A 57,671-nucleotide genomic window follows, 5' to 3' on the forward strand; every position below is an offset into this window, starting at 1 on the left:
AAGATACCAACTACAATCAACATGTTTATTATTGAGACTATGCCCTCCCTGTTGAGGGAAAGTAGTGTTATCTCAATTATGAGCATGCCCAGCAGATAAAGAGAAACCCTTGTTTTGTTTATTGATAGAGAATAGTTAACTATTATACTGGCCACTGAAAAAAGCATCATCGCCAGCCCATACCTCCATAAATACGGCGCAACGCTGAGGTACTTTTCTCCGTAAATGAACGTGATGATAAACTTTGGAAACAGAGCATAGACCAGAACTATCCCCCCGGAAATCAAAAGCGTCAACGCCAATCCTTTTAGCAACACGTGGACGTGCTCTTCTCCTTTTTCATGCATCTCAGCGGCTTTTGGAAATATCACCATTCCAACGGCACCTGGGGCGAATAGGGCAATCTTTCCCAGTACAGAGATGGCTGAATACTGTCCGGCCTCCAAAGGGGATAGATAGTGCTTGACTAAAATAACATCAATGTTCCACATTGTCGTGTATGCGAATATTGCCAGAAAAGCTAAGCTGCTGTAGTTTACAATGTCTCTGAGATTTGCTCCACTATCTCCCTCAACTTTGAGCAAATCTCTGAGGAAGAACAGCGTTATAAAGAGGGCAAATACATGGGCCAGGAACACTCCAGAGATACCACCAACGATCCCAAAGCCAAGTAAAACAAGAAGGACACCAAAGAAGAGTTTAAAGAACGACCAGGAAGAAGCGCTTATCCCCAAGGCTCCAAATCTCTGTAGTCCTCTCAAAATTCCCTGATATACTGGAAGAACAAATCCAAATGGTACGGATGCGAAGAGTATAACTACTAGTAGGGGATTATCAATTTTAAGAAACTTGGATATATATGGGCTTAAAATCACTACCCCCAAGAAAATTAACCCCCCAATCAGTGCTAGACTTTTACTGGCCCTTACTAAGATTGTCTTGATTTTTCCATACTCGTTGTTTATCTTGTAAATTGATGTAAACTTTGTTATGGAAGTGTTCACCGTTGTAAAGAACACTGAGAATATATAGAATAAAGACAACAAACTGAAGAGCTCTCCATACTCAATGGGGGTCAATAATCTCCCCATTGAGAGCTGATAGAGATAGTTGAAAAAGTTTGAAAATCCCATTGCTATCATCATTATCATCGTGTCCTTAATGAACATACTTTTCTCAATCCGGTCTTTGAAAATCCCCATTGCGTTTCCCCCAAGCTGAGGGTCTGGGTCAGGTTCATTTCAATAAATTAAAAACTTTTCCAGCTCTGAGAGTTCTCTATCTATGAATTTTAGTTCTTAAATTCAAGAACTCTTTAAGAGCGCGCAAGGTCTTCGGTGTAGAGCTCTTTTTATTCCGGTGATGATGTTTGGTTCCATTTGCATTCTATGTGGTTGTATGCTCTTTAGTTCTTTTTTCAAACCAACTTGGGTAAGCGTGAGTTTCTCACGCTGATCCACCCTATCCCAAGGGAACACTTAAATTTCCAAAAATTCATCATCTAATTAGGTGATGAATTATGCCATCTTCCCTCCTAGACTTTCAGGAGATACTCAAAACCCTCGCGGTGCTCTTCGGCGAAAATGAGTTTGATAGTAGAACCGCAGCTGAGGCAATTTCAAGGTATCTCTACCGGAAGAGGAAGGATCCGCGGATACTCAAGAGGACGAGGCCGAAGCTTATCTCCAATGACCTCCGCAGGCTCTATCAGATGGGGTTTCTCAAACGTCGTAAGGTACCCAGAGAGTGCAGGAACAAAAAGGGAAGGGTATACAACTGTGGCTCCAAGTACATGTACAAAATAACTCGGCAGGGATGGAGCTATCTTAAGCATCTTGAGGAAAGGGGCTCATTGAAGTTTACTCTTAGGGAGCTTGCTGAAGTATACAAGAGTGTTCAAATCGCCATTGAAAAAATCGCCCTCATGGAACTGCTGGAGAAGGGTAATCTGGGCTCTTATATTTTAATGCGTCTCATCACTGAAGACATCAACAGGTGGTTTTCATCCCAAGGCTTTAGGAGGTTTCAAGTAGGGCAACTTCTCTTCAAACAGGAGACGACCCTGCTGGCGTATTTTTATAAGGTGATCACAGACTTGGAGGAGCAAATAAGGCTAAGAGACCTTCAGATAGAGCTTTTAATGGAGGAACTACGGAGGTGTAGGGAAAAGCATCACTTAGGGGTACTAAATCTGCCCACAGTTGTAGAATTCAGCTCCAACAAGGATACTCACCATTCAAACAAAAGCATTCGCATCCAAGAAGACACCAAGGAAAATTAGTTAAGTAAGAACTTTCAAGCACACCCCTTATTCTGAAACACCAACACCGCTTCTTCTGAACATTACACATATCTAACTACAACGCGTTTTACCCTATCTCGTAGATTGGAGTTCCGTTGTTGAGGAAGCCGAGTATGCTGAGTGAAGTTCCAATGACGGTCTCGAATCCCATTGGCGATGAAGCTATTCACCAACTCAACTACAACGTTTGGGTTGATGAATACATATCCGTAGTTTCGAGGAAGGTATACGAGGTAATAAAGTGATCACTTCTTTAAAAGCTCCCTCACAGTCCTTCTGACGGCCTCACGACTGCTGAGCCTCGGCCTCCAGCCGGTTTTCTTGGCCTTTTCTATATCAAGGCGCATGAACTTTACGTCCCCCTTCCAGCCACGTCCGCCGTCGACTCCGCCCGTAAAGATGAACCTTGGGTTTAGACCCATCTCCTCGCTCACTATCTCCGCTATCTCCCGGACTGTTATCCAGTCGTCATTGCCGAGGTTGTAGAAGTCCACTAGCTTACTCTCCCTCCTGAAGGCCTCAAAGATGTGGAGCATACCCTCAACGGTATCGCTCACGTGGAGGTAGCTCTTCCTCTGCCTTCCGTCGCCGAGTATCTCCAGCTCCTCGGAGTTTCTTCTGAGTTTGTTAATGAAGTCGTAGATAACGCCGTGGTTTGAGCGCTCTCCTATTATGTTGGCCAGCCTGAAGATGAGGGCTTTAAAGTCGAAAGTATGGGCGTAACCGCTTATCAGAGCTTCTGCAGCCAACTTTGCTCCACCATAGACACTTATCGGCTCAAGTGGCCCGTAGTTCTCTGGAGTAGGGATGACCTGTGCATCGCCGTAGACAGTTGAGGAGCTCGTAAAAATGAGGTATCTCACATCCGAGTTCCTTATGGCGTTCAACAGGTTGTATGTGATGAGGACGTTGGTCTCGTAGAGAAGCTCAGGACTCTGGGAGCCTATCCTTACCTCCGGGTTCGCCGCTAGATGGAATACCACATCAACTCCCTCAACGGCCCTTTTCACGGTTTCAAAGTCCCTCATGTCACCCCGCACAAACTCAAAGCGTTCATCCTCCAGCCACCGTCTGATGTTATTCAGAGAGCCCGCACTGAGGTCATCTAAGACGCGAACCTCTCCTCCAGTCTCCATAAGGGCATCAACCAGATGAGAGCCTATGAAACCTGCTCCTCCAGTTACTAAAATCCTCACTACCACCACCCATTGTCATGGGGAAAATTTATTTAAATAGGTTTGGGGAGATTGGATGCCCGGTGAGTGGTTGGCATGAAGGCGCTGATAATGGCCGGTGGTTACGCCACGAGGCTCTGGCCAATAACCAAGGACAACCCAAAGGCATTACTCCCCGTCGGGAATAGGGTCATACTGGAGTACATACTGGACAAGGTGCTCGAACTGGACGTTGAGACCTACATCTCAACAAACCGCTTCTTTGAGACCCATTTCAGACCGTACGCCGAGAGATACGATGTGGGGCTGATAGTTGAGGACACCCTTCACGAAGAGGAGAAACTGGGGACGATAGGTGCCATGAAGAAGGCAGTTGATGAGCTCGGTCTCGATGACTACCTCGTTATCGCAGGCGACAACCTCTTCTCCTTCTCCCTGAGGGACTTTCTGGGCAGGTACAGGGGTGAGACGCTCATAGCAGTCTACGATGTTGGCGACCCCGAGCTGGCGAAGAGGTACGGTGTCGTCGTCCTTGAGGGTGATAAGGTCGTGTCCTTCGAGGAAAAGCCCCTCATTGCCAGCTCCACTCTCGTAAGCACAGGTGTCTATATATTCCCGAGGAAGATTATGAGGCTTATCGACGAATACCTCCAGAACGGCAACAAGGATTCCCCCGGCTACTTCCTCCAGTGGCTTCTGGAGAAGGGAAAGGAAATCAGGGCCTATCGTTTCTCGGATTACTGGTACGACATAGGTTCCGCCGACAGCTATCTGGAGGCTTTAAAGACACTTCTGAGCGAAAGCCACGTGGAGGAGATACAGATAAGCCCCTACGCCAAGATAATACCCCCTGTCGTCATAAAGAGGGGTGCAAAAATACTGGGGCGCTCGATAATAGGGCCGTACGCTTACATTGGCGAGGAGTGCATCATAGAGAACTCCGACATAAGCGACTCGATAATATTCAGAAAGAGCATCATAAGAAACTCAACGATATGGCGCTCGATAATAGATGAGAAGTGTGAAATAAGAAACCTTGAGCTCAGGAAGAGCCTCGTAGGGGGTCATGCAAAAATACAGAGAGGGGAATAAAGCTGATGGATATTCTCCATTACCCTCAACAAAAGGAGTCCTAGCTAATGTTTTTGAGTTATCATTAATCCTACAAGTTTTGAATTAGCGATACGAAAAGGAATGAAGAGCATCTCCATAGGCAAGACTGGAGTGAAAGTTTCACTCTTAACGGAGTTTAACTCTAGTTTATGATCTCACAGATTTCCGAAATAATCCCAAATAATTCTGTTTTTATTATTTCGATAGTTTCCTAAGTTTCAGTTTCCTATACTCAACTGTTGGGGGTATCTGTCGACGATTACACAACGCTTTTATTACTTTGCAATAGCAATAAACCAAGAAGAATAGATCACCCGCGGGGGAAGCTTTATGAGAGTGTTAGCCTATGAGACAGCGTCATCTATCTGTCAGAAAATCCTCGCGCCGAAGTTCACCGTTCCCATTATAGTTGCTGTAGCTTCTATCCTCCGGCTCCTCCCGATACGCTTTAAGTACCTCCTCGGCTACGACCCCTACTTTCACCTTGCCTACATCCGCTACGCGGTGGAAAAGGGTGAGTGGGTGAACTTCTTCCCCTACGCTACAGGCCCCTGGGGGTTTCAGATAAGGCTTTTCCACCCCCTCGGCCTCTGGATGACCCCCGCTTACCTCCACAAGTTCTTCTCCATCTTCGGCCTCTCACTCTACAACTCCTTCAGGATAACCCCCGTAATCTTCGGTGTCCTGACGGTTGCCTTCGCATACCTCTCCATCCTAAAACTTTACGGCAAAAGAACGGCCTTTCTTTCGGGATTTTTCCTCGCGGTGAGCTTTGGCCACGTCTTCCGCTCGATGGCAGGCTACTACCGCGGGGACAACTACATGCTCTTCTGGTACAGCGTGGCGCTTTTTGGAACGGCACTCGCACTCTCAAAGAAAAATCCGCGCTGGAGGTACAGGCAACTAGTTCTTTACCTGATTCCAGCGTTCTCAACAGGTCTCGCTGCTGCATTCTGGCAGGCCTACTACCCGATATTCGCTCTAGTATTGGCTAATGCCATTTTGCTGGGAATCGGGGCCTTTCTCATCAAGAGAGACCGCTACATAATTGACGGACTGACTTTGGCGGGAGGAACGGCAATCGGGGCACTCCTCGCCAACCAGATAGGCGCCACTCTCGGCTATGGGATGGTGGGTTACAACCGCTGGATCGCTAAAAAGCTCGCCGAGCAACTAGGAATTCACTTCGGTACAATAAAGGACGTTTTCCTTATATTCTACCTCAAATACGCCCTCCCCGTTGCACTTTTCGCCCTGCTGGCCCTTCTCATCATCTCAAAGTTCGTGAAGGAGCCGAAACAACGGCTCGCTATAATCGGTGCCGGAACGGCGCTCTTCCTGTGGCTGGGATTTACCTACTTCGACAGGTTCCTGAACGCATTCCTCGGGCTGTTCTCCAGCAACCCCATACTTGAGACCCAGAGGATGTCCTTCAGGGCTTGGTGGGAGGCTTACGGGGTTACGGGTCTGCTCTTTCCACTCTTCTTCCTCCGCTTTAGAAAGCCCAAGATAGCCGATTTTCTGCTTCTTGGAACGCTCACTGTTCTCCTTCCAATGGCCCTGATCTGGACGCGTTTCCTCTTCATAGCCTCCCTCGGAGTTGCACTTGCCTCGGGTATAGGACTCGTTGAGCTTTACGACCTCTCGGATTCCCTCGTGAGGAACATCGGGAAAGCTAAGTTAAAGAGGGCCATGTCTTTAATATTGCTTCTCTTTGTGATTGGAACGCCAGCAGTCGCGACCTATCAGGGGTTTAAGACCTCACTATCTGTTAAGCCGTTCATGAACCCCTACTGGGAGAACGCGCTCAAATACCTCGGGAACCATTCAAACGTAAACGACGTGGTTATAACGTGGTGGGATCAGGGCCACTGGGTAACCTATTACTCCATGCGCGCCCCTGTCGCCCAGGGAGAGCCGAGCAAGTGGGTGGCAATGTACTACCTGGGCCTAAAAAAGGACTCCGAGCTGATGAATCTTGGCGTGGACTACGTGATAGTCTCCTACGATACAGTGTTAAAGTTTGGCTCGGTTGTTGAGACTGCCGGAGCTCCAGAGGACTACGTCCTCATCCCCCTGTACGGAAGAGAGTCCTATGGAAGTATGCTCGTGTTCTCAAACGGCCCCTACTCCCTGATGGCTGTTCCCGGGAAGATATGGAACGTCAAGGTTAACATCGCCGGGAGGGTTCTGAGCCCCGAAAGGGCCTTCGTCGAGAGGGGCAAAGTTATCAGCGAGGTTCAGCTTTCATCCCAGGGGGTCCCAGGCCTCTACGCTTACATCAACCTGAACTATGGTTATGCCGTGATAATGAATCCTAAGGCCTTCAGAACCCCCTTGGCGAGGCTCATGTTCACCGATGAGTATCCCAAGAACTACAGGCTGGTTTACTCAGACGGAGGTATTGTAAAAATTTTCCGCTTCATCCATCCGAACGTTGTGGTTGAGCAGGGAAACGGTTCCATCGTGCTGAGGTTCGAGAACGACACGGGAACTTCACTCGGCATACTCGGCTTTCTCGACAACGGGACTCTGGTCTACAAAAAGTGGTTCAACGTTAAGGGTAAGGACGAGTTTATCCTGCCCGAGAACCTCAATGGGAGTGTGGTCGTCAGATACACCTACACCAAGAAGGGACTAGTTCTAGACAGGGGCATTTTCAGGATTGACGACGTTCTGGGGACCGGTTAGCATCCCGAAACCCTTATTAATCTTCCCGAGTGGTATCCGTAGGTGTATTTAAAGCCAGAGGTGATCGGAATGGAGGAGCTCGTTGAGATTAAGATACCGAAGAGCCTTTATGATAGGATAAAAGAGCACGTCGAGGGAACTGGCTTCGAAAGCGTAGATGAGTACGTCACCTACGTCCTCCGGGAAGTTCTCGCGAACCTTGAGGAGGAAGAGGAGGAAGTTTTCAGTGAGGAGGAAGAAGAGAAGGTCAAGGAGCGTCTCAGGGCCCTCGGCTACCTCGACTGATTTCTTTTTTAGGTGGTGGAAATGGTCTCAAAGCCCCATGGCGGAAAGCTTGTAAGGAGAATAGTTGCTGAAAGAACCCGCGAGAGGATTCTCAGCGAGCAGGAGGAATACCCCAAGGTGGATATAGACCACGGGAGGGCGATAGACCTTGAGAACATCGCCCACGGTGTTTACTCCCCTCTCAAAGGCTTCCTGACGAGCGACGACTTCCAAAGTGTTCTTGACAGCATGCGCCTGAGCAACGACTTACCATGGACGATTCCGATAGTCCTCGACGTGAAAAGGCCCAACTTTGACGAGGGGGACGCCGTTCTGCTCTACTACGACGGCCTCCCGATAGCGAGGATGCACGTCGAGGAGATTTACACCTATGACAAGAGGGAGTTCGCGATCAAGGTATTCAAGACCGATGACATAAACCATCCGGGCGTTGCCCGGGTAATGGGAATGGGTGACTATCTGGTTGGCGGTGAGATAGAGCTCCTCAACGAGGTTCCAAACCCCTTCGCGAAGTACACCCTTAGGCCGGTCGAGACTAGGGTGCTCTTCAAGGAGCTCGGCTGGAAGACGATAGTCGCTTTTCAGACGAGGAACGTTCCTCACCTCGGCCACGAGTACGTCCAGAAAGCGGCTTTAACCTTCGTTGACGGCCTCTTCGTTAACCCCGTCCTCGGAAGGAAGAAGAAGGGCGACTACAAGGACGAGGTCATAATAAAGGCTTACGAAGCTTTGTTCAGGCATTATTATCCAAGGGACGCTGCGACTCTCGCGACGGTTCGCTACGAGATGCGCTATGCCGGGCCTAGAGAGGCAATCCACCACGCTATAATGAGGAAGAACATGGGTGCAACGCATTTCATCGTCGGGAGAGATCACGCTGGCGTTGGCGACTACTACGGGCCATATGAAGCATGGGACATGTTTGACAACTTCCCAGACCTCGGCATAACGCCGATGTTCATCAGGGAGGCCTTCTACTGCAAGAAGTGCGGGGGAATGGTCAACGCGAAGATATGTCCCCACAGTGAGGAGTTCCACGTCCACATAAGCGGAACAAAGCTGAGGAAGATGATTATGGCCGGGGAGCAACCACCGGAGTACATGATGAGGCCCGAGGTTTATGAAGTAGTCAGGAGCTTCGAGAATCCGTTCGTGGAGTGAGTATTATCCGGCCTTCTCGTTTTAATTCTAAACGGTGTTCGGAATGAAGGTTGAGAGTGGCATAGCGGACGTAATTGAAAGTTTCGGCAGGAAGGCAGAAAATGATGCTCTCAAAGAGTTCCTAACCGAGAGGGCTGGGTTAGAGAAAGCCGGCATGCACCTCATAGTTCACCACTGGGATACGGACGGGATAACCTCAGCGGCGCTTCTCGTGAAGGCCCTTAAACTGAAGGAGTTCACGAACATGACGGCACCGATAGGCGACTTCAGGTTTGACGAGAGAATATGGAACGCTATCGAGAAGGCCAATATACTCTACGTCCTCGACTTCAACGTGCCGAACGAGGTCGAGAGGGTGAGAATTCCGACGCTCTTCATAGACCACCACAATCAGGGAAGGATTAAGAACCCGCTCGTGGGGCAGGTCAATCCTTCTCTTAAGGGCGAATACTATCCGTCATGCTCGCTCGTCGTCTCGGAGTATTTCAACGTCTTCAACGCGTGGAGCGCCCTCGGCGCCGTTGGAGACATCGGCGAGAAGGCTTTCGAGCTGGATGTTGTTAGGAAGCTCCTCAAGAAAGAAGGCCTATCGCAGTCGGAAGCCCTAAGGCTGGTGGAACTAATAGACTCCAACTACATCGCGATGGACAGAAAAGCGGTGGAGGATGCAGTAAGGGTTCTCCTTGAGAACAATACTAAAGACCTCCTCGAATACGAGCCTTGGCTCAAGAAAGCGGAAGCGATAAGAGAGGCCATAGAAAAAGCCCTCTCGGATGCCGAGGAGAGGAACGGCTTTGCCTTTGTGGAATTTGAGAGTCCCTTCAACATCATCTCAAAGGTCGCGAGAAAGCTCGTCTGGGAGTTAAACTACCGTGGAGCCATTGTTGTCAATGAGAACTTCCACGGAAAGGCCCAGATGTACTTCAGGATCTCCCCGGAAGAGGCCGAGAGGATAGATATGGAGGGGATTATCGCCAGGCTTAAAGCCTTAGGCACGAACTCCGGGGGGAAGAGGGAAGTTGTAGGTTGCGTCTGCGGGAGGAATAAAATCAGGAATGCGCTCAGAATCATTGAGGAATATCTGGGGTGAGTGTTATGGAGTTTGAGAGGAAGGTTAGGGAAGGTATGGCCGAAACAAAGAAGCTCTTCGTTATAGGTCTCGATTCCGCTCCGCCGGAGCTGCTCTTCGGAAAGTTCTACGACGAACTGCCAAACATGAGGAGGCTCATCGAGCGCTCCATCCACGGGCCGATGAAGACGGGGATTCCCGCGATAACGATTCCGATGTGGATGGTCATGGTTACAGGGAAGACACCGGGCGAGCTCGGTCTCTACGGCTTCAGACACAGGAAGGGCTACAGCTACACGGAATACTGGATTGCCCACAGTAAAAAGGTGAAGGAACCGACCCTGTGGGATCATCTTGGCGAAACGGGGAGGAAATCGATAATAGTCGGCGTCCCGCCGACCTATCCGCCGAAGCCGATCAAAGGCCACCTCGTCAGCTGCTTCATAACGCCCGATGCCAGCGTTGACTACACCTACCCTAAGGAGCTTAAGGGGGAGATTGAGCGTTTGGTTGGCGAGTACATCTTCGACGTCCCGTTCAGGAAAGAGGCCAAAGATGAAGTTAAGGAAGGCCTCTGGGAGATGACGGAGAAGAGGTTTGAGGTCATCAGATACCTCCTCCAAGAGAAGGACTGGGACTACTTCCACTTCGTCGAGATAGGCTTGGATAGAGTTCACCACGCCTTCTGGAGATACTTCGACCCCAACCACCACCTCTATCCGGGAAAAGGAAACAAGTACGAGACCGTCATTCCAGACTACTGGAAGCTCCTAGACAAAGAAATTGGAAAGACGCTAAAGCTGATAGACCTAGACGAAACCGCTGTCATGATAGTCTCTGACCACGGAATCAAGGGGATGCACGGCAACTTCGCCGTCAACCAGTGGCTCGCCGAGGAGGGCCTGCTGAAGATGAGGAACCCTGAGGTTCTGCACGATGGTAAGGTGAAGCGCTTCGAGCAGGTAAAGATTGACTGGAAGGAGACGACAGCATGGGGCTGGGGAGGCTACTACTCAAGGATCTTCCTCAACGTGAAGGGCAGGGAACTCTTCGGGAAAGTTCCCAAGAGCAAATTCGAAGAAGTTAGGGACGAGGTTGCCGAGCTTATACGCTCCATAAGGGGGCCGAACGGCGAGAAGTGGGACAACCGTGTTTACTATCCCGAGGACATCTATCCCGTCACAAGGGGCAGCAAGCCGGACATAATGGTCTACTTCGACAACCTGAACTGGCGCGCGGCAGGAACCGTTGGGCATCCAACCAACTACCTGCCGGAGAACGACACCGGCCCGGACGACGCCAACCACTCCGAGGTTGGGGTCTTCTCCCTCTACCTGCCCGGGCTGGATGAGGAGAAGGGGACACAGCTCACAATCTATGACGTTGCTCCAACAGTGCTCACCCTCTTCGGCCTGAGGGAGAAGGCTGAAGAGCTCAGAGGGAGGAGTATCCTCTAAGCTCTAGGTCTCAAGGTGAATGCGATGGAAATTAGGTTCATTCCCCATGCACTGGAGAGACTTAGGGAAAGGAGAATACCAAAAGAACTCATAGAAGAAACGCTCTCAAGCCCTGACACTGTTTTAGAGGGATACTGCGGCAGGAGAGTCGCTCAGAAACACCTAAACGGTAAACTGATAAGGGTTATCTACGAAGAGGAAACGGATGGGGTGTTAGTAGTTATTACAGCCTACGTAACGTCAAAAGTCAAAAAACATGGAGGTGAGGAAAGGTGAGGATATCCTACGATCCCAAGCACGATGTCATGTACATAAAGTTCTCCGACGCAAAGATTGTCGAGACCATTGAGGTAGAAGAAGGTGTGATAATAGACTACGGCGAGAACGGGGAGATAGTAGGCATAGAAATAATCAACGCCTCTATGAGAACTCATTCGTATCCTTTAAACGAAATAACTGTGAAGATCGAAGAGGCCACAGTCCATTAATGCTTGGCAATCATCGAACGGAGGGGATGAGATGACTGGGCACAAAAGCCTCGAAAAGGGCTTTACAATCTGGCTCACAGGGCCGAGCGGGGCGGGGAAGACGACCTTAGCCGTAAAGCTGGCAAAAAGACTAAGGGAAATGGGCTACCGCGTCGAGATACTCGATGGCGATACGATAAGAAAAACCCTCTACCCAAACCTGGGCTTTTCAAAGGAAGCCAGGGAGATGCACAACAGGGTTGTAATCCATATGGCCAAGCTCCTCAGCAGGAACGGCGTCATAGCGATAGTTTCGCTAATCTCGCCATACAAAGCCGTCAGAGAATACGCGAGAAAAGAGATAGGAGACTTCATCGAGGTCTACGTTTACGCTCCCCTGGAGGTCAGGATAAAGCGCGACCCGAAAGGGCTCTACGCGAAAGCGTTAAGGGGCGAGATAAAAGGATTAACTGGCTACGACGGCGTTTATGAGGAACCTGAAAACCCGGAAGTTGAAGTAGACTCCTCAAGGATGACTCCAGAGGAGGAAGTTGAGGCAGTCATAGCAAAGGCCCGCGAGCTGGGCTACCTGCCTTGAACCTACGGGGGGAGGGCGTTGGATCCAACCTTTATCGGGCTGGGCTTTCTGGTGGGCTTCCTCGTCGGCCTCACCGGCGTCGGCGGCGGTGCTTTAATGACGCCTTCCCTTATATTCCTCGGTGTCGAGCCCGTTGTAGCGGTGGGTACCGACCTTCTTTATGCAACGGTTACGAGGATCTTCGGGGTACTCTTTCACGGAAGGAAGTGCGGGATAAGGTACGACATAGCACTGAGGCTCTTCGCCGGGAGCGTTCCCGCGGTGATTCTAGGTGGACTGCTCCTCCGCTGGATAGACAAGGAAGTCCTCAACGAGTACCTCACGGTTCTCCTCGGGACTATCCTGATAACAAGCGCAATTTTGGGACTCCTCAAAGGGGAAATCCATGTCCCGATAAGACCGAGGTGGGCTTACGTTTATCTCCTCGGATTCATCGTGGGTTTAACCGTCCAGTTCACATCCGTTGGGGCAGGGGTGATAGTGAGCTTCACGCTGATGAATATCGCCCGGTTAGAGCCCAGAGATGTCGTTGGCGTGACTATAGTTTATGGTTTGGCACTTTCTGGACTGAGTTTCCTCAACTACGCCGGTCTTAACGGTGTTGACTACGGTCTGGCTTTTCTCCTAATTCTGGGAACAATTCCCGGGGTTTACCTCGGGACTCATGTTAACAGGAATTCTACGGGAGAGAAACTCAAACGGGCGATAAACGTTATAGTTCTGGTGATTGGGCTTCTGATAGTGTTTAAGGGATAAAAAGAAAACAAATCACACAATTTATTTTACCGAAAACTTTTTAAATACTCTCTCAGTCCTAATCCCGGAAGCGCCCGGGTGGTGTAGCCCGGTCAATCATGCGGGACTCTCGATCCCGCGACCCGGGTTCAAATCCCGGCCCGGGCACCAAACTTCTCCTGGGCCCGTGGCTCAGCCTGGTCAGAGCGCCCGCCTGATAAGCGGGAGGTCCGGGGTTCGAAGCCCCGCGGGCCCACCAGAAAACAAACTTTTGCCGAGCAAAAGTTTGATCAAGGTTCGTGGTTCTCTTTGATAATGCCAAAGCGCGAGTTGATTCCTTTCACGAGCTGTTTTGAGAGTGAATTCCCCCACTATTGCCCTCTCAAGGAGTTCTCTTTCCTCACACTCCGGGCGTCGATTAAAGTTGAACTCCCAATAAAAAGCGAATTAACAAGGAGAATCCAAGATTCATTCCAGCGTTTTTAAATGGAATCCCCTTAAACTGGTAGTTTAAGAAGAACCACAAACTTTTGGTGAAGCTTTTTCCAAAAAAGACAGAACCCTACCGCCTTCTCCTCAGGAATTCACCGATGTCGGTGACGTTGAGGATGAACTTTTTCTTGCTCTCAGGGTTTATCCTGCCTATGCCGAGGATTATTCCGTTCTCGTCGTATATCACGAGCTTCTTCGTTCCCTGCCAGTTATAAGAGCGCACACCGCTTCTCGGAACGTCCTTCCCGGTGGTGAAGAGAAAGCCCGCCTTTGAAGTTAGGACTGCATAGTTCTTCTCAACATTAACGAAGTAGAAGAACTCAACGTTGGGATAGAACTTCTCGACGAGGTTGTCAATCTTTATCGTGCCGACAAATGTGCCGTAGGCGTAGGGCTTGAGCTTAAGCCTCTCTATCTCCTTCCATAGCCTCTCATTCACCGCATAAACGTCCCTAAAGCGACCCTCAACGACGGCGAAGGTGTGATGCATGAGCTCGCCGTACTTCTCGGCCTCCCTAAGAATGAGGTCGTACTCCCAGGCTGAGGCCCTTCTATACCTTAACCCCTCCATCGACCCGGATTGGGTGAGAAGCTTAAAAGCTTATTCGGTGTCAGTGGTTGTAGTAGCCTTCAACGGCCCACTGGGCGACGGACGTTGAGAAAAGGGCCGATATCAGGAGGAGTATAACCGCCAAAGCCGACAGCCAGAGCTCAAGGCCCTCAACCCTCCTGAGAACCAGAATCCCGAGGAGAGATGAAAGCGTCCACGTGAGGAGGAAGGCTATGATGAACCACTCGGGCCTTCCTGAGCCGAGGCCGAGAATACTGGCCCCCATCAGGGAACCAAGGACACCAGCGGTGAAGTAGGTGTATCCAAGTGCCCTCCCCCTGCCGGTCTTCTCGGGAACCGTGAGGTAGAAAAGGCTCGCTATCCCAAGGAGGAAGTAAATGACGACCAGATAGGGCCCCGTCCAGTCGAGTCTCTTGTAGAAGGGTCTTGGGATGAAGGAATCGGCTATTATGAAGCCCGGAAAGCCCATCCCAAACATGTTGAAGAGGGCCTGAAAGATGAAAATTCCTGCTAGAATCTTGTCCCTCACAGGCATCACGGTGCCAGATAACGGAATCCCTAAATATAGCTTTCGCCATCGTTGATCAACCTCACGAGGCCGTCCATGTCGGTCTCCTTGAGCTCCTTCTCGAACTCGATGCCGAGTTCAGCTATTTCCTCCGGCGTTATCGTCGTTTCTGGTCCTTCGGCGTTTATCCCCGGACAGCTCTCGTCGTAGTAGAGCCACAGTGTTTGGCCTTTGTACTCAAAGGGCCTCTCGCCCTCGATGCCGAGCGGTTTCCGCGAGACCATGAAGGGATAAATCCTGCATATGAGTGGCCTCACCGAGTGAATCCTGCACTTCCCTGTTTCCGGGTCGTGAAAGACGCAACCGAGATCCCATTCTCGTATTGACATAACGAAGCGGATTTTGTCACCTTCGACCGAGAACGTAACGAAGTCCTGGGGGTCATGACCCTTCCGCGCGATTCTCTCAATATCCCTTAATGTCAGGTAGACGTGCCTCCCGCGGCAGCAGTCGAGGCAGAAAAGGCACCTAAATCCTACTGGCTTCGTGAACGGCCTTGGTCTGAAGCGCATAGTCCAAAATCGGAGGGGACACTTATAAATCTGCCGAAATTTTAGTTACTTCTACACAGAAAACTTTTTAAAGATGTTAAAATTACCTTAGGTAAAAATAAGGAGGTGAACAAAGATGCCTTACGGGGAAGTTGGAAAGAACTGGGTATGGATGCTGGGTCTAGGAATAATATTCACAACCCTGGGCTTTGCCGGCCTGATGATACTGCCCCTCCTCACAATAACAAGCGTGGCAATATTCGGAGCGTTTATGCTCGTTGCCGGTACACTTCAGTTCCTCCAGGGACTTACGAAGGCAAGAGAATGGAAGAGCAGAACCCTGCACGTCCTGATGGGGGCCATCTATGTCCTAGCGGGTATCGCCACAATGGAGAACCCACTCCTTGCCACAGCGGTCCTAACCCTCATCCTAGGGGTGTCCTTAATAGTTATTGGGGCACTGAGGATTGCAGTGGCATTTCAGAACACCAACATTAACCAGTGGATGCTCGTGAGCATCTCTGGAGTCATAACGATGCTCTTGGGTGTGCTTATAGTCCTCCAGTGGCCCTGGTCAAGCCTCTGGGCGGTTGGGCTCTTCGTGTCCGTTGACCTGATAATGAGCGGGCTTAACTTCATTGCGATAGCTTTAAGTGCAAAAACGGAGTACACCAAAGAACAGAGAAATCCATCCGGGGGGTGAAGCCCACTGATAGCCCTCGTTTCCCTTATTTTGGTTATAACGCTCTCAATGATCATCGTCAGAATAGGGGCGATAGCCCTTGAAATGACCGGCCTATCCAAGGACGTCGCCTCGTTTCAGGCACAGTCGGCTTTCTCGGGTACGGGCTTCACGACGAGCGAGAGTGAATACGTCGTCTCTCACCCTGTCAGGAGGAAGATAATCAGGATTCTAATATTTCTGGGGAGCGCGGGGATTACTTCTGCCGTAGCCACACTCGTTCTGACCTTCGCCGGCAGGAGCAGGAACGAGGCTATCACCTCAATATTAATCCTCAGCCTGAGCCTGCTCATCCTTTACCTCATCTTTACATCCAAGAGGATTGAACGCTGGATGAGGAGATGGATAAAGCGCTTTTTAGCTAAAGCTTTCCCCCAGCTTAGGGTTTACGACTACAGCCAGCTCCTCGGCATAACGAGAGGATATTCCATATCCCAGATAAAGGTCAGAAAAAGGAGCTGGCTCGCAAACAAGAGTCTAAGGGAGCTTGAACTCGACAAAGAAGGGATCCTTGTGCTTGGGATATACCGCAAGACAGAGAAAGGTGAGGTTTACCTTGGCGCGCCAAAAGGGGACACTGTCATACTTCCCGGAGACATTCTTGTATGCTACGGGCCAGAAGAAGCCCTATTAAGGCTCTCCCAGAGGGTTAAAGGGAGAAAGGGTGACCTGGAGCACGAAGAGGCTGTCAAGAAAGCGGAATTAAGAAAGACAGAGGAGGAAATGATGGCAACGGCTTAAGTGTTCAGATGCGCATCGAACTCCCCGCTCTTTTTGTAGTCCGCGTAACTTTTATCGAGCCTTTTCGCGACGTAGGGGCCGTTCTTTCTGTAGCCGAACTTGCGGTAGTACTCTCTAACTCCAACTCCACTTATTACGAGCATTTTCTTGACCTCGAACTCTTCGCGAGCTATCCTCTCGGCCTCGCTCAAGAGCTCCCTGCCGTAACCGCGGTGCTGCCACTCATACCTCGGTTTCCCGCCTATTGGCACGAGCGGGCCGTAAACATGGAGCTCCCTGACTATGGCTGAAGGACAGCAGTTTATCTCCTTCCTGTGGGCTTTCTCGCTCGGAATCCTCAGACGGAGAAAGCCAATGAGGACGTCGTTTTTCACGTCTTCAAAGCTGAGGAAGATTTCCCTCCCGCCAGCCGCATCGTAGTCCTCGCGGAGGAGCTCTATGTGCTCCACCTCGGGCTCAACTCCAAACTTCTGCATCTGGTGGCCGACTTCTCTAAACCGTATCTCCCTTGGCCTTATACCGCGTTTAATCAGCTCGTTGAAGACGAGCTGGCCGAGGTTCGAGTGCTTAACTCCAGCGACTATGAGCTTCGCAGGGATGTCGCGCTGGATTCTCATCACTCTGACCCATTTGGGAAAATACTTGTAGGCCTCGACGAGAAGCTCAACGGCTTCCTCGGTAGTGTAGGGCCTGTACTTTCCGGCCTTGTACCACGCGTAAAGGGGTGCATCAGCAGTCACAAGCGTCGGGTAAATCTTGAGCATGTCAGGCCTGAAGCGGGAATCCTCGAATATCGTCCTGAAGGTGTAGAGATCTCTCTCGAAGTTGCTCCCGGGCAAACCGGGCATTATGTGGTAGTTGATTTTAAGACCAGCGTCCCTCAAAAGCTGGGTGGCCTTAACTATCTCCTCAACTCCGTGGCCCCTCTTCGTTCTCTCGTGGATGAAGTTGAAAATCGTCTGGACGCCCAGCTCCACCCTCGTGGTTCCAAAGCGGAGCATCCTGTCTATCTGCCTCTCAAAGGCCCAGTCTGGCCTTGTTTCTATAGTTAAACCGACCATCCTGACTCTGGCTTTCTCGTTCTTCCTCTGCTCGTCCTCAAGGTAGTAGTATGGCTTCCTGTGGGTTCTCCCCCATGCTTCCCTGAACTTGGGGTCTTCCTGCAAAACGGAGGTATCTCCCTTGACTATCAGCCTGACGAGCTTGTCCTCAAGGTTCTCTATGTCCCTGAAGTACGGGAAGTCGTTCATCGCCTTGAAAGCGCACTTGACGTACCACTCCTGGTAATCGAGGTCAACGGCTGGAAACGTTCCCCCCTGGATTATCACCTCGACCTTGTCGACGTCGTGGCCTATGTCGGTGAGCTGTTTAAGGCGACGCATCATGATGATGTAAGGATGATAGGCGCTCTGAACGGCCCTTAAAGCTGAAGGTTCTTTCCCGGTGTAGCTCTGGGGAGAACCGACGCTCGGCCCGCCGGGGCAGTAGATGCAGCGCCCGTGAGGGCAGGGGAACGGCTTTGTCATCATCGCAACTACCGCGACTCCGCTTATGGTTCTGGTAGGTTTTCTCTTTAGGAGATCCCTAAAGCGCTCGCGCTCCTCCTCTGGAATGGCCTTCAGTATGTCGGAGTTACCTGGAATCTTCGACAGGTGATACTTCCTAGAAACGACTATCTTGTAGCGGTTGAGCTCCTCTCTGCTCTTTATCTCGCCAGCTAAAACGGCTCTCGCTATCTCCTCGACCGCCTTCTCAAACTCGCCCATAACGACACCTCTCGCTCGATGTAGGGCTGGGTTTTAAAAGGGTTTGCCGGTGAACAAAGTTTATATTCACTTAGTGAATAATTCAGTTGGTGAATAAAATGCGCTTCGTGGACAGGGAGCGGGAGATTGAATTGCTGGAGAAAGCCCGAGAACGCTCCCGAAAAAAGCTGTACACTGTGGCGATCTACGGTCTTAGGAGAGTCGGAAAAACGAGACTTCTGCGCGAGTTTTTAAGGAAGGGAGACCTCTACTTCTTCGTCAACAGGGGGAAAAGCTCCCCCTCCCTTTTGAGAGAATATTCTGAGATACTAAAAGAGAAGGGAGTGCTCGGGAAGAGGGAGGAACTGAAGGGTTGGAATGACTTCTTTGAAGTCCTGTTCGAGCGCTTCGAGGGAACAATTGCCTTCGACGAGTTTCAGGACTTCCGTTTCGTCGAACCGGCCGTTTATCCAACCCTTCAGCGTTTCATAGATGAAAACGAGAACAGAAAAAACCTTCTGATGGTATTTACAGGTTCAACGGTTGGAATGATGGAGAAGCTGTTCAAGGACTCAAAGGAGCCGCTCTATGGAAGGATAAAAAGGGAGCTCCACCTTGAACCCCTCGACATCGGGGGGAGCTACGAGATGGCAAAAGAACTTCGGATTGAGAACATCGATGATTTCATAGTTCTACATTCAGTCTTTGGAGGCTTTCCCCGGTACTGGGTGGCGATTGAAGACGAGGGGCTAGAGGGCGAGAACGCGGAAAGAATTCTTGAGGAGCTTATATTTTCGTATTCAGCTCCCCTCGAAGAGGAAGTTCCAAGAATACTCTCACTGGAGTTCGGGAAGCGCTCCGGGCTTTATTACGATATCCTTGAAGCCATAGCCAACGGGGCAACTTCGCCGGCCAAGATAGCGGGCTATTTAAACAGAAAAGAGACATCAATAACGAGGCAACTCCACGAGCTCGTGAACTACTTCAAGCTGGTTGACTACGACAGAGCACTCCTCGGAAAGGGGAGCATTCTTTACATCAAGCACCCGTTCCTGAACTTCTGGTTCAGGTTCATCCACCCGAGGCTGAGCGAGTATGAACTAAAGAGGGAAAAGCTGTGGGAGGACGTCAAGAGAAACCTTTCCGACTACGTTGGAAAAAGGTTCGACTTCACCTGCCGTGAACTCCTAAGGCTCGCCGAGGATCAGATTCCTTTTAAGCCTGTGGTCGTGGGGAGGCACTGGGGCCACTACCGCGAGAGTGGGAGGAGAAGAGTTTATGAGATTGACATCGTAGCCCTTGACGCCGAAAGAAAACGAGCACTCTTCGGGGAGTGCAAATGGAGAAAGCGGGCGCAGGACGGGGAGAAGCTCCTTAAAGAACTAAAGGAGAAGGTGGAATTAACGGGCTGGAAGGGTGAAGTTCACTACCTCATCATCGCGAGAAAGCTCAAGAACATACCGGAAAACGTTATAGTCCTCGATGAAGAGAAAATCAAAAACCTGCTGGAGGGTGGAAGATGAACCGCGACGAACTCGTTGCCTTCCTCGACGATTACCTCCAGGTTTCGGCCTACTCTGACAAGTCCAGCAACGGCCTCCAGATCGAAGGAAAGGAAGAAGTCGAGCGCGTTGCATTTGCCGTTGATACAACGCTGAGAACAATCGGAATGGCCGCTAAAGGGAAGACCGACATGCTGGTTGTGCACCACGGCATGATATGGGGCGGGTTGAACTACGTAACGGGGATACACTACAAGCGCTTAAAGGCCCTTTTCGAGAACGGGATAAACCTCTACGTTGCCCACCTCCCACTGGATGCCCACCCAGAGGTCGGGAACAACGTTGGACTTTTGAGGCTCCTCGACCTTGAGCCAAAGGGCCCCTTCGGAGAGTACAAGGGCCTCTCCATAGGCTTCTGGGGGGAGTTTAAGGAGGCACAGCCAATCGAGAAGGTGGCCCAGATAATAGCGGAGAAGCTCGATACGACCGTTAAGACCTACGAGTTCGGGAAGCGCGAGATTAAAACCGTTGGAGCGGTCAGTGGGGCCGGGGCGTTCGCACTTGAAGAGGCGTGGAGGAAGGGGATTGACCTGCTCATAACCGGTGAGTTTGGCCACGCGGATTATCTGACGGCGATCGACCTTCCCCAGAGCGTCCTCGTTGCGGGCCACTACAAGACTGAGACGCTGGGCGTTAAGGCCCTCATGGAGCTTTTGAAGGAGCGCTTTGGGCTTGACGTGTTCTTCATAGACGAGCCGACAGGGCTTTGAGCTCCCCCATAACTTCTTTTTCTTTCAAAATCCTCAACACCATTCCAATTTCGTCGGCGTAGTCCATAATCCAGCCCGGCTTTGAGTTGAGGTTGGAAACTACCCAGAGCTCGGAAAAGCCGGCTCGGTGAGCCTTGACAACGTCGTAGAGAAGCCTCTGAGGAAACCACTTGAAAGATGCCTCCAGCTCGATGGCGAGGAGCTTCTCTCCATCCTTAAGAATCGCAACGTCTATCCTCGTGCCGTCTCCTGTCCTGTACTCGGGAACGGCCTTCAGGCCAAGTTGCTCTGAGAGCGCGATGATTTCCCGCGTTAGGGTTTTGACCTTGATTTTGGACACCTAATAAAAAAGGAGAGTTGGGGTTAAAAACTACTCGACGAGTTTCAGGAATATTTCCTCTAGGCTTGGCTCTTTGACCTGCATGGTGAGTATTTTCGCCCCCTGCAAAGCCACGAGATCATGCAACTCCTCCCTAACATCCTCAGGAGCAACGACACGATATTTGTTCTCACCAAGGGGAGTCACGTTCCATTTAGCGGAACTCCAATCTACGGGCCTGTTTGTCTCAATGATTATTGTGTAACCCGCTTTCCTCAGGAACTCGCGCTTAATGTTCTCAATGCTGTCCTCTAATCGGAGTTTGCCTCTGACAATCACTCCAACAGTATCGCAGACCTCTTCCACGTGAGCCAGAATGTGGCTTGAGAAGAAGACAGTTTTGCCGGCCTTTCTCTGCTCCCTAATAATCTCCTTGAACTCTGCAATGCCCTTGGGGTCAAGACCGCTCATCGGCTCGTCGAGGATCAAAAGCTCGGGGTCATTGATCAAGGCCTGAGCGAGGAGGAGCCTCTGTCTCATTCCCTTCGAGAACTTGCCCACCTTCTTGTTCCTTACATCCTTGAGACCGACGAGGTCAAGGAGCTCGTTAATCCTCCTCCCCCTCTCGGCCTTCGGGATTTTAAACGCATCAGCGATTATATCCAGCGTTTGAGCTGGCGTTAGGAAATCCCAAAGAGTGGCGTTCTCGGGCATGTAACCAATTCTGGCCTTAACCTTGACTAGTTTAGCCTCGTTAAACTCCCCGTCCCTGAAGACCTCCTCGCCGAAAAGCTCTATTCTCCCCTCCTGAGGAAAGATGAGGCCAAGGGTGCTGAGAATCGTCGTGCTCTTGCCTGCACCGTTTGGGCCGAGGAAACCGTAAACCTGACCCGACTTAACCTCAAGATTCAATCCATCCAAGGCCCTAACGTCCTTGTAAACCTTAACGAGGTTCTCAATCCTGAGCATCACCATCACCTCAAGTCCATCCTCCTGAACCTGATGAGGGCCAGCACGAGGTAAACGGGGATAAGACCCGCTATAACTCCAGTTTGAGCTGGATTCTGTGAGAGGGCATGCTTAACCCCAAGGTATTCGACGGTATACGTGCCGTCGGGGCTGAACTTCGTCGTTTCCACGTCTTTGATAACGTCCAGCATGAGCACCTGCGGGACGTAGAAGAGGTACTTCAGGTGATACTCCCTGTAAAGCTCGTCGAGGCGCTCCTGATAGGCCGTTCTCTGCTCGGGGGAGAGCTTCGCGAAGTCTCCCCTCTCGTGGAGCCCGAACTCCTTATCGACCCTGTCCTCCGCCCATCTATCAACGATCTGAGGGGCCACAAGACCCGTGAGGAAAAATATAACAAGAGCCAGCCCCAAAGCGGTGTTGGAGGAGCGGACGAAGGTCGAAATGAGTAAACCCAGCGCTAAAAGCTGGAGCATGGCCAGGAGAACCAAACCGTTGGCCAGCGTAAGGTCCGAGACGAGTTTTCCGCTGAGGGAGAGGCCGTAATGCTCTGTTATGGCAAAGGAGAGAAGAGTTGCGAAGACCATCGCAACCACTATGCTGACGCTCTGGCCAAGGAACTTGCCGAGCAGGTAGGAAACCCTACCAAGGGGCTTGCTTAAGGCCACCCTGATGGTTCCGTTTTCAAGGTCGGAGTTAATCCCCGTCGCTCCAGCCATGAGGGCGTATACTCCTATGAAGAGGAACGCACTGACGGCTATGTAGCCGATTAGGCTCGTCAGGAGGACTCCCTGGGGATCAGAGGCCCCTTCGAGGTTGTCCTTTACCTCCCTGAAGGCCATTGCGTAGATCAGCAAAATCAAAACCAGTATCAGCCAGAACTTCTTCGTTCGAAGGCCTTTCTTCATCTCAAGCTCAAACCCCCACATGCTATCACCTCAGGTCTGCTCTCCTAAACCTTAGCCACGTAATGGTCAAGTAAGCAAACGTTGGAATGATCAGCATGCCCAGGTTACTTTCATGGTTTAAAATCTTATCTATCCCAGCAGGAGGAAGATTGCGCTTCTGAGAGAGCGCAGAGCTAAGGGCAACGTACTGAACCGAGGGAGCTGGGACGTACAGTGCCCTCCGGGCGAGCTCTCCCGAGTGCCCAAACGTAGTTACAAAGGCTATTGGGACTACAAAGCCCAGCAAGAAGGCGAGAACCAGCGAGAGGAGAAGTGCCTTTCTCCCCCTCATGAAGGCCGAGAGAAGGTAGCCGAGGGCCAGATACTGGAGGAGCGAGAGGAAAAGGAGGGAACCAAAGGCAAGGCCGAGTTCGAGGGTTCTACCTAAGGGAGCACCTAAGTGCAGGGCGTAGGCAACGATAAGGGCCGCGTAGAAAGCAGTTCCAATGAAGACCGCGAGGGTATCGCTGAGGAGCGTTCCCAGGAAAAAGTCTCTCCTCTTCATCGGCTTGCTCAGGAGAACCCTGACGGTGCCGTTCTCAATTGCCGAGCCGATCGAGAGCGCCCCGAAGGGCAGAACCACGAAGGGCAAGAAAACGCCGTTCAGGGCCGAGATTACGGCATTCAAAAGGCCCGGAATACCGAAATCTGAGTGGTAATCCCCGAGCATGGTAAAGTTAAAGAATGCTGTCATGGTGGTCAGAGCGAGGAAAGCAATGAAGCGCCTGCTCTGAAGGCTCAGCCCGAGGAAAACGCCGTAAAGCCCGCGGGGGGAGAAGGAAAAACCAGGGACAGCAATAGACTCAGGACCCCTCAACTCCCTCCTCCGGAAGGCTTCCATCCCGACGAGCGACAGAAGAACGAAAACAGCCAAAAGTTGTCCAACGGCCTTATGGGAGACAGAAACGCTCTCGCCGATTGAAACAGCCCTCTCAAGGTAAACCGTCGGAATGAACGAGTAATCGGATTTTCCGAGGAGAAGGAGAACAACGAACGCCCCAAGCCCGAGGAAGACCCCGGAATCTCGGGAAGTAGCGAGGGGGATTAGGAGCAGGGCGATTCCAACAACGCCGACCAGCGAGAGCGAAAGGGCAAGGGAGCCTACGAGATAGTCTTTAACTTCGAAGCTGTGGGCTAGCATTGCAAGCGCTCCCGAGAGTGCAATCCCTAGGGTGAAAATTAGAGCAAGCTTTAACCCCTCGAAGGCCCAGCTTAGGAAATAGCGCCTCCTCGTGAGGGGCTTTGAGACCATCAAGATGACGCTCCCCCTCTCGAAGTCCGAGCCGAAGCGCGGGAGGAGAATTATTAACAGGACTGGTATGAAGAGGAACTTGATGAAATTCGGAAGCCATTTGACGAGCAAGTCGGCGGTTATCAGGTGACCGAGCACTTCGGAGGATATGTTGGGATAGTGAGTGGTAAATCTGGAAACGTCTATCTCGACCGCTATGGCCGGGAAGAGGAACATTACAAAGATTGTAGAGGAGTTTACTTGTTTTTTCACAGTACCACCCTCCGAGAGCTAGCTAATAATTTAAATAATAAACCTGCTCCACAAAGAAATAATAAAAAAGCGAGTGTGTCAAATATCAATCACTTGGCAATCAGGATCTCCTCCCCAGTCCCAGAAGCATCCGGTGTCTGTCATCTCACAGCCTTCTCCAAATGCACACTCAATGTAGCAGTTGTCACTGTTGCAGTTGTCACTAGTTATGCATAGAGGTTCAATTGGATTGATATTCTTGGTTAACTTCTTGAACATTTTCTTTCACCTCCTTATACATCTATAATTGTACACGGGCTTTCTGAGGTGCAAATATCTATCAACAGACAACTTAGGTCTCTAGAACCACAGTCAATATCAACAAAGCACTGTGGCTCCACCGGGTTGCCACCTGCGTTCAACTTCTTAAACACCTGCTATCACCTCCTTTGGTTTTTGGGTTTTGGCCTCATCGGACTCCTCGGCCCTCACCCCTCCCAGGGGTGAGCGTGAGAAGACCTTATTCAACCAGTCTTCGTCAAGATTCGAGTAAAGCCAGGAACCCCACCTCACGAGAGCAAACATATAGGAGCAGTGGAACTCGTCGGGGAGAAACACGTCACCGTTGTAGTAGTGGTTGTTGTATATACAGCCACCGCCGCAGTAAGCCCTTATCGGGCAGCTCGAACACTTTGGTCTCTTGTCCACAGTATGGTGAAGGATCTTCTGAATGAACTCGTTCTCCCACCTGAAATCATCAACGTGACCAACCACAAATTTTTCCATTCCAACGAACCTGTGGCAGGGATACATCTTCCCGTCCGCCGAAACCCCGAAGTAGCTCCTGGCAACACCACAGGGATAATGGCGGTAGGTGCCGGAGTAAATCATGTGAACCATCTCACGGAGCTTTGTGTAAACGATTCCTTTCTCCTTGTAGTGTTCAAGCTCGTCCTTCGCTATCTTTTCGAGGGCAGATTCAACGAGTTTAGCATGCTTCTCAGTCAGTGGTGTACTTGTGGTAGCTGGCTCAAGATGAACGCTCCTGAAACCAAAATCAACGAAGAATCTGTAAATCTCATAGTATCTATCAAGCTGCTCTGGCAGAACCGTTGCGCGGATGCTAACCTTAACGCCACGCTCAAGCATCTTCTCTGCATTCCTCGCTACAACATCAAAGGTTGGATATCCCCCACGTAGAGGTCTGTTGTTATTTTGAATGTCTCTAGGGCCATCAAAGCTTAGAGTCACCGTGAAGTTGTTCTCAAGGAAAAAGTCAATGACCTTCTCTGTGACGAGATAACCGTTGGTTGTTATGCTGAAGGTAACAACTTTATCGTGTTCTTTAGCCTTCTCTTTTGCATATTGAACCAGCTCCCGAATCAGCGGAAAGTTCAACAAAGGTTCGCCACCAAAGAACTGAATGTTAACGACCTTCTTCCCCTCTCTCATTAGCAGGTCAATGGCCTTTTTAGCAACTTCTGGACTCATTCTAGTATTGGGAGTGTGGTAAGTACCGCCATCACCATAACAGTAAACACAAGCAAAGTTGCAGTCTTCCATGACGTTAAGGGAAATGGACGAAATCTTGGATTTTATGATTCCGAGATATGGCTTTACGGGTGGCTTAGATTCATAGAATACGCGACGGAGATCTTCATCAGATTTAATCTCCTTTATCAAAGAATCCCAGTCAGATGTAGAGTATTCCTTTACAAAACGATCCTTGCCATCACCCCAGCCCAACTCTGCCACAAACCTGCAGAAGTCATAGGTTTTCTTATCGACCTCAAATAGGGTTCCTGTAGGTGAATGCAGAACAAAGTACTTGCCACCAACGTGGAAGGTGTGCAATTCCGGTCTCACGTCACCAGACATTGTACTCTAACACCTCCGAAAAAAAAAACTGTAGTTAATGTTTATAAGATTTTCTATTCATTTGTAAAACAATAGAGTATTAAAGTTTTTCTACTCTATCAAAACGACCAAAAATAATCAAAAACACATCCCCAAGTGATAGTTCTTCAACTCTAATCTGCATGGCACCCTTTGAGGATAAAACCCTCACGAACTCATCCACCTCATTGATTTTAAGATAGGCCGTGACATGAGTGTAGTTCCCTTTGGTAAGACACCGAGCCATATGCCATCTGTTGCATTCAACTTTTCCCTTCACAATCGCACTGACCTTTTTATCAACTGGAACCCTGAGCTTCCTGCTTATCTCCTCAGGCTTTCCCTCAAGGATGGGCCTCTTGTTGAAGAGTAGAACCCTGTCACTCAGCTTCTCTGCCTCCTGAAGGTCGTGGGTGGTGAGGATAACAGTCGTTCCAAAGTCCTGAACGAGGGTCATTATTGCGTCATGTATCTCGCTCTTGGTTATCACATCGAGAAAAACCGTCGGCTCGTCGAGTATGAGGTACTTCGGCCTGACCACTAGTGCGGAGGCGATGTAAACCTTCTGCTTCATTCCGGCCGAGAGCTTCTGGTACCATTCGTTCCTCTTCTCCCACAGGTTCAGCAGTTTGAGGGCGTACTCTATGCGTTCCCCCATCTCAGCCTCGGGAACCTTCCACAGCCTCGCGATGAACTGAAGGTTCCTGTAAACGCTCAGGCGCCACTGGAATACCCCCCACATGTCCCTCTCGCCAGTGAAAACCGTGAACATCTCCCTCGCAACTTTGCCGTGCTCCCTAAAGCTGTCGTGGCCGTCGATGAGCAGTTTTCCAGAACTCGGCTCAAGCAGGCCGTTGGCGATTTTACAGAGGGTCGTCTTTCCCGCACCGTTGGGACCGAGGAGGCCGAATATCTCCCCCTCCCTCACCTGAAAGCTAAGATTCACGAGGGCCGGAATCTCCTCCCTGGGTCTTCCGAGAAAATCACGGAGACTGTCCAGATCGAAGAAGCCCCCAAAAGGAGGTGGATAGTACTTGGTCAGGTTAACTGCCTCAATCATCCAACCACCTCACACGTGACCCAATGTGCCAAGCTGCATCGCCTTTCTAACGCCCCACCTAAACGTGGCGATTCCTACTAAAAACATAATACCGGTAGTTAGGATAAGGTTCACAAAACTCGGCCAGATTTGAGACACTGAATAGCCCCCGCCCATCGTCAGCCTGGCCATCTCAAGAATGTACCTCTCGGGGTGTATCTTGGAAATAGGCTGGAGCCACCAGGGGAGCGCGTCGGGCGGGAAGTAAAGACCGCTCACGAGCTGGGAGGTGAGGTTGAGGAACCAGTTTACAGGATCCTGCCTCGCTTTAGTGGCAGTCCGAAAGCCCGCCGAAAAAAGTTCGAGGGCAAATGTGAGGGTGAAGCCAGCAAGGATAACTAGCAGGGCACCGAGGTTGAGGTGAATAACTAAGCCGTAGAAGAGAACGAAGACTACCGTTATTAGGCCCATTATCATAAGGCTCCAGACGACATTCCAGGCATTTATTCCTACAAAGACCGCTACCATTCCAGCGGGGGAGGCATATAGCATCGGAAAGCTCCTCCCAATCAGGAGCTTGGAAAGGCTACCGCGCGGAAGGAATATTATGTTGTGCACGATGAAGCCTATCAGAAAGAACTGAAGGAAAGAGTTAGTTCCGTACTGCTCGATGTTCGCGTTTATGGTCACCAAACTGGCGAATATTCCCATGACTGCAACCTGGATTAGAAGGCCTATCAGGTAGCTTACCACGTCCCAGCGGTAGCTGAAAAAGACCTCTCTCTGAACATTGAAGAACTCCCGGACTATTTTAACACCGTCCCTCATTCCAACCAGTCAACGTTAGAATAGAGAATTTAAAAGAATATCGCATATCTACCTCGCTCTATTGGTGGGCAAGGCTTTCAGAAAAAATGTAAATTCGCAGGCAATCAGCCGAGCCTCTTCTTCACCTCTTCAATGGCTTCCTCAGCTTTCAGCGGGTTCTTTATCCTTCCCTGGGCAAGCTCTTTCCTTCCGCCGCCACCGCCGCCTGCAACGGAGGTTATTACTCTAGCGAGCTCTCCCGCTTTGAGGTCAAGGCCATCGCCAACTGCAACGACGAAGTGGCCCTCTCTGGTGATGAGAACTACCACGCGCTTATCTTTCCTGAGCTTGTTTGCAGCTTCACGGAGGTCATCTATTGTTCTCCCGACCACCTTGCCGATGAACTCTATTTCGCCAACCCTCTCGACTTCATTCTCAAGCTCATAGACGAGGAGCTTCGCCAGCTCTTTCCTCAGCTTCTCGGCTTCTTTCTTGGCCTGCTTCCACTCGTTAAAGAACCTCTCCGCCGTCTCCGGAACTTTCTCCGGGGGAACGCGGAATATCTCGGCGGTCTTCTTGAGTATTCTCTCGGTCTCCTGCATCCAGTTTACGGCAGCTTCTCCAGCGGCAAAGATAATCCTCTCCACGCCATCCTGTATGCGCTCCGTCCTCAGAATCTTTATCGGCCCGATAAGGCCGGTGTTGGGCAGATGCGTTCCACCACAGGCCTGAACGTCCCAGTCCTCTATCCTGAGAACCCTGATAACCCTTCCGGGGACGACTCCACCCTGATATAAGCGGAAGCCGTACTTCTGCTCCGCCTCCGTCCTCGGGAGCCACTCCCAAGTGACCTTCCTGTTCTCCATCACAACTCTGTTGGAAAGGCGCTCTATCTCCCTCAGCTCCTCCTCGGTTATGCGCTTGTAGTGGGATATATCTAGGCGGGCCCAGTCGGTGTGGAGCTGTGAACCGGCCTGCCAGACGTGTTTTCCGAGAACCCTGACGAGTGCGCCCATAAGGACGTGGGTTCCGGTGTGGTGACGCATGTGCTGGATTCTCCTGTCCCAGTTGAGCCTTCCGTGAACCTTAGTCCCTTCCTTGAAGAGCTCCGGTCTCTCGACTTTGTGCAGGATGACCTTTCCGACCTTCTGGACGTTTGTGACCTTGACTTCCTCACCGTTGACAACCAGAACACCGGTGTCGTAGGGCTGGCCTCCACCTTCCGGATAGAAGGCCGTCTTATCCAACACGACCCAATCATCGATTACCCTGAGGACATTAGCATCGAACTCCTTCATGAAAGGGTCCTCGTAGTAGAGCGTCCTCGTGTCGGGTAAATCCTTGACTAGTTCGAAGTCCACCACATATTCTCCTGCCGTCTTTTTCTCGGTCTTCTCGGCCTGCTTGGCGACGAGAGTGTAGAAGTTGTCGGGTATGTGAACCTTGATTCCCTCCTTCTGAGCAACCTCAGCCACTATCTCAGGGGTTAAGCCGTGGCTCTCGTAGAATAGAATGAGCTTCTCCAGCGGGAGCTCGTTAATTCCCCTCTTCTTGAGCTTCGCTATCTCGCGCTTCACAAGGTCGCTTCCCCTCTTCAGCGTATCCTGGTAGCGCTTCTCCTCGACGTTGATTATGTCAAGGATTACATCCTCCATCTCCTTGAACTCGGGGAACGTTGGCGAGAGCTCCTTTATGTGCATCGCAACTATCTCGCTCAGCGGAATCTCAAGGCCGAGCTCTCTAAGATGTCTTATGCTCTTCCTTATGAGGAGCCTTGCGAGATAACCCGCTTTGACGTTTGAGGGGATCACCCCATCAGCGAGCATAAAGGTTAAAGCTTTGGTATGGTCCGCTATGGCGTAGATGAGCTCGTAGGGCCTCACAGCTTTCTCAAGCTCCTCGACGCTTATGCCAACGCGCTTTGCCACCTGCTCCCTCAGATAGCGCAAATCCCCCATGTCCTCGATGTCAAACATCCCAGCTAATCTGGAGTTCTCCATCAGGATTCTCCCGTCTATCTTCTCCACACCGGCCATCTTCTTGAGGGGTTCAATGACGTAGCCTAAGACAGCGTCGTAAGCCGTTGGAGTGCCATGGCTCATCCATACTAAACGCTCAAGACCGTAGCCGGTGTCGACGACCTTTGTCTCCATCGGAACGTACTTTTCACCCTTTATCTCAACCACCTGGCTCGGGTCGGCGTTTTCTGGGGCCTTCTTGTACTGCATGAAGACGAGCGTAGCCACCTCAAGACCGCGGTAGAGCACCTCGAAAGCCGGACCAGCGTTTCCTCCGCCGGCCCACGGGTTTTCCTTGAAGGTTATGTCCTCTGCCTTCATTTTGAGCTCCTTGGTGAAGAACTCAAAAGCTAATTCAACAGTCTCGTCCATCCAGTATATCGGCTTGCCCGGGTAGTTGAAGGCATGATGCGCCATCATCTCGAATATCGTGAAGTGCCTGCCGGTTATTCCGACGTTGTCTATATCCGTAAACCTTATCGAGGGCTGGCTTATGGTGAGCGGGTTTGCAGGTGGGTCTGCTTCACCGCTTATGACCCAGGGCTGGAAGTCCATTATGCTGGCTCCAACGAGTAAAACATCGTCCCTCCATCTCGGCAGAACCGGGTAGCGCTTAACCCTACCATGACCGTGCTTCTCGAAGAAGCTCAGGAACTTTTCACGCATCTCATCTAGGGTGTACTTCTTCGGTATCCCGGGCTTTCCTATGAACTGATACTCGTCACAGGGCGGGTCTCCACAGGTCTCTCTCTCGGGATCGAGCGTCCAGAAGTACTTGCCACACTTCGGACAGCGCTTCCTAATCCATCCCTCTTCCCTAAACATCCTGGTAGTCATGTCCATGCTCATGAGAACCACCACCTTTTCCAGTTAAAACTAAGAACAGGGAGAACCTAATTAAGGTTTTCTAATCCCTTATGTCCGGTCCAAGGTCAAGGTCAACATCTTCGAACTTCTCCCCGTCAACCACAACAACCGGGAGGTTCAACCTCTTAAGGAGTTCCAGTATGGCGTCCTGTCTGCGCTTGAGCATCTCAACCTTGTGCCTCAGGTTCGCGTTTTCGACGCTCAGGTCGGTGGCTTCCTCAACCTTCATCCTAAGCTGCATCCTGAGCTCAATAAGTTCATCCTCAAGCTCCCTGATGGAGCGTTCGAGCCTGTCTATCTCCTCTATGTATTCCCGACACAGCCTTTCCTTTATCATACCGGTCAGCCCCGCGAAACATCCTCATCAATCAGGGGGCTCCAGACTCATCATCCCAACCGGGTTCTTATGGAGTCATTTATACTTTGCCCCACAAAACCTTTAAAAACTCGCGTGCTATGATGAGCGGTGTTATCCATGAGACACCAGCTAAAATACATCCTTGTACTTGTTCTTGGCCTAGTAGCTATCTCCCTTCAGGCTCAGGCCTCGGCAACCTCCCTCAGTACAGACCACTGGGAGTTCACCTACGCCGCCACCTACTACTTTGACGCGACCTTCTACGGCCACTACGTCTACTTCCCCGACTGGGCACAGGAGCATGTCTGGAACCGGCACGTGCTCGGATATGACATGGACTACAAGTACGAGACTACCTTCTATCCCCTCGGCCAGCACGTCAAGGGTCGCCACCTTCCCGAGACAATGGACGGCTATGACATGGTCTACCTAATCGAGGATACCATAGAATACGGTGATGCCCGCTTCCACGGTGACAAAGTTGTGATAACCTACTACCTTCCCTACTGGGAGTACCGTGAATATGGAATAAGCAGGATGAAGGTCGTCCTTGAAAGGGAATACTACCGGGGCTACACCTACTACGAGGTCATAACGGCCTATCCAGTATCAGGGCCGGACGTTGCAGTCTACGAGGACGGGCACTGGGTAAATTAATCAGAGGCCAAGGCGCTCGGCAATCTCCTCAACGACCCTTTCAATTTCCACCGCCTTCTGTTCACCGCTCTCCATGTCCCTGACGGTTACCTTGCCTCCTTCGAGGTCTCTCTTTCCTATGAGGACGACGAAGGGAACGCCGAGTCTTCCAGCGTAGTCAAGGGCCTTCCTGAGCTTTCTACCTATAAGCTCAACATCCGCCTCAATGCCGGCCTCCCTTAGGGCCGTAACGACCTCTATAGCAACTTTCCTAACGACCCTCTCCTGACCTATCGGGATGACGTAAACCTCAGGTTTGAGCTTCGGCTCAGGGATCAGGCCCCTCCATTCGAGTATTGGGATTAGCCTTTCAAGGCCTATGGCGAAACCCGTTGCTGGAGTTGGCTTCCCCCCAAAGACCTCTATCAGGTTGTCGTACCTTCCGCCACCGCCAATGGAGCCTATGCCGAGGTCGTTCGGGGCTATTGCCTCGAAGACTACACTCGTGTAGTAGTCGAAACCGCGCGCTATTCCGAGGTCAATCCTTATCCACTTGGAGACGCCGTAAGCATCGAGAAGGTCAACGAGTTCGTAGAGCCTTTCTATCTCCTTCTTGGCTTCCTCGCTCCCGAAGAGCTCTTCCGCCATCGGGAGAACTTCATCAGGCTTCCCTTTGATTTCAACCAGCGAGAGAACCCTTTCAAGGCCTTCATCGCTCAGCCCGAACTCTTTTAACGCCCCGATAAAATCCTCCCTTGAGAGCTTGTCCTTCTTGTCTATGAGCCTCATGAGGCCTATGTCGTCCCCAACGCCAAGCATCTTGGCGAACTCGTCGAGGAGAACGCGGTCGCCGATGTTGACCGTGAAGTCCTCCAAACCCGTCGCGAGGTAGCTCTCAACGAAGAGCGCTATAACCTCGGCATCGGCTTCAACCTTATCGCTCCCGATGAGCTCAACCCCCGCCTGCCAGAACTCCCTAAAGCGGCCGCTCTGCGGTTCCTCATACCTGAACATGTTGGCTATGTAGTACCACTTCACCGGTTTCGGCGCGTTCTGGAACCTGTTGACATAGAGCCTCGCAACGCTTGAGGTCATGTCAGGCCTCAGCGAGACGTCCCTCCCGCCTTTATCGAGGAAGGCGTAGAGCTGTTTAACGACCTCCTCACCGCTCCTCAGCCTGAAGAGGTCGGTGTACTCGAAGGTCGGCGTGAGAACCTCGCGGAAGTTGTAGCGCTCGAAGGTCTCGCGTATCCTCTCGAATACCCACCTTCTCTTCGCCATCTCCTCTGGTAAAAAGTCCCTCGTTCCCTTAACCCGCTCAAGTCTCATTTCCATCCCCCAAATAAAGGCTCTCCGAAGGTTAAAAGCTTACCCTCCGGCCGTCATCATGAGCAGATATATCCCAATAACGCCCTCCACCATCATCTGAGCACCAATCGCCATTATGAAGAGACCGATTATCCTTATCGTGACGCTGAGGAAAGTCTTGTTGACCGATTTCATCATGTAGAGAGCCACGAACATCGAGATGGCCACAGTTGCTATCGCTATGGCCGTTGCCGAGAGGGAAACGGTGTAGCCGTATTCAGCGGTCAGGGTTATAACAGCCGTTATGGCAGCTGGGCCAGCTATGAGGGGCATCGCAACGGGAACCGCCGCTAGAGCCAGTATATCCTTCTCCCTCCTCAGGGTGAACATTCCACCGCTCTCAAGGGCCTCAAGGCCAATCTTGAAGAGGACGAAGCCCCCGGCAACTTTCAGGGCGTTGATGTCAATGTGGAATATGTCCTGCAGGATTATCTGGCCTGCAACTGCAAAACTCGCGAGAAGGAGGAAGCCTATGAGGTTGGCCCTTACGATGAGGGCCTTTATGTCCTCTATCCCGAAGTCCTCGCGGAGAAAGGTGACGAGGAGTATTTTGTCGCTCGGGTCTATCATGATGAGCATGAGCAACGCCGAACTCAGTATCGTGGAGAGCTCGCTCATGTTCGGAAGTGCCGAAACAACCTTAAAAAGCTATGCTAACTCCAAAGGGCGATGACGAAACCGGCACTGGCTGAGATGTGATGAGTACCCGGTTGGCCGAGCCTTCTACTCCCTTGAGAAAGCCCACTTCAGGAGGAAGGGCGTTACAACGGTCGTCACTATCACCATCGTCACTGGAATCGCGAATGTCCCGCTGTCGAAGACGCCCTCGTCCAGAGCCACGTTGGCCATTATCAGAGCCACTTCCATACGCGGTATCATACCGATGCCGACCTGAAGGGCCTCAACGGGCTTGAACCTGGAAACGAAGGCACCGAAGCCACATCCGAATATCTTGCCCACTATCGCCAGAAGGGAGTAAACGAGGGCGAACGTTCCTGCATGCATGAGAACCCTCACGTCGCTCTCGATTCCTATGCTCACGAGAAAAATCGGAATGAAGAGGGAATAGCCTATGGTCATGAACTTCCTGTCAATCTCCCTCGCCTCCTCCGTACTGGCCACGAGGAGTCCCGCCAGATAAGCGCCCGTTATGCCTGCTATCTGAAACTGCTCGGCAAGGTAGGCAAAGATAAGCATTATAGCTATCGCGAAGGCCGTCACAGTCTCGGGAAGGCTTATCATCTCCGAGAGCTTGAGCGTTTCCTTGACGGCCGGGTTTCCTATCAGGAGGCCGATGATGAAGTAAAGCCCAACTTCGCCGAGGATTATGAGGAGGTCTTTCATATAGACGCTCCCGCGAGTGTTTATGCCAACCAGTATCGTGAGCACGATTATGCCGAGGACGTCGTCAACGACGGCAGCAGCCAAGATAGTCGTCCCAACCTTCGTGCGGAGCTTCTTCAACTCCATCAGAATACTTGTGGTCAGGCCAACGCTTGTGGCCGTTAGAACACCGCCGAGGAACATCGCCTGTATGCCTGAGAAACCCCAAACCATCGCCCCAACGTAGCCGAGGATAAAGGGCGTCAGAACCCCGAGGGAGGCAACTATAAAAGCGGGAATGCCAACGTGCTTGAACTCCTCGACGTCGGTCTCAAGGCCCGCTAGAAAGAGCAGCATGACGACACCAAGGTCTGCGAGGAGCTTGACGCCCTCGTCGTAGCCGACGAGGTTGAGAATGGAGGGCCCTATTATTATCCCGCCAATCAGCTGGCCGAGGGCAGCCGGGAAACCGAGGCGAACGGTGATGTAGCCGAAGAGCTTCGCAACTATTAGTATCAGCGCCAGCTCGAGGAACACGTCCATGATTATCATCCCGCTTGGCCTTTAAGACGAAACGATCCTTATCAGCCTTATTATGTCTTTAACCTCAAGGATGCCGTGAACCTTGTTCTCATCGTCTACAACCGGGAGGTGGTGCTTTCCAGTTTCTAGCATCAGCTTTATCGCCCTGCCGAGATCGTCGTCAATCCCTATAGTTATCGGACGTCTCACCATTATGTCCTCCACCCGGGAGGCACGGTTTATCGAGTACTTCTTGAGGAGGTTCACCCCCACCACCGTGTACCTCTTTGGGGGCTCGAAGAACCTGAGGATGTCCTTCATCGTGATGAACCCGAGAAGTCTTCCCTCCTCATCCACAACAACTGCCGAGGTTTCCTCCCCCCGGAGGCTCTGGATCAGGACGCTCAGTGAATCACTCGGAGAAACCCTGAGGAAGTCCCTGTCCATAACTATCCTAACCGGAACCTTGGAGACGTAGCGTATGTTGTGGCTCAGCTCTTCCTTCCGCCGGAGCTGAATCATTCTGCGCTTGCTGTGGGTTATGTGGGCCTTTCCAGCTTTGCTGGCCTTTCCAGCCAAGACAGTCCCGGATGGCTCCATAGCACTCACTAATAAGGATATTTCCCCTCAGCGTGTTTAAGTGTTTCGACAGGTTTTTGACATTAAAAGGTCAAAAGTTTCGGAAAAACTGGACAAAATTAAACATTTTTATGCCAAAAATTTTTTAAGGGCCAGCCCATAGACCTTGGCAAGGGAAATATGGTTTCTGGAAACGGAAAAGCCTATGACGTTGTGATTGTAGGTGCCGGCCCTGCGGGACTTTTCGCGGCCTACGAGCTCTCGGAAAGGAGTGATTTTAGTGTTCTGGTGATAGACGAGGGGGGAGACGTTGATCAAAGGGCCTGCCCGATGTACGAGCTCGGCTACTGCATAGGCTGTCAGCCGTGCCACATAATGAGCGGTGTCGGAGGAGCGGGTGGCCTAAGCGACGGGACGATAAACCTCAGGCCGGACATTGGAGGCGATTTAAGCGAGCTAACTGGCGATGAGAACTACGCCTGGCAACTAGTATGGGAGGTTGACCGGATTTTCTTGAGGCACAAAGCCCCGAGAAACCTTTTCAGGGGCAATCCCGAGCAGGTTAAATACTGGGAGCAGAGGGCGGCGCAGGCCGGTGTTAAGTTCATCCCGATAATCCAGAGGCACATCGGCTCCGACAGGACGCCCGAGGTTATAGGCGACATCAAGAGGCACCTTGAGAGCAAAGGAGTGAAGTTCCTCCTCTGGACTAAGGCTCTGGAGTTCGGCCGGGGATGGGTTAAAGTTAAGCGGGGAAAGGACGTCTTCGAGGTCAGAGCAAAATACATAATCGTCGCACCCGGAAGGGGAGGAGCGGAGTGGTTCCACGACGTCGCCAAAAGGATAGGCCTGAAGGCAAGGCACGGGCCCATTGACGTTGGAGTTAGGGTTGAGGTTCCGGCAATAGTTATGGACCCGATAACGAGCATAAACCACGACCCCAAGTTCCACATCTACACCGACACCTACGACGACTTCGTGAGAACTTTCTGCACAAACCCCAACGGCTTCGTCGTTGAGGAGCGCTACGACGGCTACGTTGGCGTTAACGGCCACTCAATGCACGAGAAGAAGAGCAACAACACTAACTTCGCCTTCCTGAGCAGGATTGAACTTACCGAGCCGGTGGAAGACACCACAGCCTACGGCAGGAGCATAGCACAGCTGGCAACTACCATAGGGGGAGGAAAGCCGATAATCCAGAGGCTTGGCGATCTCAGGAGGGGGAGGAGGAGCACCTGGGCGAGGATAAGGAGGAGCGACGTCGAGCCAACACTTAGGCACGTGACTCCGGGGGACATAGCGATGGCACTGCCACACCGCGTCGTCACAAACATTATAGAGGGCCTTGAGAAGCTCGACAGGGTTCTGCCGGGAGTAGCGAGCGACCACACACTTCTCTACGCGCCGGAGATAAAGTACTACGCGATGAAAGTTGAGGTTAATGAGAACCTCGAAACGAGCATCGAGAACATCTTCGCGGCCGGCGATGGCGCTGGTTTAAGCAGGGACATCGTTAATGCCGCGGCAACCGGCCTCTTGGCGGCAAGGGGAATACTCAAGAAGGAAGGACTATACACGGAGAGGGACTTCAGAAGGCCGGAGAACTGGAAGGAGAAGGTTGAGGGGATGGAAGCGTGAATCTGACTTCATGGAAAGGGCGTTGTAATCCTTTACTTCTTATTACATTTGATTGTTTTGGAACTTTTTGTTTGTTTTAAGAGTGTTTATTTAACCACAAAATTTTTATATGTTAATTAACTACTCAAAATTGGTGATTCCTTATGTCGAAGCTTGGTTTGTGGTGGGTTCGGTGGAATGGTTCTGACTACGAGTCGAGGATGACTGTCGGAAATAGAAAAGCCACCGTTGAGGACTTCAGGGAGAGGGGTTTTGACAGGATTGTTGTTCTCAGCGGAGAAGGGAGGGGGATTAAGTACAGCGGACCATTCTATAATTCGGGATACAACGATGGAAGGGAATTTGCAAGATGGGTATCCAACCACATATACGGGATGCCATTGTATATAACAATACCCTTTAGCCGCCCCGAGGGATTTCCACGGGATCAAGTGCAGATACCGTTTGAGTACTCTGGCGTGAACTCATACTACAAGGGCTGGATTGATGGTGTTCTAAGCGTTGACAACACTGACCTTAATGGATTCTACTGGAGTTACGAGAGTTGCCTTCAGACTACCTCTCACGATGAAGCTCACGTTACAAAGGAGTTCATCCAGTACATGAGCAACTACATTCGTAATCATGACCAAGAATTAATTTGGATTCCCACCATTGGAGACAGGACTATGGATCAGATAAAGACTTTCTGTGCTATCCCCACTCTTGCGGGGTATTTTAATCACGTGTTTGTTCAGCCCCATTATTACCAAACTACCAAACTGAGTGATGGGAGTGATTACACATTCCAAGAACTTGCGTGTCGTGTGGAATGGATGGCCAGCAAAGGCCTTTCCATCGAAATGGAGGCTGACAACAGTATAATTGGTGAAAAAAGCAACTGTGCATACTGTAAAAGTATTCAAGGTACCTGGGAAGGCGATCATTTCAAAGAAAAAGTTGGATGCGATGAGAACCCGACCTCAGAAACAGAAGAAGAGTGCATTAACCGTGCATGTGATTATTACAGAGCAATTACAGAAGTAAATCCGAGTGCATTCTCAACGAAAGCCTACTACTTCGGTACAGACCTAAGAGTCGTTGACAGGGTGAGATCAAAATGTCCAGACTGGTAATCCCCATCTTCCTCCTTCTTTTTCTTTCCGCTTCAGTCTCTGCGTATCCTTATGTTAAAGCGCCCGGCGGCCTTTATGAAGTTCAGTATTCCGTTCTCTCAAACGGAACCGGGGCATTAATTCACCTCTCGATCCTTCAGTGGGGAATTGACTGTGGAATGACCGACTGCTGGCCGGCCGTCTTTTACGGTCATGAATACCTCCTTTACTTCAACGGCTCCCACCTCTACCTCCTGAATTTCACACCCGTGCTGAGAACACCCTACGTGGAATATAAAGGGGCGAGCTTTCTAAATGGGAGCTGGTACATTGAGGTTAAGTATTCCAATGATGAAATTGATAGGTTTTACCGGCTTGACATCAGACATTTCTGTATTGAGCCTGCTAACGTTAGTTGGCTCTGGCTTCCAAAGGGGAACGTCAGCGACTCCATATACGGCTGGAAGATTGAGTTGCAGTCGCTGGGTCCCGGTGAGTGGAGCCACACGAACGTTAGCGACATCTGGATTGCTCTGAATAGAAATGTGAGCAGTTGGTCCCCTGGTCCGGTAACACTGGTGAACTCGAGCGTTTTCCCTGTCTACTTCACTCTTAAAAAAGACAATAACACGAGGAAGATTGCCATAATCTACGTCAATACAACCAACAACTCCAAAGGATTGATAGAAGGCTTCTGGTTTCCTAAGAGTGTTAAAATCGTAAATGTAACAGTCTGCAAGTCAACTGTCCCTCAAGAGAATATCACTTTGAACGAAACCAAGACTCAAACGTCTGCCCAGGGGAGCATCACTCGTTCTTCCACGAACACCATTGAAAAAACGAACAAAACATCGCCCTCACCTCAAACTTCCAGCAAAAAGAGCATTTGCGGACCCGGACTGATAGTGATTATTGTGGTGGGCACTGTGTTTTTTGTTAGGACGAGACGAGGTTAGGTCAGCCGGAAGGTTAACGTTAAAAGCCCCCTTTCTCCCCTATTTCAGGTGGAGAAAAATGCCCGTGAAATGTAAGTTCTGCGATAAACCAGCCTTCATCAAGCTCCATTACCCAAAAATGTACCTCTGCGAGGAGCACTTCACAGAGTACTTTGAGAGAAAGGTGAAGCGAACCATCGAACGCTACAAGATGCTCAAGCCGGACGAGAGGGTTCTGGTCGTCGTCTCGGGCGGAAAGGATTCAGCGGTTACCGCCTACGTCCTCAAAAAGTTCGGCTACAACACGGAGTGCCTACATATAAACCTCGGGATAGGCGAGTACAGCGAGAAGGGCGAGAGCTATGCGAAAAGGCAGTGCGAGAAGATTGGAGCGCCCCTCCACATCGTCCGTGTGAAGGAACTGTTTGGTTATGGCATAGGTGAGGTCAGGACGAGAAGACCGACGTGCTCCTACTGCGGTCTAACCAAGCGCTACATCTTCAACAAGTTCGCCTACGACAACGGATTTGATGTCATTGCCACGGGGCACAACCTCGACGACGAGGCGAGCTTCATATTCAACAACATAATGAACTGGAACACGCAGTATTTGGCAAAGCAGGGACCGGTCACCCCCTCAGCCTTCAACGGCAAGCTGGTGAAGAAGGTTAAACCGCTTTATGAGGTCACGGAGCGGGAGGTTGTCGCCTACGCTCTGGCGAACGGAATAGAGTACGAGATAGATGAGTGCCCGCACGCGAGGGGAGCCACAACGCTGGAGTGGAAGGCAATACTAAACGAAATGGAGGAGAAGAGGCCCGGAACTAAAATCAACTTCGTCAAGGGCTATCTGAGGAAGAAATACCTCTTCGAGGCCGAGCTGGAGAAGACTGAACTCAGGGAATGCAAAGTTTGCGGAATGCCGTCGAGCGGAGAAGTTTGCTCGTTCTGCAGGTTCTGGGGGCTTGAGAAGCCGATAGACTTTAGAGTGAAGCCCAAAAGTTGAAGTTTTACATACCTTTAACGCAACTGATTTAAATTTCTCGTGCCAACTATCTGGTAAGGGGTGTTACACAATGGGGCTTAGGGAAGTTGCTCTGATCAAGATATGGGAGGAGATAAAACCCGGAGAAACGGTTCTCTTCGAGAGGACAGGAGAGGGCGACTTAACGCTCGGCCTGTATCATACCCTGACATGGGCAAAGGAGATGGGGTTCAGGGTCGTTATCGTTGATGTGCTCAATACCTACGCAACGCTTGCCACAAAAGCCGTTCTTTCGGGTTTTGAGAGCGAGCTTTTCCAGAAGGTAGAGGTAATAAAAGTCGGGGGCACAAAAGTGATCGGAGAAATCGTTGCTTACATAACCGAAATTTCAGAACCTACCATACTCACGAAGAAGTTTAAAGAGGCCTATAGGAGGATACTTGAAAACACGGAAGAGCGAATTCTCGCGATAGCGGTTGGCCTTGAGAAGCTCTTTCTGGTGTCCAACATGAGCCCCCGCGGGATTCAGATTATAGTTGATCACCTATCCGAATACGTGGGAAGACCCGAAAGACTGGGAGTCTACTTACTAAAGCGGGACATTCTCTCGGGAGAAAAGGAGTTTGTGATAAAGCTCCTTGAGGACATAGCGACCACGGTTATCAGAACTGAGAAAAGGGGACGGATGACCGAGTTCCACATAATAAAGTCTCTGAACAAGGAGCTGGAGGGTGTCCTGATAAGGGTGTAAAAAAGCATCAAAGCTCCCTAAAGCGGAGCCTGAAGCGTAGCTCCTCCTCCAGCGGGAACAGCAAAGTATAGCTGACGCCCTGCTGGATGAAGTCCCAGCCTGCCTCGCTCTGGCTGAGAGTTTTTATCGGGTACTTCCACACCCTAGCCTTCCTGTCGAGCTCTATCCTTGCCCTGCCAATGCCGTAGGGGTCGTTGACCTCAAAGCTCTCGGCCTCGAATTCAGCCGGTTCTTCCATGACGCTGTGGACGGCTAAGTTGAGCTCGACCCCGAAGAGGGCTTTAGCATCGCTCCTTACGGTGTAGTCAACGACGAGGCCATCTTCGCTTATCCTGACTGACTTCTCGACACGGGCTGGCTTTTTGGCAACAGTCCCGTCCCTCTCAAGGGTCACTCCGTTCTCAAAGAGGCTGAAGTCGTAGGGCCCGGTGAGGAAGTCCCCAAGCTCCAGATAGCGGTTGAGCCTGTACTCGTCGAGGGTCGTCTCCGGCTCTATGAAGTGGTCCTGGAGGATGGCCCTCAGGTGGTTGTCGTATGCTAGCTCACGCCTTATCTCGTCGGGAATCTGCTTTCCGAGCTCGTGTATGCTGGCAACGCCCTCGTCGCCCTCCTCCTCCGGTGTCGCAGCCTCTGGAACCTCGTGGTAGTGCTCCCATCTTCTAGCCAAAACGTCGTTGTAGTTGACGGCCTTTCTCTTTGAGCTGAACTCGAAGAGCGCCCCACCGTAGGCAGGCTTGAATACTGCATAGAAGTTTTCGTTCTCCAGGAAAACCTCTTCCCTGCCATCGAAGTCTATGTCCCTAACGAAGCTTCCAGTGGAAACGAAGGTGTTGGCCTTTATGATGTTCTCCCACACGGCCCTTCTTAAGTGCGGTAGGTAAACTCCGCCGAAGACGCCGTGCCAGTAGGCGTCGTTGCACTGGGCCTTGAAGACGAACTTCCTCGCTTCAGGGTTCTCTCTAGTGAGTTTGCTCACCATCAGCATTCTCTTGTGCATGTAGTTGCTCTCCGGGTACTTGAAGAAGAAGTTCTTCCAGATGCCACCGCGGACAAAAACCCTGTACTTCTCGAACTTTTTCTCCCTCTTGAGCTCCTCGACGAACTCAACGAAGAGCTTCGCCTGCTTTGCAGGCAAAGACCACTCGCTCATCTCGAAGTAGGAAGCTATCGGGAGGTAGACGAGGCCCTTCGGCCTGAAGCGGGAAAGATACTCGGAGTAAAGCATCAGGTTAATTCTCTCATCGCTTGAAAGTCTGTCAAAGAACTCCTTAAGCCAGCCCTTCTCGTAGACCCACTCATAGGTTCCCGGCCAGACGCCGAACTTCTCGCCGTCGTCGTGAAATACAGCCACCTTGCTCTCGTCGCCGTCCTCAAGGCTGTGGAGGTACTCAAGTGTCTTCTCAACCGGGCGGAAGGGGATGAGATAGCGGAGCTTCTCATCAATCGGGAAGACCGCTATGACCTCTCCACCGTCCTCGGTGTAGTAGGGCCAGAAGAGTTCTTCCTTAGATAAGCCCGCGCTCATGAAGTGGTAATCGTCAACTATGACGTACTCTATTCCAGCAGCGCGGAGGCTCTTCACCAGCTCTGGCTGCCAGACGCGCTCGGTGAGCCATACCCCCTTGGCATCGTAGCCGAGCTTTTTGGCAAAGTCCTTCAGCAGGTTTATCTGCTCTATCCTGTCCTCCTTTGGTATTGATGCCAAAACCGGCTCGTAGAATCCAGCGACCACTATCTCAAGCTGACCCCTCTTAACGAGTGACCGGAGGAGGTCGATGTGCTCCGGCCTGTTTTCCGCTATCCACTCAAGGAGCGGGCCCGAGTAGTGCACGGCAACCTTCATGTTGGGATAATTCTCCAGCGTCTCCATGAAGGACCTGTAGGACCTTTCGTAAGCGCTCTCCATTACCCATCCGAAATTGCCAAGGGGCTGATGGTTGTGTATTCCGAAGATGAAGTTCACCATTACGACCACCCACAGATGTTATCACTGGGGGTGATATGACTGGAAAGGCATATAAACCTTTCCACCATATAATCACCACCGGTGAATTCAAAACACCCTCAATGAAGGGATAACGGGTGGTTGTGATGAAGAAAGCGGTGGCAACCTTTTTGGCCCTGGTTCTCCTGTTGAGCCTTTTACCCGCGACCAAGTTCGCCAGCGCGAGGGAAGGTTCGAAGATAATCGACGGAAATCTGAACGACTGGACACCCTCTGACCTCGTTGCAATCGGCAGGGACAACGGGCAGGCAGGGGCAAACCTCGGAAAGCTCTACGTTGCTTGGGATGACCAGTACCTCTACATAGCGGTAGAGACCAACAACACCGCCAGCTGGGACGTTGCATACGGTTTCGGAATAGACGTTGACCCCGGTGCCGGAACCGGCTACAACGGAACCAGCGACGCGTGGGGAAGGAAGGTCGGCTTCACCAGCGGCTTCGGCCTTGAGTACGAACTCTACTTCTGGTGGAGCGGAAGTTCGGGAATGGGCACGGACAACTTCATAACGTGGACTGGAAGCGGATGGGACTACAAGAGCCTCGCGGATGTTGGGGCGAAGTTCGCTTACACCGGCGACACCTCAACGGGCCTCAAAACCCTTGAGATAGCAATTCCCTGGTCTGCCATAGGCGGAATGCCCAAGAAAGTGGCCGTAATGTCGTGGATTACCGGCAGTGGCGGTTCTGCCGTTGACAGCCTCCCCGTTGGCCCGGCAATAAACTACTCGGACATAGGTTCCGAGTGGGGAGACACCGACGTTTTCTCCAACATGGCCGTCGTTGCGGTCGGCCCGAAGACCATAGACGGCAACCTGAGCGACTGGAGCGGTACTGAGCTCGTTGCTGAAGACGTCAACGGGACTGGAGTTCCGGGAGGAAACCTGACCAAGTTCTACGTCTCCTGGGACAAGAACTACCTCTACCTTGCGATAGAGACCAACAACACCGCCAACTGGGGAATGGCCTACGGCTTTGGAATCGACGTTGACCCCGGAACGGGGAACGGCTACACCTCTGGCGGGGACGCCTGGGGAAGGAGCATCGAGTTCGGAAACGGCTTTGCCGTTGACTACGAGGTCTACTTCTGGTGGGACGACAGCAGTGCCTCGATAACAGCCGCCCAGCTCAACACCTATAACGGTGGTTGGGATTACCCGAGCCTTGAGAGCAAGGGCGGAAAGTACGCCTACACGGGCGACTCAAGCAGGGGACTTAAGACCCTTGAGGTGGCCATTCCCTGGTCTGCCATAGGCGGAAAGCCGAAGAGCTTCGCCGTTTCCGCGTGGATTACAGGGGGAAGTGGCTCGGCCGTTGACGTACTCCCGCAGGAGAGCGTTGCGAGGGACAGCGGTGACGAGTGGAGCGACACCGACGTCATAACCGAGATGTCAACACTCAGCATCTTCATACCTGCCCCTGAGCTGGTTCCTCTCCTTGAAGGTCCGACCGTCGTTGGCCTCAACAGGGTGGCCCACTACACCCTCACGGTCAAGAACCTGGGTTCTCTCACCGCCGAGAACTTCAGCGTTGTCGTCTACGTTGACAACACAACCTTCGGTGAGTGGAACCTCACCCTCGGCCCGAGCGAGGAGAAGGTCATCCCCTTCAACCTCACCTTCAGCCAGCTCGGCGATCACGAGATTAGGGCCGTCGTCGACCCCGACAACAGGATAAGCGAGGTCGACGAGACCAACAACGTGGCGGTTCTCAACGTTCAGGTCATATGGGTCGGGAAGGTAGACGTCGACGGAAGCCCGGACGACTGGCCCAAGTGGACGCTTAAGGACAACACCTTCCTCGTCCAGAACGGCTACTTCATCTGGAAGGATGCAATGAACGACCAGAGGCACGACAAAGACCCATACCTTCCGGGCAGGAGCTCAGCCCACGCGGACCTCACAGAGGTTGGCGTCAGCAAGGACGATAAGTACGTCTACTTCCTCTTCGAGTTCCAGAACATGAGCAACATCAAGATAGGGCAGAACGGGGCAACGCTCATAGCGGTTCCCATCGACTTCAAGAAGGGCGGTAGCAACGAGTTCGCCGCGGAGCTCGACACACTCACAGCCATAAGCTGGGACCTTCAGTTCGTGGTCAACCTCGGCGGTGATGAGCACAAAGGCGAGACGAGCGTCGTCGTTACACCGGGGACGAGCGTTAAGTCGCTCTTCTACATCCTCATGCCAGACGGGAGCATGATAACGCCGGAAGGTGCGCTGATGGGTGTTGACCTCTCGAAGAACACCGTCGAGGTTAGACTACCCCTCTCGCTCTTCGAAGGCCACACCGAGTTCAAGTTCCAGGTCGCGACGGGCTTCAGCTACGGCCCAGCCGTCTGGAACTTCGGAAACGACTTCGCCAACGACAACATACCTGACGTCGTTGACACCGTAAGCCCCGGTCCGACGCTTAACGCCTTCACAAACAACGTCCTCGACTACTACGTCGAGATAAAGATGAACAACGTCGTGGAGAGCGCCAAGGTGACGACGATTGAGGAAGAGAGGCGCCAGCTGGCCCGGGACACTTTCTTTGCCATAGCCAAGTACTACTCGCCGAAGAGATTCGAGCAGAACTACAAGACCTACCTCAGGCTGATGCAGGAGATAGAGAAGTACAAGCCCTCGGGAAGCACCGCCGAGGAGCTGGAGAAGATAAACTCCGAGGTAGAGAAGCTTAGGCTCAGGTACGAGCTCGGAATGAAGTACCTCGAACAGTACGGAACCCTCACCGGAGCTATAAGGATATACAGCGCGAACCTTGACCTCAGCCGTATAATCAGAAGACTCCAGAGCATCCTCAAGGCCCTCCAGAGCGGTGAGCTTGAGAAGAAGAAGCACATGGAGGAGCTCGCCAAGAAGCTCACCAAGAACATCGACGGCAACCTCGACGACTGGAACGTCCAGCCGGTGGCGGTCGATGAGAAGAACTTTGGACAGGACGGTGCAGACCTGAAGGCCCTTTACGTCGACTACGACGACAACTTCCTCTACATAGCCCTGACGACCAACAACAAGGCCTCGTGGAGGATTGCCTACGGAATAGCCCTCGACTACAAGGACGGTGGCTACACCACCGGACAGGACAGCTGGGGCAAGAAGATGAGCTTCACCAGGGGAATAGATGCGGAGCTGTACTTCTTCTGGAACGGGGAGTTCTTCGGAAGCCCGGGAACAGACAACATAACGACCGCCCAGATAGCCATCTGGAACGGTGAAGGCTGGGACTACGAGGATCTCAAGTGGGTTGGCTTCTACGCCTACACCGGAGGAAGCAACGGACTGCAGACGCTTGAGATAGCGATTCCGTGGAGTGCCCTCGGAGGAAAGCCGGCAGAGGTCTCGCTCGTCGCCTACATCACCGGACAGGGAGTCGGCGACTCCGCGGTCGATGCCCTCCCGGACCAGCCTGCAATCCACGACAAGGACCCAGGTCAGGAGTGGACAGATGCAGATGAGTTCACGAACTTCGTGACCGTTTCGATTTCCTGACCCCCTCTCTCTTTTCTCAGAGGAGTGAGAGCAGGTAGAGGGTAAGCGCGACGGCCAGCTGGTTCGAGAAGTTGTCATCGGGCGGGAGGTTGTAGAACTCGACAACAGTACCGGCCAGAGAACCTATAAGCGCCCCCAGCGGGCCCACAAGGGGGATCAGTATCGCAAGTCCTGTGAGAAAGTATGCGAGACTTCCCTCAACGCTTTTCCCGTTTGAAAAGCGGTGCCTTCCATGGCTTTTGCCGATTATAGCGGCAAGGGCATCGCCGAGCGTCGCGAGGGCTATTGCCCCGACGGCTATCCTCGTGGAAAAGAAGTAGACCACGATGAAGGATGCAGCTGCAAAGTATATATGGGCCGCGACGCGCTCCCTCTCGTGGGGCCTCGTTATCTCGTCTATGTGCCTCTCAAGCCTTTCCACGTGCTCCGCAAGTTCAGGAGGGGCGTAGAGATGCAGCCTCCTGAGGACTTCCTCACGCCATCCCTCTATAACCCTGAAGGGCTCCAGAGCAACGAAGACCGCAAAGGCCGTGCCAACGAATATCAGCGTCGCGTTCCTGCCCAGGAGGAGGTAGATTATCGGAACTGTAAGGCCTGTCAGATGGAGGGCCTTGCGCTTAAGTTCGCTTTTCATGCTCACGCCTTATCACCTCCAGAGCCTCAAGGAGGTTCCCAACAACGTAGTCGGCGAAGCGACTCTTTCTGGAGCGGTAGTAGCCCCGCCTTACGAGTATCGTTGTTGCCCCGATTGACTTCCCGCCCCTCATGTCGGTCTCGTCCCTGTCACCTATAACATAGACCTCCTCATCCGGAAACCTCTCCAGGGCCAGCCGAAAGTTGTAGTCTTCGAGCTTGCTGTGACCGGTTTCGCCGCTTATTATAACCCCGTCAAGGTAATCACCTATGCCGAGGAACTCTATCTTCCTCCTCTGCCACCGGGTTGAGGAGTCGGTTATCAGGACTATTCTGGCTCCAAGCTCCTTCAGGCCCCTGAGGAATGGGATGGAATCGGGGTAGAGGCGGAGGTGTTTGAAGAACAGCTCCTCTATTTTCTGCGAGAAGTAGCTCACATCTTCCTCACTTACGTCGCCGTAAACCCTCCTCAGGATGAGCCCGACGAGCTCCTCAAAGTCGAGCATGTGGGCCTTTTCGCTTCCCTCAAGCTCCCTGAATTTACCAGTAAGGACGTAGAGAACGGCCCTCACCTTACCCCTCCTGAGAAAGGTGGGGATTGACGCGAGTATCGTCCTCTTTCCTGCCTCCCATGTGTTGCAGAGGGTGTCGTCGAGGTCAAGGAGGACGAGCATGATAGCTTCTCTCCCGGGAAGCTTTAAACCCTTCCGGTGGGAAAGCTTAAAAATAACCGGCTGAAGGGAAGAATGATGAGGGGGGAAGAACTCATACTGGCCGGCATGGCTCTGATATTCACTGGCTTTCTCCTAATATTCATTGGAACGCTCCTCTCGGCCACCGGGGAGGCCGAGGTCGAGGGCGGAGGAGTCATAATGATAGGCCCAATCCCGATAGTCTTCGGAACCGGAAGGGGAGTAACGATAGCAATGATCCTCGCGGTTGTTCTGATGGCCCTCTGGATAGTAGGTGCTCTCCTAGCTAGGAGGGGATGACGTGGAGTTCCTTGCATCGCTGGCGATTCTCCTCGTCGTTGCAAAGAGCCTGGAATGGCTCTTCGAGAAGTTCGAGATTCATCCCATAATAGCCCACGTGCTAACAGGTATAACCCTCGGCCCCTTCCTGCTGGGCATCATAGAGCCGAGTGAAGGGCTTGAGGTTCTAGCGGAGTTCGGTCTCATAATGATGATGCTCTACATGGGGCTGACGAGCAACTTCTCGGCGATAGCCCAGAACACGAAGAAAGCCATCGTTGTCGCCTCCCTGGGCGTTGCGTTCTCCTTCATCTTTGGCTTTCTCACGGTCTACCTCTTCGGCAAGGGTCTGGCGGCAGCCATATTCGTCGGGGCCACACTCGGGAACACCGCCATAGAGGTCACAAGTGGCGTGCTCGTGAGGGAGAGGGTGAAAAGAGAAGTTTCGTCGATACTCATGGGAGCTGCCTTTGTTGACGACATCATAGCGGTCTATCTCATCGGCATAATCACGGGCATGAGCAGGGGAAGTCTTAACCCCGTTTCCTTCGGGGTGCTGACGGTAAAGATAATAGCCTTCATAGTGGCCACTTTACTCGTCTCAGAGCTCGTCTTCAAGCGCTCCCAGAGGTTCTACGCGATAGTAAGAAACCTCAACATCTTTTTCACCTTCACCCTCATACTCACCTTTACCCTCGCCATACTGGCCGAGTGGGTCGGCCTGAACCAGATAATTGGGGCTTATCTGGCCGGTCTCACGATAAGCAGGCTGAGGGAGAGGAAAGACCCGCTGGTGATCACTAGGATAAAACTCAACGAGCTGATAGAAGACCTTCAGATTGTTCTAACGGAGTTTTTCATTCCCCTTTTCTTCATCTACGTGGGTCTTGAGTTCAACCCACCCCTTACAACCCTCAGTCTGAGCTTCATAATTCTCCTCTACGCCTCGGCAGTTCTGGGGAAGCTCCTCGGCTGTGGACTCGGGGCAAAGCTCTTCGGCCTGAGCTGGAGGGACTCCACACTCATAGGAATCGGCATGGGTGGCAGGGGAAGCCTTGAGATGGCAATCCTGACTTTTGGACTGAGGAACGGGATAATAGACCAGGTGGTTTTCGCAAGTGTTATCATGGTTTCGATGCTCACGGCACTGACAACGCCAATATTCTTCAGGGCGTACATAGAAAGGGCCTTAAAGGGGTGAGGAGGACGACCGTCGGTGGAAGGATGTTTCCGGAGAGGGGAAGCGGAGAGGATGAAGTGCTGAGGGAACTGGAGGAGAAGACTAAGGAAGACCTGACCTTCGACTCGGGCAAGATTTTAGGTTCCATGTGCACCTACCCGCATCCTCTAGCCATCAAAGTTGTTACGATGTACATAGACAGGAACCTCGGAGACCCCGGTTTACACGTCGGGAGCCATGAGATTGAGAGAGAAGCCGTTGAGATGCTGGCAAACCTCCTCGGCCTTGAGAAAGGCTACGGCCACATAGTCTCTGGAGGAACCGAGGCGAACATTTTAGCTGTAAGAGCCTTCAGAAACCTGAGCGATGCTGAAAAGCCGGAGCTCATCCTTCCGGAGAGCGCCCACTTCTCCTTCATAAAAGCTGGAGAGATGCTCGGCGTTAAGCTAGTCTGGGCGAAGCTTAACGATGACTACACCGTCAACGTGAAGGACGTGGAGGAAAAGATTACGGACAACACGATAGGCATCGTAGGCATAGCGGGAACGACAGGTTTGGGCGTTGTCGATGACATTCCCGCCCTGAGCGACCTCGCCTTGGACTATGACATCCCCCTCCACGTGGATGCTGCCTTCGGTGGCTTCGTGATTCCCTTCGCCAAGGCCCTCGGCTACAATATCCCGGATTTTGACTTCAGGCTGAAGGGTGTCAAGAGCATAACGATAGACCCCCACAAGATGGGTATGGTGCCGATCCCAGCAGGAGGAATAATCTTCCGCGAGAGGAAATACCTTGAGGCGATAAGCGTCCTCGCACCCTATTTGGCTGGGGGAAAGATATGGCAGGCTACAATAACGGGAACGAGGCCCGGAGCAAATGCTTTAGCGGTCTGGGCAATGATAAAGCACCTCGGCTTCGAGGGCTACAAGAAGATAGTGAGAACGGCAATGGAGCTCAGCAGATGGTTCGCGGGCGAGCTTAAGAAAATCCCCGGAGTTCACCTTATCCGCGAGCCAGTCCTGAACATTGTCTCATTCTCGACAAAAAACCTTGAGGAGGTCGAGAGGGAACTGAAAGAACGTGGCTGGGGCATAAGCGCTCACAGGGGCTATATCAGGATAGTCATGATGCCCCACGTGAGAAAAGAACATTTAGAGGAGTTTTTGAGGGATTTAAAGGAGACCATGGAGCGTTTGTGAGTCAACACCATACATCCGTCAAAAAAATAAAGAAAGGGCATCACTCTTTTCTTGCTTCCCTTCCATTCCTGAAGAGTGGCCACCACGCCTTCTCTCCGAAGAGGCTCATGAAAGCTGGCCCTATGAAGTATACCGCCATCGTCGCCGTCAGGAGTATTCCGGTTGCGAGTGCAAAGCCCATCTCCCTCGTTCCCCACGTGCTGCTGAGCATCAGTGCCCCGTAGGTGCTCGCCAGAACCACCGCTAGGCCTATGACGAGCTTGTCCATGGTTCCCGCCGCAACTATGAGCGACTCGTCGGGCTTCCTCCTCTCGAACTCGTCCCTTGCCTTGACGAGGTAGAAGCTGTTGTAATCTATGCCGACTCCCATGAGCACGACGAAGACCATCAGCGGCAGGAACCACATAACCTGCTGGTTGAAGACCCTCTCGAAGAGCCACGTCGAGACCCAGATGCTCGTCATAACGCCGAGGAAGATGGTTATCATTGTTGAAGCCACCGCCGGCAGTCCCTTGAGCGTCGGTATCAGCGATAGGAACATGAGCACCAGAGCCACTGGGATTATCCTGTGCCAGAAGATGTCGTTTATCCTGTCCGCCAAATCCATCGAGAGTGCCGCTCCTCCTCCGACCAAGCCAGCCTTTATCCTCGGGTTCTTCTCTGCCAGTCCCCTGACGTAGGCCCTAAGTTCTTTCACGAACTCCCTAGCTTCTCTGTCCGTTGGCCTGTAAACGGTCTCGACCTGAATCAGCACCTTGTCGCCCTTTGATGAGATGAACCTGTCCCCTCCAAGGGCTTTCACAGCCGAAAGGGTTAAATTGCTGACCGGTTCTCCATAGGGCCTCGTTGGTGAATAGACTGCCTTAACTCCCTTCATCGAGGCTATATGAGCCGTTATCTCGTCTATGAGCTTGAGGTCGTCGTCGGTTATATTGCCGTTGAACTCAATTACCACGTAGTTGGGCGACATGAGCGAGGCCCCGAGCTTCTCCTCGCTGAGCGTCATGAACTTGAGCGTGTCACTGTCCTTCGGCAGGAACAGCGTTAAGTCGTGGGTTCCCTTGAAGTTCAGGAAGTTGTAGGTTGCTGGCGTCGCGATGAGGAGCGCTATCAGGAGGACGACCTTGGCGTGCCTGATGACCCACTCGGCAATCTTGCTCCTCTCGTGGACGTCCATTGTGCTCACATGCCTTATATGCCTCGGCCACCAGAACCAGCTCTTGTCCCCTATCAGCGCGGTTATTGCTGGAATGAAGGTCAAACTAGCTAGAAGCACCGTGATTACCGCGAGCGGAGCTATTATGCCCATCTGCTGGAATATCGGGAACTCCCAAGCTAAAACGAAGCTCGCGAAGGCTATTATGTCGGTGAAAGCGCTGGCCAAAACGGCATCCTTGGCCCTCTTCAATGCCTCAGCGACGGCCTTCTCGTGGTCGTAGCCTTCAGCCACGTACTCCTTAAAGCGGTGGACGTAGTAGGTCGAGTAGTCAATTCCGAGACCGAGGGCGGTAGTTATCGTCAGCATCTGCGCCCAGCTCCCGATGTTCAGGATTCCTCCCTTCGCTAGCAGGTAGGCTATTCCCAGGGCGGTCAAAGCGGAAGTTGCGACACCCGTAAACGGCAGGAAGGTCGCGAGCAGGGCCATTCCCATGAGGATGAAGAGGACTACCAACGCCATTATCATGCTGGCTTTTGTCGTTGTGGCGTTGTCCCTCTTGCCGTACTCTGTCATCTCGTGCATCTGAATCGCGGTTCCTCCGAGGGCTCCGTCAGCCTTGGGGAAGTACTGTCTGAACTCCTTAAGGGCTATCCTTTTGACGATGGTGGCGTTTCCTGCCCGGTACTTGTAGGGGTCGTCGCTCGGTCCCGGCCTTCCGCGCGGGACGAAGGTTATGAGCATCGTGGTGTTGTCACCGCTCTTGAGCATGCTTAAGTAGACACCCGCCTTCTCCTTCACCGTCGGGAAGAGTTCCTCAGCTAACGGCTTGACGTCGGTGGGGGTTATCCTGTCGGGCTCGTCCTTAAACTTGAAGGCGATGTCAACGAGTTGTGAGGCGTTGAAGGTGATCTTTATGCCGTAGGGGTTGCTGTTTGCGTAGGAGACCACGAAAGACTTCACAGTTTCCTTGACGAGCTTCTCTATATCCCCATCGCTCATCGGGTAGTTCTTAACGACTGTCTCGGTGACGTTGAGGAAGAGTGCCTTGAACTCCTCTGGAACACTCGCCTTGCTCATCTTTTCTTTGACTCCCTGGAGGAAGATGTCCTCGGCGAGTTTCCTTGGGTCTGCTCCCTCGTAGAGCTTTCTCACAATCTCCGAGACGTTGAAGTTTGCCCCGCCACTCCCCGAAGCCAGCGCCGAGACGACCTTCACCGTTGCCTCCTCAAGCTTCTCACCGCTGAGTATTCCCTCGGGGTCTTCGGTGGCGGTTTTGACTATTAGCCCGGCCACATCGCTGGCGTTCGGGAGACCGGCCCTGGAGAGCTCCTCCGTAAGGCCTTCCTTCAGGATTTCAATGGCGGTTCCGTTGAGAGCCTCCTCGTCGCCGTTGCTCTCGTAGATTGCTCTCAGTGCTTTCTCGTCGATGTTGATGCCTGCCTTTGCCGTTACCTCCTTAAGGACGGAAACCGTGGCGTTTTCGAGGAGCGAGGGATTCGTCGAGAGAACACCCGTGGCATTTTCGTCGTGAGCCATAACCGTATCAACTATCAGTGGGGCTAACTGAGAGGCCTCGCTTGAGAGGTTTTCCTCTATGCCCGCGAGGAGAATGCTCCTCTCAAGCTCCTTCGTTGGGCCCACCACCAGAAGCTCCATCAGGACTTCCTTCGCGTTCGGGAGCTTTGAGATGGGGTTGTTTGGAGCGTTGCCCATGAGCGAGAGAGCGACCTCAACTGTGGCGTTTTCTACGGCTTCAGCGCCCGGGTTGGGTCCGAGTGAAATTGCCGTCTCGACTATTCTGGAGAAGGTCTTTGCATCGAGCGTCCCAAATCCCTCGACCTCGACCGTCTGGTTGCTCCGGGCTATCACCTCTGGAAGGCTCTGGAGGGCGGAGGTAGCTATCTCTGATACAGCGCTCTTCAGTTGGTCGGGAGCCATGGCCTGAAGGGCGTACCCGCTTCCGGCCTTTTCGTCAAAGGTCTTAACCCTGAGGTAGAAGGTCGTTCCATATGTCTCAACGAGTGAAGCCTGCTCCTTAGGAGAACCAGCTTTTACGATGCTTTCGGTGACGTTTGCCAGGAAAGTATCCGTTATCGCCCCGTTCCCAGCGCTGGCGTAGATTGGATAAACCGAGTTGAAGACAGCGTAAACGAATTCGGGGGTCGTTCCCGTTTTTTGGGCTATATCCTGCGCCTCGGCCTGAGTGAGACTTCCCCTGTCGTAGGCCCCGCTTGCGAGGATGGCCTTGTGAACGGCTATCACTCCCATGTATGTCTTTCCGTAGGTCGAGTTCAGCGTGTACAGTCCATGGTTGAGCTCAGCCAGCGTGGAGTTGAGGGACTTGAGCATCTCCGCCGTTGAAGTGAGGTTCCTGTGAAGGGCAACGTAGGCGGTATCCGTCCGGTTCAGCGCGTTTCTAAGGAGAACCGTCTGGTTGTAGAGTGCTGTAACGTTCCCCTTTAAGGCGAGGTAACCCTTCGCCGTGCCTACGAGGGCATTCTTAACCATTTCCGTCGTGTTGTCGAGCCGGTAGGTCATCTCAAGGAGCCTTCCAAAGCCCTCGTTGCTCTGCACTGCAGTCGAGTAGAGAACCCCCGTTAGGTTTGCCGTCATTCTGGTGAGGTTGAGGGTTAAATCGTAGGTCATGTTCCAGAGCTCGTTAATAGCGTCGTAGTACGAGGTCACGTTGTCCGCGTATTTGCCCTCCACCCTGTTCTTGAAGGAGTAGTAAGCTTTTTTGGCCCTCTCGTCATTGACGTTTACGTTCGTGATAATGAGATAGGTGGTGTTTTCGTTCTGAGCTTTGGAAAACTCCTCGGACATGATATCCTGAACCTTTATGGACTCTATCTTATGAGAGACCATCTGCTCCTCGCTGTAGTTAGTGACCTCGCCCAGCTTCGCCGCGAGCGGTGCCATGAGGATTATGACTACAATCCATGCGAGGAGCACGAGCTTCGCGTGCTTGGCTATCCAATCGTTCCAAGCCATCACGACACCCCCAAAGCCTTTTAAACGGTTGCCACCAATATGTCAACTGTAAATCTGTCTTATCCAGATATGTTTAATTCAGACATATATGGGTTGGGTGAACTTTATAAGCCTTTCGCCGGTGGTGGGAACATGCCGGACTCAAGCCTCATCAGAAATCTGTTCACGGTCCCAATGAAGAACCTCATACTCTTGATCATAGGCCTGAAGGGGGAAGCCCACGGCTACGAGATTCTTAAGGAGATAGAGAAGATAACCTTCGGCAACTGGAAGCCCAGCCATGGAAACCTTTACACCATGCTAAACAAGCTGGCCGAAGAAGGTTTGATAGAGCCGAGGGAGGAATACCGGGGGAAGAGGCGCGTTGTGAGGTACGCCCTTACCGAGAAGGGGTGGCTCTACCTGAGGGAAGCCAACGAGCTCGCCCTCAAGTCCCTTTACCTGGCCGTTCAATATCATGAGAGACTCCGCGAGAAGCTCAGGGAGATGGGCTACGGAAAGGAGATACCCGCGGAGGCAATAGGGGAGTACATAAAGCTCCTCGACGGCATCATTGACATTCTGGAAGAGAAAAAACGGGAGCTTGAAGAAATCAAGAGGAGAAAAGAGCTCAGAGGAACGGGTTCCTGAACTTCTTGCCCGGATAGACCGCTATTCCCTCAAGCTCCTCTTCAATCCTTATGAGCTGGTTGTACTTGGCGTTTCTGTCGCTCCTCGCTGGAGCACCGGTCTTTATCTGGCCCGCGTTGAGGGCAACCGCTATGTCGGCTATGGTTGAGTCCTCTGTCTCTCCCGAGCGGTGCGACACAACGACGCCGTAGCCTGCCCTGAAGGCGGTGTAGGCAGCGTCTATTGCCTCGCTCAGCGTTCCTATCTGGTTGACCTTGAGGAGGAGCGCGTTGGCGGCGCCCATCTCTATGCCCTTCCTTATCCTCTTCGGGTTGGTGACAAAGAGGTCGTCGCCGACTATCTGTATCTTCTTCCCGAGTTCCTTCGTTATCATGACGAAGCCTTCCCAGTCCTCCTCGTGGAACGGATCCTCAATGGAAACTATCGGATAAGTCGAGACGAGCTCCTTGTAGAGCTCCAAAAGCTCGCCCCTGTCGTACTCCTTTCCAGCAACGACGTACTTGCCTAGCTCTTCGTTAAAGAACTCGCTCGATGCAGGGTCGAGGGCAAAGGCTATTTCGTCGCCGGGTTTGTAGCCGGCCTCCTCTATAGCTTGGATGAGCAGTTCAAGGGGCTCGTGCGGTTCCTTCAGGGGTGGTGCAAATCCGCCTTCGTCGCCGACGTTTACGGCGTTCTTACCGTAGAGCTCGGCGATTACCTTCTTGAGGACGTGGTAGGTCTCGCTGACCCAGCGGATGCCCTCCCTGAAGGAGTCGGCTCCAACGGGCATTATCATGAACTCCTGGAAGTCGAGCTCGTTGCCCGCGTGAACGCCACCGTTTATGACGTTGCTCATGGGAACGGGCATGATGTAAGCGTTGGTTCCGCCGATGTACTGGTAGAGGGGCAGACCGAGAGCGTTCGCTGCTGCCTTTGCAACCGCTAAGGAAACGCCGAGGATAGCGTTGGCACCGAGGTTGCTCTTGTTCTCGGTACCGTCGAGCTCAAGCATTAGCATATCAATGTCCCTCTGCCATGTGACGTCCATTCCTATGATTTCCGGTGCGATTATCTTGTTGACGTTCTCAACGGCCCTCCTTACCCCCTTCCCGTGGTAGCGCTTCCCGCCGTCGCGGAGCTCAAGTGCTTCGTGGGTTCCAGTGCTTGCGCCACTAGGAACCGCTGCTCTACCCATGCTTATCGGCGTGTAAACCTCGACTTCAACGGTTGGGTTGCCCCTGCTGTCGAGTATCTCTCTCGCTACAACGTTCGTTATCTCGAACGGGTTCTCCATGCTAATCACCTCGGGTGATATTCAGTGCCCTCAATATAAAGTTGGCGATTCGCTTTTAAGGGGCCGTGCCAAGTGCGTAACATGAAGTGGAAGAGAAAACTCAGGGATGAGGGGTACATCGAAGTCGATGGGTTCAGGATAGAACTCTCCCTTGATAACACGTTTCTCGACCTCGACTACATCCCCAGAATAATCGTCTACGACGAAGAGACTTCCCGCTGGTACGTCTTAAGGAACCCCATACCCAAAGGAAAAACCCTTGAGGAGGGCTGGGATAACGCCGTTGAGGTTCTTGAGGCAATCGCTAGGGGAGATGTCGAGCCAATTCTGGGGAACGATGAAGTAGGGAAGCGCCTCAGAAAGGCGCTCCTCAACCTCCACAAAAATGGACAAGACATCCCCTAATATGTGTTTTTCTTACCCCAATTTCCATATCAGCAACCCCAAATTTCACGGAATCTCCCCCACTTTTGGGCGGAAACCCTAATAACATCCTTAAACGGACGTTAATTGGGGATGTAAATGAGTGAGCGGATTGATATAGCTAAATACATTGATCATACCAATTTGAAGCCCTACGCCACAAAAGATGACATAATACGCCTCTGTGATGAGGCCATAAAGTACGGTTTCTACGCAGTCTGCGTCAACCCCTACCGCGTTAAGCTCGCCAAGGAATACCTGCACGAGAGAAAAGCGGACGTCAAGGTGGCGAGCGTCATAGGCTTCCCGCTCGGGGCAACTCCGACTGAGGTCAAGGTCTTCGAGGCCAAGAAAGCCCTTGAAGATGGTGCCGACGAGCTCGACATGGTCATAAACATAGGTGCGCTCAAGGACGGGGACTACGACTACGTGGAGAAAGACATTGAGGAGGTAGTAAAGGTCGCCCACGAGAAAGGCGCAAAGGTCAAGGTCATAATCGAGACCTGC

Annotated in this window: 53 protein-coding genes and 2 tRNA genes (1 of these 55 running past the window's edge); 30 read left to right on the forward strand and 25 right to left on the reverse strand. The window is 52.0% G+C overall.

Annotated features, from left to right (window positions below):
- On the reverse strand, positions 1-1,151 hold a 1,151-nt coding region (locus MVC73_RS10110), incomplete at its 3' end, for an oligosaccharide flippase family protein (RefSeq protein WP_297510638.1).
- A gap of 368 nt (positions 1,152-1,519) precedes the next feature.
- On the opposite strand from MVC73_RS10110, the gene MVC73_RS10115 reads away from it, so the two are divergent.
- Positions 1,520-2,281, forward strand: a complete 762-nt coding sequence (locus MVC73_RS10115; RefSeq protein WP_297510641.1) for a hypothetical protein — start codon at positions 1,520-1,522, stop codon at positions 2,279-2,281.
- Positions 2,282-2,547: 266 nt separating this feature from the next.
- Here MVC73_RS10115 and MVC73_RS10120 read toward each other — a convergent pair whose 3' ends face one another.
- A complete protein-coding gene (locus tag MVC73_RS10120) occupies positions 2,548-3,498 on the reverse strand; it encodes an NAD-dependent epimerase/dehydratase family protein (protein ID WP_297510757.1) in 951 nt (316 codons plus the stop codon).
- Positions 3,499-3,573: 75 nt separating this feature from the next.
- Here MVC73_RS10120 and MVC73_RS10125 point away from each other — a divergent pair, with 75 nt between their 5' ends.
- The 12 genes from MVC73_RS10125 (at position 3,574) to MVC73_RS10180 (ending at position 13,312) form a co-directional block, all read left to right on the forward strand.
- Positions 3,574-4,569 carry an NDP-sugar synthase gene (locus MVC73_RS10125; protein ID WP_297510758.1) on the forward strand — a complete coding sequence of 332 codons (996 nt, stop codon included), beginning with the start codon at positions 3,574-3,576 and terminating at the stop codon, positions 4,567-4,569.
- 351 nt (positions 4,570-4,920) lie between these two features.
- The gene (locus tag MVC73_RS10130; protein ID WP_297510644.1) at positions 4,921-7,281 is read left to right on the forward strand and encodes an STT3 domain-containing protein; all 2,361 of its coding nucleotides are present in this window, start codon (positions 4,921-4,923) and stop codon (positions 7,279-7,281) included.
- A gap of 69 nt (positions 7,282-7,350) precedes the next feature.
- Positions 7,351-7,566, forward strand: coding sequence for a CopG family transcriptional regulator (locus MVC73_RS10135; RefSeq protein WP_297510645.1), 216 nt, complete (start codon positions 7,351-7,353; stop codon positions 7,564-7,566).
- A 21-nt stretch (positions 7,567-7,587) separates the two neighbouring features.
- Positions 7,588-8,727: a sulfate adenylyltransferase gene (gene sat / locus MVC73_RS10140; RefSeq protein ID WP_297510761.1), complete on the forward strand. Its 1,140-nt coding sequence runs from the start codon at positions 7,588-7,590 to the stop codon at positions 8,725-8,727.
- A gap of 154 nt (positions 8,728-8,881) precedes the next feature.
- On the forward strand, positions 8,882-9,817 hold the full coding sequence (locus tag MVC73_RS10145) for a DHH family phosphoesterase (RefSeq protein WP_297510764.1): 936 nt from the start codon (positions 8,882-8,884) through the stop codon (positions 9,815-9,817).
- Between the two features lie 5 nt (positions 9,818-9,822).
- Positions 9,823-11,253, forward strand: coding sequence for an alkaline phosphatase family protein (locus tag MVC73_RS10150; protein WP_297510648.1), 1,431 nt, complete (start codon positions 9,823-9,825; stop codon positions 11,251-11,253).
- A gap of 24 nt (positions 11,254-11,277) precedes the next feature.
- Complete coding sequence (locus tag MVC73_RS10155; RefSeq protein ID WP_297510651.1) at positions 11,278-11,529, forward strand: DUF4258 domain-containing protein; 252 nt, start codon at positions 11,278-11,280, stop codon at positions 11,527-11,529.
- Complete coding sequence (locus MVC73_RS10160) at positions 11,526-11,741, forward strand: DUF2283 domain-containing protein (protein ID WP_297510654.1); 216 nt, start codon at positions 11,526-11,528, stop codon at positions 11,739-11,741. Before MVC73_RS10155 ends, MVC73_RS10160 begins: the two co-directional genes overlap by 4 nt.
- A 31-nt stretch (positions 11,742-11,772) precedes the next feature.
- Entirely contained in the window at positions 11,773-12,318 is a 546-nt protein-coding gene (gene cysC / locus MVC73_RS10165) for an adenylyl-sulfate kinase (RefSeq protein ID WP_297510658.1), read from the forward strand.
- A gap of 18 nt (positions 12,319-12,336) precedes the next feature.
- The gene (locus MVC73_RS10170; RefSeq protein WP_297510661.1) at positions 12,337-13,074 is read left to right on the forward strand and encodes a sulfite exporter TauE/SafE family protein; all 738 of its coding nucleotides are present in this window, start codon (positions 12,337-12,339) and stop codon (positions 13,072-13,074) included.
- A 72-nt stretch (positions 13,075-13,146) separates the two neighbouring features.
- Positions 13,147-13,224: transfer RNA gene (locus MVC73_RS10175), tRNA-Glu, on the forward strand.
- Positions 13,225-13,234: 10 nt separating this feature from the next.
- Positions 13,235-13,312 (forward strand) — tRNA-Ile (locus tag MVC73_RS10180).
- 303 nt (positions 13,313-13,615) lie between these two features.
- Here MVC73_RS10180 and MVC73_RS10185 read toward each other — a convergent pair.
- Genes MVC73_RS10185 through MVC73_RS10195 form a run of 3 tightly spaced genes read right to left on the reverse strand, consistent with a single transcriptional unit; the run spans position 13,616 to position 15,196 of the window.
- Complete coding sequence (locus MVC73_RS10185) at positions 13,616-14,116, reverse strand: hypothetical protein (protein WP_297510664.1); 501 nt, start codon at positions 14,114-14,116, stop codon at positions 13,616-13,618.
- A gap of 40 nt (positions 14,117-14,156) precedes the next feature.
- Entirely contained in the window at positions 14,157-14,654 is a 498-nt protein-coding gene (locus tag MVC73_RS10190; RefSeq protein ID WP_297510667.1) for a hypothetical protein, read from the reverse strand.
- A gap of 20 nt (positions 14,655-14,674) precedes the next feature.
- The gene (locus tag MVC73_RS10195) at positions 14,675-15,196 is read right to left on the reverse strand and encodes a YkgJ family cysteine cluster protein (protein ID WP_297510668.1); all 522 of its coding nucleotides are present in this window, start codon (positions 15,194-15,196) and stop codon (positions 14,675-14,677) included.
- A 115-nt stretch (positions 15,197-15,311) separates the two neighbouring features.
- Here MVC73_RS10195 and MVC73_RS10200 point away from each other — a divergent pair, with 115 nt between their 5' ends.
- Together MVC73_RS10200 and MVC73_RS10205 are read left to right on the forward strand one after the other, a co-directional pair.
- Entirely contained in the window at positions 15,312-15,878 is a 567-nt protein-coding gene (locus MVC73_RS10200) for an HdeD family acid-resistance protein (RefSeq protein ID WP_297510670.1), read from the forward strand.
- Between the two features lie 48 nt (positions 15,879-15,926).
- Positions 15,927-16,658 (forward strand): potassium channel family protein, encoded by a 732-nt coding sequence (locus MVC73_RS10205; protein ID WP_297510673.1) that lies wholly within the window; start codon positions 15,927-15,929, stop codon positions 16,656-16,658.
- Here MVC73_RS10205 and MVC73_RS10210 read toward each other — a convergent pair.
- Positions 16,655-18,424, reverse strand: coding sequence for a tRNA uridine(34) 5-carboxymethylaminomethyl modification radical SAM/GNAT enzyme Elp3 (locus MVC73_RS10210; RefSeq protein WP_297510676.1), 1,770 nt, complete (start codon positions 18,422-18,424; stop codon positions 16,655-16,657). The two genes, MVC73_RS10205 and MVC73_RS10210, sit on opposite strands and share 4 nt — an antisense overlap.
- Before the next feature lie 98 nt (positions 18,425-18,522).
- On the opposite strand from MVC73_RS10210, the gene MVC73_RS10215 reads away from it, so the two are divergent.
- Together MVC73_RS10215 and MVC73_RS10220 are read left to right on the forward strand one after the other, a co-directional pair.
- Entirely contained in the window at positions 18,523-19,926 is a 1,404-nt protein-coding gene (locus tag MVC73_RS10215) for an ATP-binding protein (RefSeq protein WP_297510766.1), read from the forward strand.
- Positions 19,923-20,675 (forward strand): Nif3-like dinuclear metal center hexameric protein, encoded by a 753-nt coding sequence (locus MVC73_RS10220; RefSeq protein WP_297510678.1) that lies wholly within the window; start codon positions 19,923-19,925, stop codon positions 20,673-20,675. The genes MVC73_RS10215 and MVC73_RS10220 overlap by 4 nt, the downstream gene beginning before the upstream one ends.
- Here the strand turns inward: MVC73_RS10220 and MVC73_RS10225 are convergent.
- The 10 genes from MVC73_RS10225 to MVC73_RS10270 form a co-directional block, all read right to left on the reverse strand.
- A complete protein-coding gene (locus tag MVC73_RS10225; RefSeq protein ID WP_297510680.1) occupies positions 20,650-21,015 on the reverse strand; it encodes a hypothetical protein in 366 nt (121 codons plus the stop codon). The genes MVC73_RS10220 and MVC73_RS10225 overlap by 26 nt on opposite strands.
- A gap of 30 nt (positions 21,016-21,045) precedes the next feature.
- Positions 21,046-21,963: an ABC transporter ATP-binding protein gene (locus MVC73_RS10230; RefSeq protein WP_297510769.1), complete on the reverse strand. Its 918-nt coding sequence runs from the start codon at positions 21,961-21,963 to the stop codon at positions 21,046-21,048.
- A gap of 5 nt (positions 21,964-21,968) precedes the next feature.
- Positions 21,969-22,889: an ABC transporter permease subunit gene (locus MVC73_RS10235; protein WP_297510681.1), complete on the reverse strand. Its 921-nt coding sequence runs from the start codon at positions 22,887-22,889 to the stop codon at positions 21,969-21,971.
- Positions 22,890-22,893: 4 nt separating this feature from the next.
- The gene (locus MVC73_RS10240) at positions 22,894-24,411 is read right to left on the reverse strand and encodes an ABC transporter permease subunit (RefSeq protein WP_297510683.1); all 1,518 of its coding nucleotides are present in this window, start codon (positions 24,409-24,411) and stop codon (positions 22,894-22,896) included.
- 78 nt (positions 24,412-24,489) lie between these two features.
- The gene (locus MVC73_RS10245; protein ID WP_297510685.1) at positions 24,490-24,669 is read right to left on the reverse strand and encodes a hypothetical protein; all 180 of its coding nucleotides are present in this window, start codon (positions 24,667-24,669) and stop codon (positions 24,490-24,492) included.
- Positions 24,670-24,816: 147 nt separating this feature from the next.
- Positions 24,817-26,268, reverse strand: coding sequence for a radical SAM protein (locus MVC73_RS10250; protein WP_297510687.1), 1,452 nt, complete (start codon positions 26,266-26,268; stop codon positions 24,817-24,819).
- Positions 26,269-26,347: 79 nt separating this feature from the next.
- Complete coding sequence (locus tag MVC73_RS10255) at positions 26,348-27,346, reverse strand: ABC transporter ATP-binding protein (protein WP_297510689.1); 999 nt, start codon at positions 27,344-27,346, stop codon at positions 26,348-26,350.
- Positions 27,347-27,355: 9 nt separating this feature from the next.
- Positions 27,356-28,153, reverse strand: coding sequence for an ABC transporter permease (locus tag MVC73_RS10260; protein WP_297510691.1), 798 nt, complete (start codon positions 28,151-28,153; stop codon positions 27,356-27,358).
- Between the two features lie 104 nt (positions 28,154-28,257).
- Entirely contained in the window at positions 28,258-30,999 is a 2,742-nt protein-coding gene (gene alaS, locus MVC73_RS10265) for an alanine--tRNA ligase (RefSeq protein WP_297510772.1), read from the reverse strand.
- Positions 31,000-31,057: 58 nt separating this feature from the next.
- Positions 31,058-31,354: a hypothetical protein gene (locus MVC73_RS10270; RefSeq protein ID WP_297510693.1), complete on the reverse strand. Its 297-nt coding sequence runs from the start codon at positions 31,352-31,354 to the stop codon at positions 31,058-31,060.
- 129 nt (positions 31,355-31,483) lie between these two features.
- Here MVC73_RS10270 and MVC73_RS10275 point away from each other — a divergent pair, with 129 nt between their 5' ends.
- Entirely contained in the window at positions 31,484-32,032 is a 549-nt protein-coding gene (locus tag MVC73_RS10275) for a hypothetical protein (RefSeq protein ID WP_297510695.1), read from the forward strand.
- Here the strand turns inward: MVC73_RS10275 and hisS are convergent, their stop codons facing one another.
- The 4 genes from hisS to MVC73_RS10295 form a co-directional block, all read right to left on the reverse strand.
- The gene (gene hisS, locus MVC73_RS10280; RefSeq protein WP_297510775.1) at positions 32,033-33,340 is read right to left on the reverse strand and encodes a histidine--tRNA ligase; all 1,308 of its coding nucleotides are present in this window, start codon (positions 33,338-33,340) and stop codon (positions 32,033-32,035) included. It lies immediately after the preceding gene.
- A 39-nt stretch (positions 33,341-33,379) separates the two neighbouring features.
- The gene (locus MVC73_RS10285) at positions 33,380-33,997 is read right to left on the reverse strand and encodes a MarC family protein (protein WP_297510697.1); all 618 of its coding nucleotides are present in this window, start codon (positions 33,995-33,997) and stop codon (positions 33,380-33,382) included.
- Between the two features lie 105 nt (positions 33,998-34,102).
- Positions 34,103-35,245: a cation:proton antiporter gene (locus MVC73_RS10290; protein WP_297510700.1), complete on the reverse strand. Its 1,143-nt coding sequence runs from the start codon at positions 35,243-35,245 to the stop codon at positions 34,103-34,105.
- A gap of 21 nt (positions 35,246-35,266) precedes the next feature.
- The gene (locus MVC73_RS10295) at positions 35,267-35,824 is read right to left on the reverse strand and encodes a CBS domain-containing protein (protein WP_297510778.1); all 558 of its coding nucleotides are present in this window, start codon (positions 35,822-35,824) and stop codon (positions 35,267-35,269) included.
- Positions 35,825-35,983: 159 nt separating this feature from the next.
- Between MVC73_RS10295 and MVC73_RS10300 the strand changes: the two genes are divergently transcribed.
- The 5 genes from MVC73_RS10300 (at position 35,984) to MVC73_RS10320 (ending at position 41,209) form a co-directional block, all read left to right on the forward strand.
- A complete protein-coding gene (locus MVC73_RS10300) occupies positions 35,984-37,444 on the forward strand; it encodes an NAD(P)/FAD-dependent oxidoreductase (protein ID WP_297510702.1) in 1,461 nt (486 codons plus the stop codon).
- A 143-nt stretch (positions 37,445-37,587) separates the two neighbouring features.
- Positions 37,588-38,559, forward strand: coding sequence for a DUF4855 domain-containing protein (locus tag MVC73_RS10305; protein ID WP_297510704.1), 972 nt, complete (start codon positions 37,588-37,590; stop codon positions 38,557-38,559).
- Positions 38,544-39,494, forward strand: a complete 951-nt coding sequence (locus MVC73_RS10310; protein WP_297510706.1) for a hypothetical protein — start codon at positions 38,544-38,546, stop codon at positions 39,492-39,494. Before MVC73_RS10305 ends, MVC73_RS10310 begins: the two co-directional genes overlap by 16 nt.
- Positions 39,495-39,558: 64 nt before the next feature.
- Complete coding sequence (locus MVC73_RS10315; RefSeq protein ID WP_366938963.1) at positions 39,559-40,479, forward strand: TIGR00269 family protein; 921 nt, start codon at positions 39,559-39,561, stop codon at positions 40,477-40,479.
- Between the two features lie 70 nt (positions 40,480-40,549).
- Complete coding sequence (locus tag MVC73_RS10320) at positions 40,550-41,209, forward strand: DUF257 family protein (RefSeq protein WP_297510710.1); 660 nt, start codon at positions 40,550-40,552, stop codon at positions 41,207-41,209.
- 7 nt (positions 41,210-41,216) lie between these two features.
- Here MVC73_RS10320 and MVC73_RS10325 read toward each other — a convergent pair whose 3' ends face one another.
- On the reverse strand, positions 41,217-43,175 hold the full coding sequence (locus MVC73_RS10325; RefSeq protein WP_297510781.1) for an alpha-amylase/4-alpha-glucanotransferase domain-containing protein: 1,959 nt from the start codon (positions 43,173-43,175) through the stop codon (positions 41,217-41,219).
- Positions 43,176-43,300: 125 nt separating this feature from the next.
- Here MVC73_RS10325 and MVC73_RS10330 point away from each other — a divergent pair, with 125 nt between their 5' ends.
- Positions 43,301-46,705 (forward strand): CARDB domain-containing protein, encoded by a 3,405-nt coding sequence (locus MVC73_RS10330; RefSeq protein WP_297510712.1) that lies wholly within the window; start codon positions 43,301-43,303, stop codon positions 46,703-46,705.
- Between the two features lie 16 nt (positions 46,706-46,721).
- Here the strand turns inward: MVC73_RS10330 and MVC73_RS10335 are convergent, their stop codons facing one another.
- Both MVC73_RS10335 and MVC73_RS10340 read right to left on the reverse strand, forming a co-directional pair.
- Complete coding sequence (locus tag MVC73_RS10335) at positions 46,722-47,345, reverse strand: diacylglycerol/polyprenol kinase family protein (RefSeq protein WP_297510714.1); 624 nt, start codon at positions 47,343-47,345, stop codon at positions 46,722-46,724.
- Positions 47,323-48,012: an HAD family hydrolase gene (locus MVC73_RS10340; protein WP_297510716.1), complete on the reverse strand. Its 690-nt coding sequence runs from the start codon at positions 48,010-48,012 to the stop codon at positions 47,323-47,325. The genes MVC73_RS10335 and MVC73_RS10340 overlap by 23 nt, the downstream gene beginning before the upstream one ends.
- Before the next feature lie 75 nt (positions 48,013-48,087).
- Between MVC73_RS10340 and MVC73_RS10345 the strand changes: the two genes are divergently transcribed.
- Genes MVC73_RS10345 through mfnA form a run of 3 tightly spaced genes read left to right on the forward strand, consistent with a single transcriptional unit; the run spans position 48,088 to position 50,688 of the window.
- Positions 48,088-48,330, forward strand: a complete 243-nt coding sequence (locus tag MVC73_RS10345) for a DUF131 domain-containing protein (RefSeq protein ID WP_297510720.1) — start codon at positions 48,088-48,090, stop codon at positions 48,328-48,330.
- A 1-nt stretch (position 48,331) separates the two neighbouring features.
- Entirely contained in the window at positions 48,332-49,510 is a 1,179-nt protein-coding gene (locus tag MVC73_RS10350) for a cation:proton antiporter (RefSeq protein ID WP_297510722.1), read from the forward strand.
- Positions 49,511-49,533: 23 nt separating this feature from the next.
- Complete coding sequence (gene mfnA / locus MVC73_RS10355; RefSeq protein ID WP_297510784.1) at positions 49,534-50,688, forward strand: tyrosine decarboxylase MfnA; 1,155 nt, start codon at positions 49,534-49,536, stop codon at positions 50,686-50,688.
- A 40-nt stretch (positions 50,689-50,728) separates the two neighbouring features.
- Here the strand turns inward: mfnA and MVC73_RS10360 are convergent, their stop codons facing one another.
- A complete protein-coding gene (locus tag MVC73_RS10360) occupies positions 50,729-54,838 on the reverse strand; it encodes an efflux RND transporter permease subunit (RefSeq protein WP_297510723.1) in 4,110 nt (1,369 codons plus the stop codon).
- A 132-nt stretch (positions 54,839-54,970) separates the two neighbouring features.
- Here MVC73_RS10360 and MVC73_RS10365 point away from each other — a divergent pair, with 132 nt between their 5' ends.
- Positions 54,971-55,468, forward strand: coding sequence for a PadR family transcriptional regulator (locus MVC73_RS10365; RefSeq protein WP_297510725.1), 498 nt, complete (start codon positions 54,971-54,973; stop codon positions 55,466-55,468).
- Here the strand turns inward: MVC73_RS10365 and eno are convergent.
- Positions 55,449-56,741, reverse strand: a complete 1,293-nt coding sequence (gene eno, locus MVC73_RS10370) for a phosphopyruvate hydratase (protein ID WP_297510727.1) — start codon at positions 56,739-56,741, stop codon at positions 55,449-55,451. The genes MVC73_RS10365 and eno overlap by 20 nt on opposite strands.
- Positions 56,742-56,822: 81 nt before the next feature.
- Between eno and MVC73_RS10375 the strand changes: the two genes are divergently transcribed.
- Both MVC73_RS10375 and deoC read left to right on the forward strand, forming a co-directional pair.
- The gene (locus MVC73_RS10375; RefSeq protein WP_297510729.1) at positions 56,823-57,146 is read left to right on the forward strand and encodes a hypothetical protein; all 324 of its coding nucleotides are present in this window, start codon (positions 56,823-56,825) and stop codon (positions 57,144-57,146) included.
- A 117-nt stretch (positions 57,147-57,263) separates the two neighbouring features.
- Positions 57,264-57,671 carry the 5' portion of a deoxyribose-phosphate aldolase gene (deoC, locus tag MVC73_RS10380; RefSeq protein WP_297510731.1) on the forward strand. It continues 267 nt past the right edge of the window, so the window shows 408 of its 675 coding nt (coding positions 1-408); the start codon lies at positions 57,264-57,266; its stop codon lies beyond the right edge, outside the window.

It is taken from the genome of Thermococcus sp., assembly GCF_027052235.1.
Classification (GTDB): Archaea; Methanobacteriota_B; Thermococci; order Thermococcales; family Thermococcaceae; genus Thermococcus.

What these genes read in the sequence shown, in the direction of transcription:
- MVC73_RS10115 (WP_297510641.1), top strand. Translation starts at nt 1,520, where the DNA reads ATGCCATCTTCCCTCCTAGACTTTCAGGAGATACTCAAAACCCTCGCG.
- MVC73_RS10125 (WP_297510758.1), top strand. Translation starts at nt 3,574, where the DNA reads ATGAAGGCGCTGATAATGGCCGGTGGTTACGCCACGAGGCTCTGGCCA.
- MVC73_RS10130 (WP_297510644.1), top strand. Translation starts at nt 4,921, where the DNA reads ATGAGAGTGTTAGCCTATGAGACAGCGTCATCTATCTGTCAGAAAATC.
- MVC73_RS10135 (WP_297510645.1), top strand. Translation starts at nt 7,351, where the DNA reads ATGGAGGAGCTCGTTGAGATTAAGATACCGAAGAGCCTTTATGATAGG.
- sat (WP_297510761.1), top strand. Translation starts at nt 7,588, where the DNA reads ATGGTCTCAAAGCCCCATGGCGGAAAGCTTGTAAGGAGAATAGTTGCT.
- MVC73_RS10145 (WP_297510764.1), top strand. Translation starts at nt 8,882, where the DNA reads ATGCACCTCATAGTTCACCACTGGGATACGGACGGGATAACCTCAGCG.
- MVC73_RS10150 (WP_297510648.1), top strand. Translation starts at nt 9,823, where the DNA reads ATGGAGTTTGAGAGGAAGGTTAGGGAAGGTATGGCCGAAACAAAGAAG.
- MVC73_RS10155 (WP_297510651.1), top strand. Translation starts at nt 11,278, where the DNA reads ATGGAAATTAGGTTCATTCCCCATGCACTGGAGAGACTTAGGGAAAGG.
- cysC (WP_297510658.1), top strand. Translation starts at nt 11,773, where the DNA reads ATGACTGGGCACAAAAGCCTCGAAAAGGGCTTTACAATCTGGCTCACA.
- MVC73_RS10185 (WP_297510664.1), bottom strand. Translation starts at nt 14,116, where the DNA reads ATGGAGGGGTTAAGGTATAGAAGGGCCTCAGCCTGGGAGTACGACCTC.
- MVC73_RS10195 (WP_297510668.1), bottom strand. Translation starts at nt 15,196, where the DNA reads ATGCGCTTCAGACCAAGGCCGTTCACGAAGCCAGTAGGATTTAGGTGC.
- MVC73_RS10200 (WP_297510670.1), top strand. Translation starts at nt 15,312, where the DNA reads ATGCCTTACGGGGAAGTTGGAAAGAACTGGGTATGGATGCTGGGTCTA.
- MVC73_RS10205 (WP_297510673.1), top strand. Translation starts at nt 15,927, where the DNA reads ATGATCATCGTCAGAATAGGGGCGATAGCCCTTGAAATGACCGGCCTA.
- MVC73_RS10210 (WP_297510676.1), bottom strand. Translation starts at nt 18,424, where the DNA reads ATGGGCGAGTTTGAGAAGGCGGTCGAGGAGATAGCGAGAGCCGTTTTA.
- MVC73_RS10215 (WP_297510766.1), top strand. Translation starts at nt 18,523, where the DNA reads ATGCGCTTCGTGGACAGGGAGCGGGAGATTGAATTGCTGGAGAAAGCC.
- MVC73_RS10220 (WP_297510678.1), top strand. Translation starts at nt 19,923, where the DNA reads ATGAACCGCGACGAACTCGTTGCCTTCCTCGACGATTACCTCCAGGTT.
- MVC73_RS10230 (WP_297510769.1), bottom strand. Translation starts at nt 21,963, where the DNA reads ATGCTCAGGATTGAGAACCTCGTTAAGGTTTACAAGGACGTTAGGGCC.
- MVC73_RS10235 (WP_297510681.1), bottom strand. Translation starts at nt 22,889, where the DNA reads ATGTGGGGGTTTGAGCTTGAGATGAAGAAAGGCCTTCGAACGAAGAAG.
- MVC73_RS10245 (WP_297510685.1), bottom strand. Translation starts at nt 24,669, where the DNA reads ATGTTCAAGAAGTTAACCAAGAATATCAATCCAATTGAACCTCTATGC.
- MVC73_RS10250 (WP_297510687.1), bottom strand. Translation starts at nt 26,268, where the DNA reads ATGTCTGGTGACGTGAGACCGGAATTGCACACCTTCCACGTTGGTGGC.
- MVC73_RS10255 (WP_297510689.1), bottom strand. Translation starts at nt 27,346, where the DNA reads ATGATTGAGGCAGTTAACCTGACCAAGTACTATCCACCTCCTTTTGGG.
- MVC73_RS10260 (WP_297510691.1), bottom strand. Translation starts at nt 28,153, where the DNA reads ATGAGGGACGGTGTTAAAATAGTCCGGGAGTTCTTCAATGTTCAGAGA.
- alaS (WP_297510772.1), bottom strand. Translation starts at nt 30,999, where the DNA reads ATGAGCATGGACATGACTACCAGGATGTTTAGGGAAGAGGGATGGATT.
- MVC73_RS10270 (WP_297510693.1), bottom strand. Translation starts at nt 31,354, where the DNA reads ATGATAAAGGAAAGGCTGTGTCGGGAATACATAGAGGAGATAGACAGG.
- hisS (WP_297510775.1), bottom strand. Translation starts at nt 33,340, where the DNA reads ATGAGACTTGAGCGGGTTAAGGGAACGAGGGACTTTTTACCAGAGGAG.
- MVC73_RS10285 (WP_297510697.1), bottom strand. Translation starts at nt 33,997, where the DNA reads ATGAGCGAGCTCTCCACGATACTGAGTTCGGCGTTGCTCATGCTCATC.
- MVC73_RS10290 (WP_297510700.1), bottom strand. Translation starts at nt 35,245, where the DNA reads ATGGACGTGTTCCTCGAGCTGGCGCTGATACTAATAGTTGCGAAGCTC.
- MVC73_RS10295 (WP_297510778.1), bottom strand. Translation starts at nt 35,824, where the DNA reads ATGGAGCCATCCGGGACTGTCTTGGCTGGAAAGGCCAGCAAAGCTGGA.
- MVC73_RS10300 (WP_297510702.1), top strand. Translation starts at nt 35,984, where the DNA reads ATGGTTTCTGGAAACGGAAAAGCCTATGACGTTGTGATTGTAGGTGCC.
- MVC73_RS10305 (WP_297510704.1), top strand. Translation starts at nt 37,588, where the DNA reads ATGTCGAAGCTTGGTTTGTGGTGGGTTCGGTGGAATGGTTCTGACTAC.
- MVC73_RS10310 (WP_297510706.1), top strand. Translation starts at nt 38,544, where the DNA reads ATGTCCAGACTGGTAATCCCCATCTTCCTCCTTCTTTTTCTTTCCGCT.
- MVC73_RS10320 (WP_297510710.1), top strand. Translation starts at nt 40,550, where the DNA reads ATGGGGCTTAGGGAAGTTGCTCTGATCAAGATATGGGAGGAGATAAAA.
- MVC73_RS10325 (WP_297510781.1), bottom strand. Translation starts at nt 43,175, where the DNA reads ATGGTGAACTTCATCTTCGGAATACACAACCATCAGCCCCTTGGCAAT.
- MVC73_RS10330 (WP_297510712.1), top strand. Translation starts at nt 43,301, where the DNA reads ATGAAGAAAGCGGTGGCAACCTTTTTGGCCCTGGTTCTCCTGTTGAGC.
- MVC73_RS10340 (WP_297510716.1), bottom strand. Translation starts at nt 48,012, where the DNA reads ATGCTCGTCCTCCTTGACCTCGACGACACCCTCTGCAACACATGGGAG.
- MVC73_RS10345 (WP_297510720.1), top strand. Translation starts at nt 48,088, where the DNA reads ATGAGGGGGGAAGAACTCATACTGGCCGGCATGGCTCTGATATTCACT.
- mfnA (WP_297510784.1), top strand. Translation starts at nt 49,534, where the DNA reads ATGTTTCCGGAGAGGGGAAGCGGAGAGGATGAAGTGCTGAGGGAACTG.
- MVC73_RS10360 (WP_297510723.1), bottom strand. Translation starts at nt 54,838, where the DNA reads ATGGCTTGGAACGATTGGATAGCCAAGCACGCGAAGCTCGTGCTCCTC.
- MVC73_RS10365 (WP_297510725.1), top strand. Translation starts at nt 54,971, where the DNA reads ATGCCGGACTCAAGCCTCATCAGAAATCTGTTCACGGTCCCAATGAAG.
- eno (WP_297510727.1), bottom strand. Translation starts at nt 56,741, where the DNA reads ATGGAGAACCCGTTCGAGATAACGAACGTTGTAGCGAGAGAGATACTC.
- MVC73_RS10375 (WP_297510729.1), top strand. Translation starts at nt 56,823, where the DNA reads ATGAAGTGGAAGAGAAAACTCAGGGATGAGGGGTACATCGAAGTCGAT.